The 57,671-nt window shown below is 58.8% G+C and carries 48 protein-coding genes (2 of these 48 cut by a window edge); 23 read left to right on the top strand and 25 right to left on the bottom strand.

Annotated elements, in window-relative coordinates:
- Positions 1–1,259: the 3' portion of a DUF418 domain-containing protein gene (locus HDF14_RS18195; protein ID WP_183979440.1), read on the top strand. The gene continues 142 nt to the left of window position 1, outside the view; only the last 1,259 of its 1,401 coding nucleotides appear in the window; its start codon lies beyond the left edge, outside the window; the stop codon is at positions 1,257–1,259.
- A gap of 52 nt (positions 1,260–1,311) precedes the next feature.
- On the opposite strand, the gene HDF14_RS18190 is transcribed toward HDF14_RS18195, so the two are convergent.
- Both HDF14_RS18190 and HDF14_RS18185 read right to left on the bottom strand, forming a co-directional pair.
- Complete coding sequence (locus tag HDF14_RS18190; protein ID WP_183979438.1) at positions 1,312–1,755, bottom strand: DUF1569 domain-containing protein; 444 nt, start codon at positions 1,753–1,755, stop codon at positions 1,312–1,314.
- 38 nt (positions 1,756–1,793) lie between these two features.
- Positions 1,794–3,059, bottom strand: a complete 1,266-nt coding sequence (locus tag HDF14_RS18185) for a VWA domain-containing protein (protein ID WP_183979436.1) — start codon at positions 3,057–3,059, stop codon at positions 1,794–1,796.
- 10 nt (positions 3,060–3,069) lie between these two features.
- On the opposite strand from HDF14_RS18185, the gene HDF14_RS18180 reads away from it, so the two are divergent.
- Positions 3,070–3,465: a DUF4440 domain-containing protein gene (locus HDF14_RS18180; protein WP_183979434.1), complete on the top strand. Its 396-nt coding sequence runs from the start codon at positions 3,070–3,072 to the stop codon at positions 3,463–3,465.
- Positions 3,466–3,666: 201 nt separating this feature from the next.
- On the opposite strand, the gene alaC is transcribed toward HDF14_RS18180, so the two are convergent.
- From alaC to HDF14_RS18165, 3 genes are all read right to left on the bottom strand, one after another.
- A complete protein-coding gene (alaC, locus tag HDF14_RS18175) occupies positions 3,667–4,848 on the bottom strand; it encodes an alanine transaminase (RefSeq protein WP_183979432.1) in 1,182 nt (393 codons plus the stop codon).
- A 97-nt stretch (positions 4,849–4,945) separates the two neighbouring features.
- Positions 4,946–5,443: a protein-disulfide reductase DsbD N-terminal domain-containing protein gene (locus tag HDF14_RS18170; protein WP_313899620.1), complete on the bottom strand. Its 498-nt coding sequence runs from the start codon at positions 5,441–5,443 to the stop codon at positions 4,946–4,948.
- Positions 5,440–6,099 (bottom strand): TlpA family protein disulfide reductase, encoded by a 660-nt coding sequence (locus HDF14_RS18165; protein ID WP_313899619.1) that lies wholly within the window; start codon positions 6,097–6,099, stop codon positions 5,440–5,442. Before HDF14_RS18165 ends, HDF14_RS18170 begins: the two co-directional genes overlap by 4 nt.
- Before the next feature lie 147 nt (positions 6,100–6,246).
- Here HDF14_RS18165 and HDF14_RS18160 point away from each other — a divergent pair, with 147 nt between their 5' ends.
- Complete coding sequence (locus HDF14_RS18160) at positions 6,247–7,248, top strand: KpsF/GutQ family sugar-phosphate isomerase (RefSeq protein ID WP_183979431.1); 1,002 nt, start codon at positions 6,247–6,249, stop codon at positions 7,246–7,248.
- 21 nt (positions 7,249–7,269) lie between these two features.
- Here HDF14_RS18160 and HDF14_RS18155 read toward each other — a convergent pair whose 3' ends face one another.
- Together HDF14_RS18155 and HDF14_RS18150 are read right to left on the bottom strand one after the other, a co-directional pair.
- Complete coding sequence (locus HDF14_RS18155; RefSeq protein WP_183979429.1) at positions 7,270–7,698, bottom strand: hypothetical protein; 429 nt, start codon at positions 7,696–7,698, stop codon at positions 7,270–7,272.
- 109 nt (positions 7,699–7,807) lie between these two features.
- Positions 7,808–8,545: a Crp/Fnr family transcriptional regulator gene (locus HDF14_RS18150; protein WP_183979427.1), complete on the bottom strand. Its 738-nt coding sequence runs from the start codon at positions 8,543–8,545 to the stop codon at positions 7,808–7,810.
- 311 nt (positions 8,546–8,856) lie between these two features.
- Here HDF14_RS18150 and HDF14_RS18145 point away from each other — a divergent pair, with 311 nt between their 5' ends.
- Positions 8,857–10,656: a proline--tRNA ligase gene (locus HDF14_RS18145; protein ID WP_183979663.1), complete on the top strand. Its 1,800-nt coding sequence runs from the start codon at positions 8,857–8,859 to the stop codon at positions 10,654–10,656.
- Between the two features lie 20 nt (positions 10,657–10,676).
- The gene (locus HDF14_RS18140) at positions 10,677–13,289 is read left to right on the top strand and encodes a transglycosylase domain-containing protein (RefSeq protein ID WP_183979425.1); all 2,613 of its coding nucleotides are present in this window, start codon (positions 10,677–10,679) and stop codon (positions 13,287–13,289) included.
- 37 nt (positions 13,290–13,326) lie between these two features.
- Here the strand turns inward: HDF14_RS18140 and HDF14_RS18135 are convergent, their stop codons facing one another.
- Positions 13,327–14,238 (bottom strand): Fpg/Nei family DNA glycosylase, encoded by a 912-nt coding sequence (locus HDF14_RS18135; RefSeq protein ID WP_183979424.1) that lies wholly within the window; start codon positions 14,236–14,238, stop codon positions 13,327–13,329.
- A gap of 99 nt (positions 14,239–14,337) precedes the next feature.
- Here HDF14_RS18135 and HDF14_RS18130 point away from each other — a divergent pair, with 99 nt between their 5' ends.
- Positions 14,338–15,537 carry a DUF1624 domain-containing protein gene (locus tag HDF14_RS18130; RefSeq protein WP_313899618.1) on the top strand — a complete coding sequence of 400 codons (1,200 nt, stop codon included), beginning with the start codon at positions 14,338–14,340 and terminating at the stop codon, positions 15,535–15,537.
- Between the two features lies 1 nt (position 15,538).
- Here HDF14_RS18130 and HDF14_RS18125 read toward each other — a convergent pair whose 3' ends face one another.
- The 6 genes from HDF14_RS18125 to HDF14_RS18100 all read right to left on the bottom strand — a co-directional run bounded on the left by HDF14_RS18125 (position 15,539) and on the right by HDF14_RS18100 (position 25,592).
- Positions 15,539–20,365, bottom strand: a complete 4,827-nt coding sequence (locus tag HDF14_RS18125; protein WP_183979422.1) for an Lhr family helicase — start codon at positions 20,363–20,365, stop codon at positions 15,539–15,541.
- A 77-nt stretch (positions 20,366–20,442) separates the two neighbouring features.
- Positions 20,443–21,270: a CheR family methyltransferase gene (locus tag HDF14_RS18120; protein WP_183979420.1), complete on the bottom strand. Its 828-nt coding sequence runs from the start codon at positions 21,268–21,270 to the stop codon at positions 20,443–20,445.
- Positions 21,257–22,486, bottom strand: a complete 1,230-nt coding sequence (locus HDF14_RS18115) for a protein-glutamate methylesterase/protein-glutamine glutaminase (protein WP_183979418.1) — start codon at positions 22,484–22,486, stop codon at positions 21,257–21,259. The genes HDF14_RS18120 and HDF14_RS18115 overlap by 14 nt, the downstream gene beginning before the upstream one ends.
- A gap of 37 nt (positions 22,487–22,523) precedes the next feature.
- Positions 22,524–22,895, bottom strand: a complete 372-nt coding sequence (locus HDF14_RS18110; RefSeq protein WP_183979416.1) for a response regulator — start codon at positions 22,893–22,895, stop codon at positions 22,524–22,526.
- Positions 22,876–23,409 (bottom strand): chemotaxis protein CheW, encoded by a 534-nt coding sequence (locus tag HDF14_RS18105; protein ID WP_183979414.1) that lies wholly within the window; start codon positions 23,407–23,409, stop codon positions 22,876–22,878. The genes HDF14_RS18110 and HDF14_RS18105 overlap by 20 nt, the downstream gene beginning before the upstream one ends.
- A complete protein-coding gene (locus tag HDF14_RS18100) occupies positions 23,406–25,592 on the bottom strand; it encodes a chemotaxis protein CheA (RefSeq protein WP_183979412.1) in 2,187 nt (728 codons plus the stop codon). The genes HDF14_RS18105 and HDF14_RS18100 overlap by 4 nt, the downstream gene beginning before the upstream one ends.
- 86 nt (positions 25,593–25,678) lie before the next feature.
- On the opposite strand from HDF14_RS18100, the gene cdd reads away from it, so the two are divergent.
- From cdd to HDF14_RS18085, 3 genes are read left to right on the top strand one after another with little or no spacing between them, the layout of a single operon-like run.
- On the top strand, positions 25,679–26,131 hold the full coding sequence (cdd, locus tag HDF14_RS18095; RefSeq protein WP_183979410.1) for a cytidine deaminase: 453 nt from the start codon (positions 25,679–25,681) through the stop codon (positions 26,129–26,131).
- 43 nt (positions 26,132–26,174) lie between these two features.
- Positions 26,175–26,672 carry a pentapeptide repeat-containing protein gene (locus tag HDF14_RS27635; protein ID WP_183979408.1) on the top strand — a complete coding sequence of 166 codons (498 nt, stop codon included), beginning with the start codon at positions 26,175–26,177 and terminating at the stop codon, positions 26,670–26,672.
- Positions 26,669–28,060 carry a thymidine phosphorylase gene (locus HDF14_RS18085; protein ID WP_183979406.1) on the top strand — a complete coding sequence of 464 codons (1,392 nt, stop codon included), beginning with the start codon at positions 26,669–26,671 and terminating at the stop codon, positions 28,058–28,060. The genes HDF14_RS27635 and HDF14_RS18085 overlap by 4 nt, the downstream gene beginning before the upstream one ends.
- Before the next feature lie 84 nt (positions 28,061–28,144).
- On the opposite strand, the gene HDF14_RS18080 is transcribed toward HDF14_RS18085, so the two are convergent.
- Complete coding sequence (locus HDF14_RS18080) at positions 28,145–28,570, bottom strand: hypothetical protein (protein WP_183979403.1); 426 nt, start codon at positions 28,568–28,570, stop codon at positions 28,145–28,147.
- A gap of 378 nt (positions 28,571–28,948) precedes the next feature.
- Positions 28,949–29,536, bottom strand: a complete 588-nt coding sequence (locus HDF14_RS18075; protein WP_183979401.1) for an FkbM family methyltransferase — start codon at positions 29,534–29,536, stop codon at positions 28,949–28,951.
- 281 nt (positions 29,537–29,817) lie between these two features.
- Between HDF14_RS18075 and HDF14_RS18070 the strand changes: the two genes are divergently transcribed.
- The 3 genes from HDF14_RS18070 to HDF14_RS18060 all read left to right on the top strand — a co-directional run bounded on the left by HDF14_RS18070 (position 29,818) and on the right by HDF14_RS18060 (position 34,280).
- The gene (locus tag HDF14_RS18070) at positions 29,818–31,704 is read left to right on the top strand and encodes a sigma 54-interacting transcriptional regulator (protein ID WP_183979399.1); all 1,887 of its coding nucleotides are present in this window, start codon (positions 29,818–29,820) and stop codon (positions 31,702–31,704) included.
- 70 nt (positions 31,705–31,774) lie between these two features.
- Positions 31,775–33,013 (top strand): NupC/NupG family nucleoside CNT transporter, encoded by a 1,239-nt coding sequence (locus tag HDF14_RS18065; protein WP_183979397.1) that lies wholly within the window; start codon positions 31,775–31,777, stop codon positions 33,011–33,013.
- Positions 33,014–33,137: 124 nt separating this feature from the next.
- Positions 33,138–34,280: a PP2C family protein-serine/threonine phosphatase gene (locus HDF14_RS18060; RefSeq protein ID WP_183979395.1), complete on the top strand. Its 1,143-nt coding sequence runs from the start codon at positions 33,138–33,140 to the stop codon at positions 34,278–34,280.
- 69 nt (positions 34,281–34,349) lie between these two features.
- Here HDF14_RS18060 and HDF14_RS18055 read toward each other — a convergent pair whose 3' ends face one another.
- A complete protein-coding gene (locus HDF14_RS18055) occupies positions 34,350–34,892 on the bottom strand; it encodes a redoxin domain-containing protein (protein WP_183979394.1) in 543 nt (180 codons plus the stop codon).
- A 469-nt stretch (positions 34,893–35,361) separates the two neighbouring features.
- Between HDF14_RS18055 and HDF14_RS18050 the strand changes: the two genes are divergently transcribed.
- Positions 35,362–36,270: a purine-nucleoside phosphorylase gene (locus tag HDF14_RS18050; protein WP_183979392.1), complete on the top strand. Its 909-nt coding sequence runs from the start codon at positions 35,362–35,364 to the stop codon at positions 36,268–36,270.
- A 75-nt stretch (positions 36,271–36,345) separates the two neighbouring features.
- Here the strand turns inward: HDF14_RS18050 and HDF14_RS18045 are convergent, their stop codons facing one another.
- From HDF14_RS18045 to HDF14_RS18035, 3 genes are all read right to left on the bottom strand, one after another.
- Positions 36,346–37,188, bottom strand: a complete 843-nt coding sequence (locus HDF14_RS18045) for a lysophospholipid acyltransferase family protein (protein WP_183979390.1) — start codon at positions 37,186–37,188, stop codon at positions 36,346–36,348.
- Entirely contained in the window at positions 37,175–37,987 is an 813-nt protein-coding gene (locus HDF14_RS18040; protein WP_221304758.1) for a GNAT family N-acetyltransferase, read from the bottom strand. Before HDF14_RS18040 ends, HDF14_RS18045 begins: the two co-directional genes overlap by 14 nt.
- Positions 37,988–38,099: 112 nt before the next feature.
- Complete coding sequence (locus HDF14_RS18035) at positions 38,100–38,882, bottom strand: lysophospholipid acyltransferase family protein (RefSeq protein WP_183979388.1); 783 nt, start codon at positions 38,880–38,882, stop codon at positions 38,100–38,102.
- A 73-nt stretch (positions 38,883–38,955) separates the two neighbouring features.
- Here HDF14_RS18035 and HDF14_RS18030 point away from each other — a divergent pair, with 73 nt between their 5' ends.
- Positions 38,956–39,522 carry a DUF2062 domain-containing protein gene (locus HDF14_RS18030; RefSeq protein ID WP_313899617.1) on the top strand — a complete coding sequence of 189 codons (567 nt, stop codon included), beginning with the start codon at positions 38,956–38,958 and terminating at the stop codon, positions 39,520–39,522.
- A gap of 53 nt (positions 39,523–39,575) precedes the next feature.
- Here HDF14_RS18030 and HDF14_RS18025 read toward each other — a convergent pair whose 3' ends face one another.
- Together HDF14_RS18025 and pncB are read right to left on the bottom strand one after the other, a co-directional pair.
- A complete protein-coding gene (locus tag HDF14_RS18025; RefSeq protein ID WP_183979386.1) occupies positions 39,576–40,511 on the bottom strand; it encodes a nuclease in 936 nt (311 codons plus the stop codon).
- Between the two features lie 116 nt (positions 40,512–40,627).
- Positions 40,628–41,932, bottom strand: coding sequence for a nicotinate phosphoribosyltransferase (gene pncB / locus HDF14_RS18020; RefSeq protein ID WP_183979384.1), 1,305 nt, complete (start codon positions 41,930–41,932; stop codon positions 40,628–40,630).
- A gap of 192 nt (positions 41,933–42,124) precedes the next feature.
- Between pncB and HDF14_RS18015 the strand changes: the two genes are divergently transcribed.
- Positions 42,125–43,087 carry an alpha/beta fold hydrolase gene (locus tag HDF14_RS18015; RefSeq protein WP_183979382.1) on the top strand — a complete coding sequence of 321 codons (963 nt, stop codon included), beginning with the start codon at positions 42,125–42,127 and terminating at the stop codon, positions 43,085–43,087.
- Between the two features lie 70 nt (positions 43,088–43,157).
- Positions 43,158–44,411, top strand: coding sequence for a PP2C family protein-serine/threonine phosphatase (locus HDF14_RS18010; protein ID WP_183979380.1), 1,254 nt, complete (start codon positions 43,158–43,160; stop codon positions 44,409–44,411).
- Between the two features lie 62 nt (positions 44,412–44,473).
- Here the strand turns inward: HDF14_RS18010 and HDF14_RS18005 are convergent, their stop codons facing one another.
- Entirely contained in the window at positions 44,474–44,932 is a 459-nt protein-coding gene (locus tag HDF14_RS18005; RefSeq protein ID WP_183979378.1) for a GNAT family N-acetyltransferase, read from the bottom strand.
- A gap of 244 nt (positions 44,933–45,176) precedes the next feature.
- On the opposite strand from HDF14_RS18005, the gene HDF14_RS18000 reads away from it, so the two are divergent.
- The gene (locus HDF14_RS18000; protein ID WP_183979376.1) at positions 45,177–46,715 is read left to right on the top strand and encodes an FAD-dependent monooxygenase; all 1,539 of its coding nucleotides are present in this window, start codon (positions 45,177–45,179) and stop codon (positions 46,713–46,715) included.
- A gap of 27 nt (positions 46,716–46,742) precedes the next feature.
- Here the strand turns inward: HDF14_RS18000 and HDF14_RS17995 are convergent, their stop codons facing one another.
- Positions 46,743–47,693, bottom strand: coding sequence for a hypothetical protein (locus HDF14_RS17995; RefSeq protein WP_183979374.1), 951 nt, complete (start codon positions 47,691–47,693; stop codon positions 46,743–46,745).
- 151 nt (positions 47,694–47,844) lie between these two features.
- Here HDF14_RS17995 and HDF14_RS17990 point away from each other — a divergent pair, with 151 nt between their 5' ends.
- The 4 genes from HDF14_RS17990 (at position 47,845) to HDF14_RS17975 (ending at position 51,858) form a co-directional block, all read left to right on the top strand.
- The gene (locus tag HDF14_RS17990) at positions 47,845–48,912 is read left to right on the top strand and encodes a 1,9-bis(guanidino)-5-aza-nonane synthase (RefSeq protein ID WP_183979372.1); all 1,068 of its coding nucleotides are present in this window, start codon (positions 47,845–47,847) and stop codon (positions 48,910–48,912) included.
- Between the two features lie 306 nt (positions 48,913–49,218).
- Positions 49,219–50,922, top strand: a complete 1,704-nt coding sequence (locus HDF14_RS17985) for a response regulator (protein WP_183979370.1) — start codon at positions 49,219–49,221, stop codon at positions 50,920–50,922.
- Between the two features lie 76 nt (positions 50,923–50,998).
- Positions 50,999–51,373, top strand: a complete 375-nt coding sequence (locus HDF14_RS17980) for a response regulator (RefSeq protein WP_183979654.1) — start codon at positions 50,999–51,001, stop codon at positions 51,371–51,373.
- Between the two features lie 152 nt (positions 51,374–51,525).
- A complete protein-coding gene (locus tag HDF14_RS17975; RefSeq protein ID WP_183979368.1) occupies positions 51,526–51,858 on the top strand; it encodes an Hpt domain-containing protein in 333 nt (110 codons plus the stop codon).
- A gap of 115 nt (positions 51,859–51,973) precedes the next feature.
- Here HDF14_RS17975 and HDF14_RS17970 read toward each other — a convergent pair whose 3' ends face one another.
- Positions 51,974–55,315 (bottom strand): DNRLRE domain-containing protein, encoded by a 3,342-nt coding sequence (locus HDF14_RS17970; RefSeq protein WP_183979367.1) that lies wholly within the window; start codon positions 55,313–55,315, stop codon positions 51,974–51,976.
- Positions 55,316–55,628: 313 nt separating this feature from the next.
- On the opposite strand from HDF14_RS17970, the gene pgm reads away from it, so the two are divergent.
- Both pgm and HDF14_RS17960 read left to right on the top strand, forming a co-directional pair.
- On the top strand, positions 55,629–57,284 hold the full coding sequence (pgm, locus tag HDF14_RS17965) for a phosphoglucomutase (alpha-D-glucose-1,6-bisphosphate-dependent) (RefSeq protein WP_183979365.1): 1,656 nt from the start codon (positions 55,629–55,631) through the stop codon (positions 57,282–57,284).
- Positions 57,285–57,332: 48 nt separating this feature from the next.
- Positions 57,333–57,671, top strand: the beginning of a protein-coding gene (locus HDF14_RS17960; protein ID WP_183979356.1) for an ArnT family glycosyltransferase. Its footprint extends 1,233 nt past the window's final position; only the first 339 of its 1,572 coding nucleotides appear in the window; its start codon is at positions 57,333–57,335; its stop codon lies off the right edge, out of view.

Here is a 57,671-nt window from a genome sequence, read left to right as displayed (position 1 = left end):
TCGCTCTGCTCGGCATCCTTATCCTGAACATCGACGACTTTGGGGGACCGATGTTTTTTCACGACATCCCTCCGAACCCTGCATTCACAGGCCCTCACGCGCACCTCAACCTCATCGTCCTATTCATCAAATGGATGTTCTTTGAAGGAAAGATGCGCTTCTTGTTCTCCATGCTCTTCGGTGCAGGCGTCGTTCTGTTGACAGACCGCGCCGAACGCCGTGGAGCAGCCGATAAAGTGGCTGACGTCTACCTTCGCCGTAATATGTGGCTGGTTGTTCTCGGACTGATTCACGGCACCTTTATTTGGAACGGAGATATTCTCCTCCAGTATGGCTCGGCCGCGCTTCTTTTCCTCTATCCCTGTCGAAAGCTCAAGCCCAAAACTCTCTTCACCGCCGGCTCTTTACTCCTCCTCGTCTTCTGGACCTACGGAGTGCTGCAGTTCACAGGTGTGGCGCAGGCATTCAGGTTGAGCAGCAAAGCTGCCACCGTCATTGCCGCCCAAAACGCAGGACATCCACTCACGCCCGAACAGAAAAAGGTAGAGCAGCAGTGGAATGAGATGGTCAAAAAACACGAAGTGACAAAGCAGAAAATTGACGAAGAGATAGCCGATGCGCACGTCAGTTATCTCAATCACCTGCTCGATGAAGGCTTCAACTACGAGAAGAGCTTTGCCTCGCGAAGTCCATTTTTCACCCTGCCTGAAAGTGTGGGAGCCATGTTGATCGGCATGGGACTCTACAAAACCGGCTTCCTTCTCGCAGAACTCTCCTACGGCACCTATCTCTGGACAGCCCTGCTTGGCTTTCTCGTCTCGATCCCCATTTACATCATAGGAATCTGGAAGGCATATGAAAGCGGATTCTTCTTCTTGACGATCTATAAATGGGTCTACCTTCCGTATCCGTTAACGGAGTTGGCTGGTGGACTCGCAGTCACGGCCGCGCTCATTATCATCATCAAGAGCCACGCCTTCCATCGACTGCTGCGCCCGATAGCGGCCGTTGGGCAGACCGCACTCAGCAACTATCTCCTGACCTCTGTCTTGTGCCAGTTCGTCTTTCTCTGGGGGCCGTGGAAGCTCTTCGGAAAACTCGATTACTACCAGGTCAACTATGTGCTACTCAGTGTCTGGGTCATAAATCTAACCCTCAGCACCCTCTGGCTCCGGGCCTTCGAGTTTGGGCCGGTAGAGTGGCTTTGGCGCTCCGCCACCTACTGGAAGCTCCAGCCCATGTTGAAAAAGGCCATTTAATTACACCGCAAGTCATTGGACATCACATCCTCCAGGCTGCGAATCCCGCAGCCTAAACCCCAAACTGCCGCAGATGATGATCCAGATGCTTATACATCCAAGCCGACCACTCATCCGGCGTAAGCCGCCCAAAGAAGCTATGCGGATGGTCAGTACATCCACCCGGCCCACTCGCAACAAAGCGGTCGACTAACCCGCAAAGCCGCTCCCGCCCACGCACAAAATCCGTTTCGTCTTCCACCTTAAGCCCCGGCACAGTCGGCGAATTCCTGCGCATCGGCTCACTTTCCACAAACGCTTTCGGTTTTATGATTGGCCCAAGTATCCGCCCAATCAGCAATCGCGGCGGACGCCGATCCCCCAGCGCCAACTCCATTCCCCTTGCGCAATGCTCCATCGCCTGCGCCGCATTCATCTTGCCCCACTGCCGCGCACTATCGGCTCTCAGCACAGCCATCCGCCCCTTCACCGTCGTCGCTTCAAAAAGGTTCTTCATGCAAAACGACTCCTCTCGAAGCACTCACCTCTGCCCGACTACTTCGCCGCACCTGCAATATCCGCCCAATAACTTCCCCTCGCAGTAATCGCCATACCCGAATAATCCGGCAACTTTAAGCTGAGCGCATGCAGCCCCGGATGCGGCGACTGCGGCTGAAAACTCAAAATATATCGATTCGGAATATGGTTTGAAATCACCACAAGATCGCGCTCAAGGTACTTCGGATCAGACATGTTGAAATATTCCCCGCCCGTCAGATGAGCCACCGTCTCAGGCACGTTCTGCTTCAAACCATCCGTCGCCACAATCGCCGCCATCTTCGCCAACGCCAACGGAGGAGCAAGCTGCGTCATGCAGTCATACAACTGCACCGCCTTGTTCTGCGAAGCATCCGGATCAGGCTTCGGATCCTTCGCCATGCATCCGCCGGGAGGATTAGGGTGATGATTCTCGAGCGATAACAAGTTCCCATGCGGCTTCCCCGGCTGCGTCGGAAGCTCCCTCGCCGCATAGTGCGCCGCCTCGGACTTCCCCGTCGAAAAGCCGATGCTGTAGATCGTCGTATTCGTATCGCTGACCGCCCGCAGCGCCTCGTCGAGCGTCGTAGTGCTCCCCCGGTCGAGCGTCTCGCTGATCAGCAGAATAGCCCGGCGATATCCCACCGGCTGCTTACGAAGCAGATCGACGGAGAACGCCAAACTATCAAGAATTGCAGCCCCGTTATCTCCCAGCCCAACATCATGAATCGCCAAAGGCGACGCACAATGCTCCAGATGATGTTGCCGAGTGCAATCGGGCCGCAGGCTCTCGATCGCGTCCGCAGCCACATCAATCTTTGGCGTGAAATCTTGGAGCAGCGTCGGTTGACTGTCGAACGTGACAACGGCAACCCGATGCGGAACATTCCCCACAATCGACCCCAGCATCGGCCCCAATCCAGGAGCCAGAGAATCGTACTTGTTGAACACACGAGCACCAGCGCCGCCAGTCTCAATCACAACCACAAGAGCAAGTGGCTCGCCCCCGGTATCCTCCTCCAAAGTCAGCTTTTGCGGAACCCCATCATCAGTGAGCTGAAAGTCGCCAGCCGTAAGCGTAAAGACCAGCTTTCCGTCCTTGCTGCGAACGAGAGCGGGAACCTGCACCAGTGTCGAATAGGTATTCAACGCCGGCTCTTCCGGCACATGAGCAGCGGCAGACTGTGCGAACCCGACCGACGTCCAGCCAAACAAAACAAGGCACACCACCAACGAAAAGACGAGACATCGCCAGACGGCACCCCGCTGTGTATTACCCTGCATGCTGAACAGTATGAATACAGCGGACCAACTCAGGCAACTCGAAGAACGTCTCGTAGACCCAGCCGTAAGGCGAAATCCGGCACTCGTAGCCCCACTCCTCGCCGACGACTTCCTCGAATTCGGCGCCTCCGGACGAGTCTTCGACAAAGCTTCCATCCTCGAAGACCTGCAGAACGAAGCAACCCGCCCAGCCTCCTTCCTCACCGACTTCGCCATACGAGAGCTATCCCCAACCATCATCCTCGCGACCTACCGCGCAACCCGACTCAACGCCGACGGAGAGCCCATCGGCCAGTCACGCCGCAGCTCCATCTGGGCGCACGTCAACGGCCAATGGCAGATAACCTTCCATCAAGGCACCCCAATCCCACCCTCACAGAACCCAACTGACCCTACCCAAAAATAAATCTCAAAACCGTGACGTATTTTTCGCCCCTCAAAAACACGTTGCTACCGCACCACGTTACGACCACACTTCTCCACGATCATCACCACAAAACACCACCGCCAAGACACCACATTTTCCAAAAACACCCCCAAAAACACCAACAAAACAGCAAAAAGCCCTGGCTCTCACCAGGGCAAATATTTTTGCAAAACTCAATTTTCAACCAGCCTTGAACATCTGCTTAATCCCCCGCAGCGCCTGTCGCGTCCGCTCCTCATTCTCAATCAGCGAAAACCGCACATGCCCATCCCCATGCTCGCCAAAACCCACGCCAGGACTCACCGCGACCTTAGCCTCCAGCATCAGCTTCTTCGAAAACTCAACAGATCCAAGCCCTTTGTACTGTTCCGGAATCTTCGCCCACGCAAACATCGTAGCCTTCGGCAACTCCACCGGCCATCCAAGCTTATTCAGCCCCGGCACCAAAACATCCCGCCGTTCCTTATAAATATCGCGAATCTCCGCCACACACTCCTGAGGTCCATCAAGCGCACAGATCGCCGCCACCTGAATTGGCGTAAAAGTCCCATAGTCAAAATAGCTCTTGATGCGCCCCAAAGCCGCGACCAGCTTGGTGTTTCCCACCATGAAGCCCACCCGCCAACCGGGCATATTGTAACTTTTTGAGAGCGTAAAGAACTCAACCGCAATATCCTTCGCACCCGCCACTTCAAGTATGCTCGGCGCCCGATACCCGTCAAACACAATATCCGCATAAGCAAGGTCGTGAATGATATAGATCCCTAACTCCTTGCACAACGCCACAAGTCGCTCGAAAAACGAAAGCTCTACACACTGCGCCGTAGGGTTCGAAGGAAAGTTCAAAATCAAGAGCTTCGGCCGCGGCGACATACGCGGCAGATCATGCTCCAACTCCTCTAGCAGTGCCTCCGCAGTCCCACCTCGCATCGGAATACTCTGCACCTTCGATCCCGCAATCACAGGCCCGAAGATATGAATCGGATAGCTGGGATTCGGCACCGCGACGGTATCCTCATCATCCAGCACCGCCAGACAAAGATGCGCGATCCCCTCCTTCGAACCGATCGTAACAATCGCTTCAGTCTCAGGATCGAGATCCACGTCATAACGCCGCTTGTACCAGTTGCAAATTGCTCGACGAAGGCGAGGCACACCACGCGACAACGAGTAGCGATGCGTAGCCGTACGCTGCGCCGCTTCAATCAGCTTGTCGACGATGTGTTTCGGCGTCGCACCATCGGGATTTCCCATCCCGAAATCAATGATGTCCTCGCCGCGTTTACGCGCCGCAGCTTTCAGCTCACTTGTGATGTTGAATACATACGCCGGCAGCCGTGTCAGCCTTCGAAATTCTTCCATTCCCGTCCGCCCGCTCCTGTCTATCCTGTTTCTCCATGATGCCACCACTCCACGAGAAAAACAGGCCGACGTACCGAGCCTACCAACAGAAACTTGTCTACTTCGCCCTAAATATCACCTGAACCGGCAGACTCTTCGGCGGATAGCACGCCGCATGATCGCAAGCCTGATAGCGCAGTGTTCCATCCACGCTATGCGGTCCCGCCTCAGCCACCACAGGCAGCTTTACCGTAAACGCACCCGTATAAACATCAAGCTTCTCGGTCGGGTCAAAGCTAAAGCTATACGAAGTGCCGGAGGGATATTCCACTGCATCAGCTTTCACCCCCGCTGCCGGCTGCAGCTCAATCCGCGTCGGAATTAAAAGCTCCGACTTTGGAGTGTGAGAGTTGACATGGTAGCCATCCAACACCCGAAAATGCAGCTCCAACACGCTTCGCTTCCCTGCTGCCACGTTCTGCGGCTCCGCCCCGTAGACAATATACGACTTCGGCTTCACCGCTGGAGCATCAAGAGTCCCGACCTGCTGCGCAACCAACGTAACCGGCAGCGCGGCGATCAGGGATCCCGCGAAGAACGTCGTCAACAACCTCACTGCCCACCTGCCGCCGGCATCGCTCCCGAAGCAACAATCTTCTTGATATGCGCCTCGATCTCATCTTTGCTGCCAAGACCAGCCGTCTCCTCGACGATCACACCATTCTTGTCGACATAGAACGACATCGGCAAATAATCCATCCCATCCGGCCCACCGTATGCCTTCTGGATCTTTCCATCAGTCAGCAAAATCGGATAGGTCACACCAGTCTTCTGCGCAACTTTGGCAATCGCGTCCTTACCCGCATCCACATCATCAGCAAGCCCAAGTATCTCAAGACCCTGCGCCGAGTACTGCTTGCGGAACTCCTCAAACCAAGGCATCTCCACCTTGCATGGCCCACACCACGTCGCCCAAAAGTTCACAAGAACCGGCCGGCCCTTGTAATCGCTCAGCGAAACCTTCTTACCATCCAGGGTCGCAAGCGTGAAACCGGGAGCCACCTTCCCACGCATCTGCATCGCTTCCGCTTCAGGCGACTGCGAGTCCGCCTGCGCCGCCGCAGCTCCCCCTTTATCAGGCGTCAGAACCACATGGTTCTCCTGCGCCTGCTGCATCGCAATCCGCCGTTCGCGCAGATTATGCCATCCCGCCCATAACAGCAGCGCAATCCCAACAACCATCACTCCAAAAACCAATCCACTCCGCTTCACGTCAGAAATCCTTTCGGCACCATTCCCGCCACATCCACCCTCTCAGTTTAGACGCAAAGCTCCTCTAAACGGTGCAACGACAATATTCTCCGTAACTTGCACGCCGCCATCCCATACCTCTGCTAGCATCGACATGGTTCGGCCACTATGTCCAGCAAATCCCCTATCCCTCCCGCCTCACCGCGTCCGTCTGAGTTCGTCCGCATCGAGGCCGCAGCCCTCAACGAACTCGCCCTTCGCCTCGACACCACGATGCTCGCCCCATTCAGCCGAGCAACCGAACATCTCCTTCAAGCCACAACTGCTCAAAATCGCATCATCATCACTGGCATTGGAAAGAGCGGCATCATCGCCCGCAAAATCGCCGCCACACTGCGTTCCACCGGAACGCCGGCTCACTTCCTACACGCGGCCGAGGCCATCCATGGTGACCTCGGCATGCTCGCCCCCAAGGGCATCGTCATCGCCCTCTCCTACAGCGGTGAAACAGAAGAACTCCTGCGCCTTATTCCAACCCTCAAGCGCCTCGAAGCCACACTCATCGCCATCTGCGGCTGCAACACATCCACGCTCGCGCAGGCAAGCAGCATCTTCCTCGACGCCAGCGTCTCCGCCGAAGCCTGCACCCTGAACCTCGCACCCACCGCCTCCACTACCGTCATGCTCGCGCTTGGCGACGCGCTAGCCCTCGAGGTAAGCCGCCTCCGGGGCTGGAAACCTGAAGACTTCGCTGACTTGCACCCAGGAGGCCGCATCGGCAGGCGCCTCGCCCGCGTCAGAGAGCTGATGCACACAGGCGACGCTCTCCCTCAAGTGGCTCCCGCCACGCCCATGCCGCAGGTCATCTACGAGATGTCCCGCAAAAAACTCGGCATGACCACCGTCCTCAAAGAGGGTCATCTCGCGGGCATGATCTCCGACGGAGACCTCCGCCGCCTCCTCGAACGCGATGGCTCCCACGCCCTCGAACACACCGCCGCCGAAATCATGAACTTCCATCCTCAAACGATCGAAGGCAACGCCCTGGCCTCGTCAGCGCTGGCCCTAATGGAAGACAAGAAAATAACCTCCCTTATCGTCGTCGCCCCAGGCGGTCACGTAGAGGGCGTCGTTCATCTCCACGACCTCTGGACGCTGCAACTCAGCTAACGAATCGGCCCGCACAACCGCCTACATCCGATAGTCTCGACTCAACCCAGACTGCCCTGTCGACGCCCCATTACTCTTCACGGCCTGCGTAGCATGCGGCATTATGCCACCCAGTAACTCATTTGCGAGGACGATCAGACGCTCAGGATTCGGGGGACAGATCGCGTCAAACTTTGCATCCTGCACCGGAAGCTCAGATCCCAACTCCGACAGAACCATCAGAATCTTCGTCGCTTTACAACACGCACGAATCTCGTCCGCGATGGACTCAGCATCATTCTCGGATAACAACGAATGACAGAGCACCAGGAGATCCGGCCTCTCGCTCTTCACCATTCCGACTGTCTTCGCGCCTAGGCAGGAGATGACGTCAGCGCCGGTCTTCGCCAGCACAGCAGCCCGTGTGCCCAGCAAATGAATGTCTTGTCCTGCCACAAGAATCTTCGGCATAGTAGTCTCCCAGACCAGTCTCTTCGAAAGGTTTGAACAGATCAAAACGTCTGTTGATATATTCAATCGCCGGCCGAGCGTATCAGAACAAAAAGACTTTTTCAGTCTCCTAATCGACATAACTCAATTCATCAACATCTTTTTTGATAATTATTCGATCGTATGAAGAAGTGACAATGCTGTAGCACTCACACGCTTTTTTGATCAGTGCTGGACGATCCAAAATGTTGATCTTTCCACGGCTATACCCAATGAATCCAGCCCTCTGAAGATCCCCCGCCGCAACCGTCACCGTCGACCGCTGCACCCCAAGCATCTGTGCCAGAAACTCTTGGGTCAGGTTCAGCGAATCCGACTCCATCCGGTCGGCCGAACTCAACAGCCATCGCGCCAGCCGTTCGTCTACCTCATGCATCCTGTTGCAAAGCACCGATTGACTCGCCTGGACCAACTGCAGGTAAGCGAACGAATGCACCAGCCGCTGGAATTCTCCACCCTTCAAAAACTGATCCCTCACGATAGAGGACCGGATTCGCAACCCCTCGCCCACCCCCTGCATCAGCACCGAGTGCGACATCTGCGGCTGATCCAGAAGTGCCGGCAACCCCGCGAATCCCTCGCGTCCGATCAACCCGACCTCCACGGATTCGCCCTTCTCAGTAAGCGCATCCGTCGAGATCAGCCCACTATTCAAAAAATAAACAAACTCGATCGGCTCATTCGGCTCGGAGAGTCGGGTCTCCAGCGGTAGCTCCACAGGCACAAGGAATCTCGCCAACGCCTCATACTCGGCATCCGGCAGCTGGGCCAGTATGAGATTCCTTGGTCGCGGCTGTAGCTCTTGCATAGTCTGGTTGTTCCGCACCTCTATCGTCCTTTGCACAAGAGTCACCTCTCTGGCTGCAAAGACGAGTTGCCCACATGTTGCAGGAGGCGGGTAGATGCGCTTGTTTGCACTCTACGCTTTATCAAAGTAGAAAGTCTGTCGCATGAACGACATAGCAGGCCGCAATCTTGACCTAACTCCATTGCATGCTCCATCGGCGAGAACAAATCTCATCGCAAAAATAAATATCGACCACCGGTTTAGAATGAGAACTCATCCTCAAACGCCCACGCAGACCCACCGCGATGGGCCGGAAAGTACCTTTTTTGACAATGCATCGCTGGTCACAACTTTTTATCCCCACCCTCCGCGAAGCACCCGCAGACGCCGAAGTCGCCAGCCACAAGCTCCTCCTCCGCGCCGGCTACATCCGCCAACTCGGCGCCGGCATCTACAGTTATCTGTTCCTCGGCAACCGCTCCATCAATAAAATCATCGCCATCGTCCGGGAGGAGATGAACCGCATCGGCCAGGAGTTCCTCCTTCCCACCCTCCATCCCCGCGAGCTATGGGAGGAGTCCGGCCGCTGGGCCGTCATGGGCGAAAACATGTTTCGCCTCAAGGACCGCAAAGGCGCCGACCTCTGCCTCGGCATGACCCACGAAGAGGTCATGACCTCCATCGCCCGAAACGAACTCCGCAGCTACAAGCAGCTTCCCCAGATCTGGTACCAGATCCAGACCAAGTTCCGTGACGAGCCCCGCCCCAAATCCGGCCTCCTCCGTGTCCGCCAGTTCATCATGAAGGACTCTTACTCCTTCGACATTGACGATGCTGGCCTCGACGTCTCTTACAACAAGCACGATGTAGCCTACCGCCGCATCTTCACCCGCTGTGGCCTTCAGTTCGTCTCGGTCGACGCCGACTCCGGCGCCATGGGCGGCTCCGCCTCCCAGGAGTTCATGGTCTACACCGAAGCAGGTGAAGACCTCATCGCCAGCAGCCCCTCGGGCTACGCCGCCAACATTGAAAAGGCCACCGCTCAGCTTGCCCTCGTCGAAAGCCTCGCCCCCACCGGCGACGGCCTCCCCGAGCTGGTTCATACTCCCGGCCACCGGACCATCGATGAAGTTGGCGCCTTCCTCAACGTGGCTCCCGTCCACCAAATTAAAACCATGGCCTACATGGTCGAACTCCCTGAAGCCGACCACGCCAAACTCGGCAAACTCCGCCCGGTAGTCGTCTTCCTGCGCGGCGACCACTCCCTCAACGAAGCAAAGCTTCTCGCCATCGCAGGCGGCGAACTTCGCCCCATGGTCGCAGAAGAGATCGAAGCCACCTTCAAAGCCCCGGCCGGTTACCTCGGGCCTATCGGCCTTGAAGCGGCCCCGCATCCGAAGAAACCCGGCACCCTCATCATCCTCGACAAAGCTCTCGAAGGCCGCACCAACCTCATCGCCGGAGCCAACAAGGAGGAGTATCACCTCCGCAACGTCACGCCCACGCGCGACTTCAAGCCAACCCTCGTCGCCGACGTTCGCAACATCGTCGAAGGCGAACTCGATCCCATCGGCGGCCAACCCATGCGTCTCGGCAAAGCCGTCGAAGTCGGCCACATCTTCAAGCTGGGCCGCAAGTACACCCAGTCCATGGGATCCTCCGTCCTAAATCGTGATGGCAAAGAGGTCACCCCCATCATGGGCTGCTACGGAATCGGCATCGAGCGCATCCTCACCGCCGCCATCGAAACCTCAGCTGCCGCCAACCAGGGGACAGCCTACGCTCTCCACCCCTCCATCGCCCCCTTCCAGGTCGTCGTCACCATCACCAACATTGGCGACGAGGCTCTCCTTGCCGCCGGAGAAAAAATCGCCGCAAACCTCGAAGCCGCAGGCGTAGACGTCCTCCTCGACGACCGCGACGAACGCGCCGGCGTCAAGTTCAAAGACGCCGATCTCGTCGGAATCCCCTATCGAATCAATATTGGTCGCGGAGTCGTCGAGGGCAAGGTAGAATTTCTCGATCGTCTTCGAAGCATCACCGAAGAGGTCGCGATCAACGAGGTCAGCGCAAAGGTATCCAGCCAGATTATCTCCACTCTGCACAACTCGCTCTCCGCAGCTGGCCTCTAAACGTCTAACGAAAGAGTCTCTTGCCAGTCAAACTCAAATACGGCAGTAACGCGCGCACCGGCACAAAACCTCTCGCTCTCGAGTCGCGTCTTCTACGCATCGCGCTCATAACGTTGTTCGCAATCCTCGTTGTAGGCTGCTCGGTCTTCACCTACTTCTACTACCACTACCAGCACGTGGTCGACGACCGCATCCGCTCGGGCCCGATCTTCGCCAGCGTCTCGCAGATCTACGCCGCACCGCGCGAGGTCCGCGCAGGACAGAAGCTCTCAGCAGCCATGATCGCTGCGGATCTCCGCCAGGCTGGATACAACACCAACACCCAGCTCGGTACCTACCAGCTTAACGCGGACAACATCTTCATCAAGCCGGGCCCCGAGAGCTACCACAACACCGACGGCGCCACCATCAACACCGCCGACGGCGTCGTCCAAAGCATCACCGCCGAAAACGGGGTCACCCTTAGCGCCTACGAGCTCGAACCCCAGCTCATCACGGCCCTCTCAGAAGACAACAACCGCACCAAGCGCCGCCTCGTCTCCTACAACGAAATCCCGCCGCGCATGGTCCAGGCCGTCACCGCCATTGAAGATCGCGATTTCTTCAATCACGGCGGCATCAACTACATGCGCATCGCAAAGTGCGCTTTCTCTGACCTCGTTACCCACCATCGCACCTGCGGCGGCTCCACCCTCACCCAGCAACTGGCAAAAAATCTCTTCCTCTCGCCGGAAAAGCGCATCAAGCGCAAGATGATCGAGATCCTCATCACCTTTCAACTCGAAAATCGCTTCAACAAAAAGCAGATCTTCGAGATGTATGCCAATGAGATCAACCTCGGCCAACGCGGCAGCTACGCCATCAATGGCTTCGGCGAAGCCGCTCAGACCTTCTTCGGCAAACCGCTCCAACAACTCGACCTCGCCGAGTGCGCCCTCCTCGCCGGCACCATCCAGTCCCCCACCCGTCTTAATCCCTACCGCCATCCCGAACGCGCCATGGCACGGCGCAACGTTGTCCTCGACTCCATGGTCGAAACCGGAGCCATCACCGCCAGCGAAGCCGAACGCGCCAAAGCCGAACCCCTTCGCCTAGCTCCTCCTAACATCGACGCGAGCGAGGCTCCCTATTTCGTCGACCTCGTCCACGACCAGCTCGTCAAACGCATCGGCGACCAGGACCTCGCCCACCAGAGTCTCCGCATCTACACCTCGCTCGACCCCGAACTTCAACGCGCCGCCTCCGAAGCCATCGAAATAGGAATGAAGAAGGTCGACGAGTTAGTACTCAAGCAACACAACACGCCAAAGGGCGAAGCACCCGGCCCCATAACGTATCCTCAGGTCTCGCTCATAGCTCTGAATCCCCATACTGGGCAGATACTCGCGCTCGTCGGGGGACGCAACTACGGTCTGTCCCAACTGAATCACGCCGTCTCCCAGCGCCCCACCGGCTCCATCTTCAAGCCTTTCGTCTACGCCGCTGCCTATAACAGCTCCCTCAATGGCCTGTCCCTCAGTAATGAGAACGGTGGCAGTGGAGTCTTCACGGCTCTCACTCAGCTCAACGATGAAGAAACCACCTTCACCTACGACAATGGCCGCCAGACTTACACCCCGAAGAACAAGATCAGCGGCTATAAAGGCGACGTTACCGCTGCGTACGCTCTCGCTCACTCACTCAACGCGGCCACAGTTGAACTGGCCCAAATGGTCGGCTTCGACAATGTCGCCGCACTCGCCCGCTCTGCCGGAATTACGAATGCGCGCGGCACTCCATCTGTGGCCATCGGCACCTACAATGCCACACCGATCGATATGGCTGGCGCCTACACCATTTTCGCCAACAACGGCGTCCACCTCACTCCCTGGATGCTTGCCTCTGTCCGCAACGCCAGTGGCGATGTCGTCTCCGATTTCTCTCCCGAGGCCAAGCAGGTCATGGATCCTCGAGCGGCCTACCTAACCCAATCCCTGCTCGAAGGCGTCATGAACTACGGCACCGCCGCCGCAGCCCGCGGGCATGGTTTCACCGCACCAGCAGCCGGTAAAACTGGCACCAGCCACGATGCATGGTTCGCCGGATACACGTCCAACCTCATCTGCATCGTCTGGGTCGGAAACGACGACTACACCGACATCAAGCTCGAAGGTGCACACGCTGCTGAACCCATCTGGACCGAGTTCATGAAGCGCGCCATCCTGCTTCCTCAATACTCCGACGTCAAAGCGTTCATCCCACCCGCTGGCATCACGACCGCGCGCATCGATAAAACCTCCAACCTCCTCGCCGACGCCAGCTGCCCCAGCAACATTCTCTACGCAGCCTTCCTCGACGGCACCGCACCCACCAACACCTGCAGCCAGATGAGCGAAAGCCCACAAAATTTCATCCAGAAGATCCTCGGCCTCGGCGGCAGATCCGCTCCTGACACCACACTACCCACAACGCCCGCGCCCATCGTTCGCGTCAATCCCAACACACCCCCAGACGGCAACGCCCCCGACTCAACTCAACCCGCCGCAACCCCCAAGAAGAAAAACTTCTTCCAGAAGATCTTCGGCGGCGGCAAAGACAAAGACGGCAAAGACAAACAACAACCGCAACAACAGACCTCACCGCCCCCTCAGTAGATCGATCGAGTCGTAATTCGCGTACATAGTCGCGACGCTAACACCCAATCTTCCCCCGCCGCACCACCGTCACCCTCCCCACCGGAGCAGCCGTCTCTCCCATTCCCACCCACGGCTGGCACTCCGGACACCAATACGTCGACCTCGCCTGCACCCCCTGCTTCCTCATCATCACCGCCGTCCCACATCGCCGGCACTCCTGCCCCTGCCGTCCATAAACCCAAAGCCTTTCCTCGCGATTCGACGAATGCGTCGTCCGCCGATTCCCCGAGTAAGTCACAATCCCATCTCCAGCGCCATCCACCACGTTTGCCTTCATATATCTCTGCAATACCTCCACCATCATCTCCATCTCGCGCTGCGTAATCGTCCTCATAGCACGAAACGGATTCACCCCCGCCGCAAAAGCCACCTCGCTCTTATAAACATTCCCCAAACCCGCCAGCACCCGCTGATTCAGCAGCACCACTGCAATCTCTGCATCAGGATTTTCTCTCCCATACGCACCCAACCGAACCACACCAGACTCCATCGTAAACTCATCGCTTAACACGTCCGGCCCAAGCTTCGGCACCTGGCTCGACCGCTCCAGCGACCGCGCCGTATGAAACTCTGCCACCGGAATATTGAACCCCACCGCCTCCCACTCCGCAGTCCGAATCACCACACGCATCCGATCCCGCCCCATCCACCACTTCTCCCCGGTGCGATAAAGGTGCCAGCTCCCGCTCATCAACATATGCGTCACCAAAATCAAATCGCCCGAGAAGAAAATCAAACACCACTTCCCCCGCGACTCCACCTTCTCGACCGTCCGCCCCACCAGCGGAGCATCATCATTCACCCTCGCCAGCTTCGCCAACCCAGTATCGAAGCCCGTCACCACCTTGCCCCCAATCGCCTTCTGCAGCGCCCGCGCCGCCCGATAAATTGTGTCCCCTTCAGGCATCGTCTTCTCCCTTTGAACCCGCTTCTAATCTCAGATGCACCAGCCCCTCAGAAAATTCTTCACCCCAACGATCCCTCTAAGCGATAATGGGCCACCAAAGTGTCCACAACCCTCCAACCCAGTTCGCGTCTACAATCCATCGACGCCCTGCGCGGCGCCATCATGATCATCATGGCGCTCGATCACACCCGCGATTTCTTTCACATCTCCGCGACGTTCTTTTCACCCACTGATCTCACCCGCACCTATCCGTTTCTCTTCTTCACTCGCTGGATCACCCACTTCTGTGCTCCCGTCTTCACCTTCACCGCTGGCCTCGGAGCTTTCCTATGGCTCCAGCGCGGCCGCACCAAAACTCAGCTATCGACATTTCTGTTAACGAGAGGACTCTGGCTGATCTTTCTCGAACTCACCGTCATGCGTCTCGCCTACAACTTCAACTTCGCCTCCCGCTTCCCGGTCCTTCTTCTCGTCATGTGGGAGTTAGGCGGCTGCATGGTATCGCTGGCCCTCTTAGTCAAGCTTCCTTACCGTCTTCTCGCACTCTTGAGCATCGCCGTCATTGCACTCCACAATCTTCTCGACCCGATCAACGCCGCGTCCTTCGCCAGTTACGCCCCTGTCTGGAACGTAATCCATCAACCCGGCGCCTTCCTGGTCCATGGCTTAGTCATCGTCGTCGGCTACCCACTCGTACCCTGGATCGCCGTCATGTCCGCAGGCTTTTGCTTCGGCCGCGTCTTTCTACGGGAGCCTGCCCGCCGCCAAAAGATCATCCTCACAACCGGCTGCGCGCTCACAGCAGCTTTCATCATCCTCCGCACAATCAATCTCTATGGCGACCCCGAAAAATGGTCTCCTCAGCACTCCGTCATCTTCACGCTTCTATCTTTTCTTAACTGCACAAAGTATCCGCCGTCACTGCTATACCTCCTCATGACACTTGGCCCGGCCCTCATCGTTCTCGCACGCTTGGACCGCCACCGCTTCAGCATTGCCAATCCCCTCATCGTCTTCGGACGCGTCCCTCTCTTCTACTTCATCGCGCACTTCTATCTCATCCATCTGTTGTCATTCCTTACCACTTGGATTCGTTACGGAGCGCAGTCATATCCAATCCTCTTCAGCTCCACACCCGCGATGGGTGGATCCGAAAAACTCTTTCCCGCCGACTTCGGATATCCACTTTGGGTGGTCTACGCGGTCTGGCTCTTCGTCGTAGTCTCTCTCTACCCACTCTGCCGATGGTTCGCCAACATCAAAGCCACACGAACCGATTGGTGGCTAAGCTACCTTTAGCTCAAGCATTCGCCCTCACCTCACCGCGAGCGCCCGGCAGTGGCGGCAACCCCCTCCGCACATTGAACCCCATCGCCCCCGCTGCAAATCCTGCATCCAACAAAAATCGCGCGATCGGATGTGCCGCTACAGCAACTCCATTCACACTCGCAATCAAGATTCCGCCGCGGCCCTGCGCATCTTCCTGGTCCTGCACCTTGCTCACCAGAAACTCCGCCAACTTCCTCGCCACCTGTGACCGCTGCGGCTCCTCCTCCGGCAGAAACACCTGCAGGTTCGGATTCCCCCTCCGCAGATAGGCCACCAATGCTCCATCGCAAAGAATCACGCGTGCCCCAACACTTCGCGTCAGCGAAGACCCCGCATCCGGTGCCGCAGGCCACCTCAGCAACGCACCATAAGGATTCGCCGGATCAGTCGCCGCTAGCTGCAACATCTCCACCTTCTCCGGGTCCTGTTGCACCCGCAGCGACCGCAGCAGATCCACCGCCGCCGGCATCGCAAACTGCGTCGCACCAAGATCCGCCGCAAAGTACCCACGACGAATCTTCCCGCTCTCCTCCAGCGCCTTCATCACGTCATAGATCGCCGAAAATCCCCCCGGCAGATTCTCCGCATGCGCCGTCTCGCGAAACACCACGCCATATCGGGTCAACAACTGCTGAGCAATCGCATGACTCCACTCTGTCGCCGACCGTCCACTCACAAACGCCGCAGCATTCAACGCCCACCGTCCCTGCGCCGTAGGTGGCGTCGTTCGCCGCGATCGAAATCCCGTCTGCTGATGCACCTTACGCGCAGGTTTCCTTGAGCTGTTGGTAGCAGGCCTCTCGCAGTAAGCCCGCAGCGCCGCCATACCATCGTTCGTCAGCGCGCCCTTCCAAACCAATCCCCACAATGCCTCAAGCGTCTCCCCCGGATACCCACCCCCAATCCCATCATGCAAATCCTGAAAGAAAGAAGCTCCCCGCACCCTCAGATACTCCACAATCTTCTCTTCCGTCTCACTCAACGCGAATGCAGCCCCGTCACCTTGAGGAGAACGAACGCCATCCTGCTGCGCCACCCATCGCCCCATCGGCCAAAGCGCAGGCAGCTTCTCGGCGAGATAAAGTCCAATCCGTCCATCCCTCTCTCCAATCGGATCGAATCCAACCCAGATCACCTCACCCGCAGCAATCAACGTATCCAGATCCGCAGTCTTATATCCGACCAACCGCGCCGGCAATATCTCGGTCTCCAATATCGAAGCCGCCAGCGGCGCCCCTTGCAGATTCTCAATCACATCCAGCAACGCATCCAGCCCCCGTCGAGGCTGAACCACTCCCTGCCACCGCGTAAACAATCTCGCCAAAGTCCTCTGCTCAACCGGCTCAATCTCCTTGCGCAGCCGAGCCAGCGAGCGCCGCCGAATCGCACGCAATACCTCGTTATCGCACCACTCCCGATGAATCCCTCCAGGCCGAAACCCACCCTCCACTACCTTGCCACTCTGCACCAACCGCTGCAGCACCGCCTCCACACTCTCCGCCGCGAAATCGAACCGTTCACTAACCTCATGCGTCGTAAATGGCCCATGCGTTCTTGCAAAACGCCGCACCAGATCTACTAGAGCCTCATGAGCCTCCTCCAAAAACGCCCCCGGCAGCCCCGGTGGTAGCGGCACGCCGAGCCCATCTCGGTACCGCGCCGCATCCTCCACCGCAATCAGCCTCTTCTCCCCGCTGATCCGCACCTCAAGCACCCGCCGAGCCCGCATCAGCTTCGCAACCGAACTTGCAACCTCATCCGTTACACATCGCAGCTGCAGCTCATCCCGGCTCAGATCACCCAACCGCAACAAGAGATCATGCACCCCATCCATATTCCGCGCGCGATATCCCTCCACCACGCACTGCAGCTGTTCTTCCGTCTCTTCAATTGCACTCCGATCCAGAAGCTCTCGAAGGTCCGCATCCCCCATCAGCTCCCGCAGTTGATCCTGGTCGATCGACAGCGCCTGCGCCCGTCTCTCCGCCAGCGGAGCGTCCCCATCGTAGATATAGTTCGCCACATAACTGAACAACAACGCCGAAGCAAACGGCGAAGGCGTCCGCGAGTCCACCGTGTGCACCCGCAGCGAACGACTTCCGATATTCCGCAGCGTCTCCATCAGCGCAGGCATGTCAAACACATCGCGCAGACACTCCCTGTAAGCCTCGAGCACAATCGGAAACGACGCATAACGGCTTGCCACACTCAGCAAGTCATACGCGCGCTTCCTCTGCTGCCACAGTGGAGTCCTTCCATCCGCTCTCCTCCTCGGCAGCAACAATGCCCGCGCCGCGCTCTCCCGGAACTTCGCCGCAAACAGCGCCGTCGATCCCAACTGCCGCAACACCAACTCCGCAGCCTCCTCCGCCTCCAACAAAATCGGCTCAATTGCCGGAGCCTCTTCGGTCTCAGGAAAGCGCAGCACAAAGCCATCCTCCGACCACATCGTCTCCACTTCTTGTCCGCTAGTAGCCCGCAGCTTCGCCGTCACCGCCATCGCCCAAGGCGCATGCACTCTGCTGCCAAACGGCGTCAACACACACACCCGCCAATCCCCCAACTCATCGCGCACACGCTCCACGACGATGTTCTGATCGTCCGGAACATTCACCGTAGCCAGCTCCTGATCCGCCAGATACCGCAGCACATTCTCCGCCGCCCCCGGCTCCAGATCATGTTCCGTCGTCAGCCGAGCCATCGCCACGCTGCGTGGAGCCTCCCGCAACTCCCTCACCAGCGCCCCGATCCGTCGCCCAAATTCCAGAGGCCGCCCCGCCTGATCTCCATGCCAGAACGGCATCTTCCCCGCCTCACCCGGCGCCGGAGTCACCAACACCCGGTCATGCGTAATCTCATCAATCCGCCACGTCGAAGCCCCCAGAATGAACGTATCTCCCGTCCGGCTCTCGAAGACCATCTCTTCATCCAACTCACCCACCCGCACCGGCTTCGATCTCTGCCCAGCCAGAAACACCCCATACGTCCCACGATCAGGAATCGTCCCCCCATTCAAGATCGCAATCCGCTTCACCCCAGCCCGCGGTGTGATCCAGTTCTTATTCCTGTCCCACGTGATCCGCGGCCGCAGCTCCGCAAACTCATCCGACGGATACCGTCCCGCCAACATATCCAGCACGCCATCGAACACACTCTGACTCAATCCCGCAAACGGAGCCGCGCCGCGCACCAAGCCGAACAACGCCGCATAGCTCAACCCCGGACTCTCCTCCTCCTCCGTCTTATGCTTCGTGCGTCGTTCAGCATCCACAACATTCAAAGGCGGATGCGCAATCACCGCCACCATCTGCTGCGCCAGCACATCCAGCGGATTCCGCAAAAATCGCGTTGACTCCACATGCCCCTCATGCATCGCCCGTGTTACAGCCGCACACGCAATCAAATCCGCCCTGTACTTCGGAAAGATAATCCCATGCGACGGTGCCCCCACCTGGTGCCCCGCCCTCCCGATCCTCTGCATCCCACTCGCCACGCTCGGCGGAGCCTCAATCTGAATCACCAGATCAATTGCCCCCATATCGATCCCAAGCTCCAGCGACGACGTAGCCACCAGAGCCTTAATCCTCCCCGCCTTCAGCAACTCTTCGATCTCTGTCCTCTGCGCCGCCGCCAGCGAACCATGATGCGCCAGCGCAACCTGCTCTCCTGCAAGTTCGTTCAAAGCCCCCGCGAGTCTCTCCGCCACTCGACGCGCATTGACAAAGATCAGCGTCGACGTCCGCCCGCGAATAATCTCAAGCAACCGTGGATGAATCGACTGCCAGATCGACGTTCTCTTCGGTCCCTGCGAAGCAGGCCCACTCGGCTGCTCCTCAATCTCACCGAGCCTCGCCATATCCTCAACCGGAACCTCCACTTTCAGCTCCAACAATTTCCTCGCACCCGCATTCACCACAGTCACCGGCCGAAACCGCGCAGCGCTCGCGCCCCCTTCCGCCCGCGAGTCTTCACTACCAGCAACCTCCATCAACACGCTGGCAGTCTCCGCGTCAGCCTCCGCAGCATGACTCAAATTCGTGCCTTCCACAGGCACATATCCAGACGCTTCCGCTCCACCCAGAAACCTCGCCACTTCTTCCAACGGCCTCTGCGTAGCAGACAGACCAATCCGTTGCAGCTTCCTCCCGGTCAGCGCCTCCAACCGCTCCAACGATAACGCCATATGAGCGCCGCGTTTGCTCGGCACCAGCGCATGGATCTCATCCACGATCACAGTCTCGACCGACCGCAACGACTCCCCAGCCTCCGACGTCAGCAGCAGATACAGACTCTCCGGCGTGGTAATCAAAATATCGCCAGGATGTTTTCGAAACCTCGCACGCTCCTTGTGCGACGTATCGCCCGTACGGACACTAATCTCCGGGATCCGCACTGCAACACCCTCGTGCTTCGCCATGTTCGCGATACCCACCAAAGGCGACCGCAGGTTCCGCTCCACATCCGCGGCCAACGCCTTCAAAGGCGAAAGGTACACCACTCGACATCCACGCTCTGTCTCCGGCGCAGTCCGCATCATCAACTTATCGAGACACCACATAAACGCCGTCAGCGTCTTTCCCGTGCCCGTCGGAGCCAATATCAGCGTCGACTCCCCACGAGCGATCGCCGGCCAGCCCTCCACCTGCGGAGCAGTCGGAGCATCGAACACAGCCCGAAACCACTTCGCCGTGATCGTATGAAACAGCCCTAACGCTGCATCGCCCCCAGGATTCAGCCCTGGCGGCAACTCAGCTTCAATCGCAACTTTCTTCTTCGATTTGGCAGAACTAGGCAGCATAGTCTCCAAGTGCGCTGTCAGCAGCATAACTGCCGCACACAATTGGATGCGCTTCTAAGCTCCTAGGTCAAAAATCCTCACGAAGCGCTCACGGGGCTATAAAAGTAGCAGTCAGCCCCAAACTCCACCTCGAAGAGATTGGTCGAATCCTCCGCTTGCTCCGCATTTCCCAAAACGAGGTAACCCGAAGGGAACAACTTCCGATGAATCTCATTGAAGAGCGTCCTGCGATCCTGCTGAGAAAAATAAAGCAGCACGTTTCTCAGCAACACCAAATCGAAGAACGGTAAAAAAGGAAGCGGCCCAGACAAATTGGCATAATGAAATTCACACAACGACCGAACCTGCGGACTGATCTCCCACTCCTCCCCATCCCGGGTCATATACTTCAGCAACATCCGTGCCGGCAGTCCCCGGTTTACCTCCAGTCGCCTATACCGCCCCTTCCGCGCATAGTCAACGACGTGCCGCGAGATATCCGTGCCGACAATCCTCACATCCCAACCCGCAAGCTCCGGAAAATGTTCCACGATCATCATCGCCAGACTGTAAGCCTCCTGTCCGGTCGAACTCGCCGCGCTCCAGATTCGCAGACGCCGCGTCTCCTTTCTCTGTTCGATCAACCGCGGAATAAGAACTTGCCGCAACATCTCGAACGGCCTCATATCCCGAAAGAAGCTCGTCTCATTGATCGTCATCGCCTCTGCGACCGCCCGATGCAGATGAGCCGGCCTCCCCGCCTTCAACATATTGACAAAGTCTCCAAGGCTGTCCGCGCCCGACAACCTCGCAATCGGTGTCAACCTCGTGTCGAAGAGAGCATTGCGCGACGGGTCAATCAAGTTCGATGACTGCTCCAGCACAAGCTCACGAAGATAAGCGTAATCCGTATCAGAACAGGCCATCGGTCATCTCCCGCCGCGGCACCATCGCGGATGCTGCATGGTGTGCCGTATCCATCTTCGTCAATCTTCCCGCGTTGACTCGTTGCTTCAGCGCACTCGCAATTTCCACAAGCGGCAGCGTCGCACTTGCGATACCAGCCTCGGTCACCTTCCCTGGCATCCCCCACACTGCAGAACTCGCCTCATCCTGCGCCAACACCACTCCGCCGCTTTCATGCACAGCTCGCGCCCCATCCAGCCCATCGGCTCCCATTCCTGTCATCACCAGCGCCAACGCGGACGCACCATACATTCGGGCCGCGGAAAAGAACAGATAGTCCACCGCAGGCCTGCAGTGATTTAAAGGCTCCCGCCGATGCAGCCGAACTCTGCTGCTCCTCCCCGCCAAACTCCCATCATGCCTATCCGTCAATCCATTGCCCGGACCAACCTCCATGTGCGCATCCCCTGGAGCAAGCCAGATCGTGCCTGGTCGAATCATGGCATTCTCATAAGCTTCCTTCACTCGCAGCGCACAGCTTTTATCCAATCGCTCCGCCAGCGCGCCAGTAAACAGCTTCGGCATATGCTGCACGATCAACACAGGAACAGGAAAGTCCGCGGGCAGCCTCGGCAACAACTGCTCCAACGCGGACGGTCCCCCCGTAGACAACCCAATCACCACCACCTCAATCGGAGAAAACGCTTTCGTCGGCACTGCACTCGACGGAACCTTCAAAGCGCTTCCCGAGCCGCTCCGCGCGACAGCATTCTCTTCCTTCCGTTTTGCGCCCTTGGCCAATGCAGCAATCCGCGGTAGCAGTTGTTGCGACAACGACAGCATCGCCGAAGCAAAGTCTCGCTGCTCCGCCGGCTTCGTCACATAGTCTGCAGCACCACACGCCAGTGCCTCCAGCGTCGACCTCGCCCCACGCTCCGTATGCGCGCTGCACATAATCACCGGCAGCCCCGGATTCTCGACCTGCAACCGGCGCAACACCTCCAGCCCATTCAGCCTCGGCATCTCAAGATCCAGCACCAGCACATCCGGCATCAGCCGCTTCACCGCCTCCAGGCAATCGACCCCATCCTGTGCAACCCCGCACAACTCCATGCGCGGAAGCTCGCTCGACCGATCCTCAGCATGTGTTCGAAACAGCTTCCCCATCACGCCGCGCATTACTGCCGAGTCGTCCGCAGCAAGAATGCGGAGCGGCCGTTCATCCAAAGGTTTCATCTCTGCATTCCTCAGCCTTCCTCTTCCACCCACAGCGTCAAGCTGCTATTACACCAAGCAGAAGCATCTTCTCCCGCAAACTCTCAGGAGTAAACGGCTTCATCAAAAACTCGTCCGCACCGTTATCGAGCGCCGTCGTAATAAACGAGTGATCGGCCTCGGTCGTCACCATCATCACCTTCATCTCCGGGCCCAGCTTCGCTGCACGTAACTTCTTCACGCACTCCAGCCCGTTCATCACAGGCATGTTCACATCCAGCAACATCAGGTCGAACGACTCCTCCGCCGCCAGCACCGCCAAAGCATCGCTGCCATCCTTTGCCTCTTCGCACACAACATCCATTCGGTTCAGCAGGTGCCGCAAGTACTCGCGGATAAAGCTCGAATCATCAACGATCAGGGCTCGCATCTGTGCCTCCGTTCGAACTATTTTTGAACAATCCAACCTCCGACAACCGCGACGGAGACAACTTCTGCGGATCGAGCTGCACCATCAGCCCCGCCTCCATCTTGTACGCGCCATCAAACAACCACTTCCCCCGAGCCTCCAGTGTGCAAGGGTTATCCTCTAACACTCGTCGACTCACCGTCACCACTCCGCCCACCGCATCCACCACCAAACCAAACCGTTCCGCAGCTTCGTCATCAGCCATCACCAGCACGCAGCCCTTCCCCGTGTGCGCCTCCATCCCCAACAAAGCGCGAAGATTCACCGTCGTCAGCACCTCGCCGCGATACGGAACAACTCCCGCGATGAACACCGGCGACATCGGCACGCGCTGCAGATCCCGCTCTCCAAGTACCTCACGTATCTTCCTCGTATCGATGCCAAGCATCTCACTGCCCGCGTAGAGCGAACACAGCGATACGGCGTCGTTCTCATCCTGAATCTCGTCAAGCTTCTCCCGACCGGCTATCTTCACGCGACCTCCTGCCATCCAGCCTTCGCCTTCACTCCAAACTCACGATGAACCAGCGTCAGCTTCTCTTTCACTAGGGCAAGCTCCATCCCCTCGGTCGCCTCATCCTGATCGAGCAGTGTTCCGTTTGAAACATCGAGTACTCGCCGCACCACCATGCCGCCACGCTGCGCTCCGCCCACGCTGGCATCACCGCATATCAGGACCGTCACCATCGCCTCCTCGCCAGCCTGCCGCGCCGCCTCCATCTCAATCAACACACTTCCTTCATCCCTCAGCGGCAACAACTCTCCGCGGTACTGAAGCAATGCGCGTCCGCCCGCATATTCGATCTGGCCCAGCGGCACGCTTTCGATCCGTTCCACAACATCCAGCGGCAGTGCCGTTCTCTCCCTCGCTCTATCCTCAAAGATCAGGAACGAAGAACCCGTAGCCTCATGCACCGCAGCCTCTCCTGAGCCGATCCCGCCAATTTCTTCTTCAATCGGCTTCACTCCCGCACGAGCCGCGGTCGCACCGATATCCAGAATCAAAGCCAGCGATCCATTTCCCAGCACCGTCGCCCCGGAGAACAGACCGATCTCACGCAGCACGGGCGAAAGCGGCTTCACCACAATCTCCTCCGGAGACATCAAGTCATCGACCACCAGGCCGTACCTGCAACCCTCCGCCTCAAGAACCGCCAGGTAATGTCCCTTCGACTGGTCCGGATTCTCAGCCTCCAACCCCAGCAACCGGTCGAGCCACACCATCGGCAACAGCCGCTCTCGCAGCCGGTACAGCTCCGACGAACCAATCCTCTGCACCACCTGCGCAAATTCACGCTCGGGAATATCCACCAGCTCCACCAGCGTGCTCTGCGGCAGCGCAAACGCCTGCCCGCCGCTCTTGACTACCAGCGAAGGAACAATCGCCAGAGTCAGCGGCACCCGCAGGCGCAGCGTAGTCCCCACGCCTCTACGCGATTCAACCTCAACGCTCCCGCCAACCTTCTCCACGTTGGCACGCACCACATCCATGCCAACGCCGCGACCAGAAACCGTAGTCACCGCCGCAGCCGTCGAAAATCCCGGCAGGAAAATAAGTTGCAGCGCCTCGCGCTCCGACATCCCAACAGCATCTTCCGCCGTCACAAGATTGCGTTCGATCGCCTTCTGCAACACTCGCTCAATCGGAATTCCCGCGCCATCATCTTCAATCTCGATGACCACTGAGCCACTCTGATGAAACGCCTTCAACCGTAGACAACCCTCAGCCGACTTACCGGCCAGCACACGGTCTGCCGGCGACTCGATCCCATGATCGACCGCATTCCTCACCGCATGGGTCAGCGGATCCTTAATCGCCTCCAGGAGGCTCTTATCCAGCCCCGTCTCCTGCCCGCTAAACTCAACCCGCACCTCGCGCCCGCAGGTCCGCGCAAGATCCCGCACCATCCGGGGAAACTTCCCAAACAGATTCCCCACCGGCTGCATTCGCGCCTGCATCACCGTCTCACGCAGGTCCGCCGTCACACTATCAAGCCTTCGTGCCAACTCAGGAAAGTTCGCCGCCTCCATCCCGCTCTGAAGCATCTGGTTGCGCGTCAACACCAGCTCGCCCACCAGGTTCATCATGCGGTTCAGCACATCGACATCAATCCGCAACGTCTTATCAGCGCTTGCCTTCTCCGTTACCACCGTCGGCTGCAACGCAGACGCGGCGCCACCGCTCGGCGTGCTCGGCGCAGCACCCTCCACCTTGGCCGCACCCTCCACTAACGCAATCTGCGGAGCCTCAATCTCAGGCAACTCCGACGGCTCCTGCCCGTTCAGCATTGCTAACTCTGCGATCAGTTCGCCATCCTCATCGCCCGCCCGAGTTCCCTCGCTCCCAGTCTCCTCGATCAGCACCAGAATCGCGCGCAGCCCGTCCATCAGGCGCAGCAGTCCGCTGATCAGATCCGAGTTCACCGCAAGCCGCCCATCCCGCAGCGATCCCAGCAGATGCTCCCCCGCATGCGCCAGCTTCTCCAGACGATCGAATCCCAGAAATCCCGTAGTCCCCTTGATCGTGTGAACAGCGCGGAAGATCTCTCCCAGCAATCCACTATCGTCAGGCCGCATCTCCAGCTCGGTCAGGCACCGTTCCATCCGGTCCAGACCCTCCTGGCTCTCCGCAATAAACTCTTTGGTTAGCTCGTCCACACACCCTATATCGGGCGCAGGGCGGCAACCATGAGGCGCCCCGCCACTTGCTATCGTCCTCTGCACCCGATAGCCTCACTCACATCATGTCTTCCGAACTCTCCGATGAACTCTCTAGAGACCGTCCCAACGACCTCACCCCGGCGCAAATCGCCAGTCTGCAGCAGCATGCCACCACCGTGGCCCATCACGCCTACGCCCCCTACAGCAACTTCCACGTAGGCGCCGCCGTCCTGCTCACGGACGGTACCATCGTAACCGGCTGCAACGTCGAAAACGCCTCCTACCGCCTCACCACCTGCGCCGAGCAGACCGCCATCACCTCCGCCGTCGCCCTCCACGGCCCCGGCATCCGCATCCGCGCCATCGCCGTCGCCAACCTCAACGCGACCGCCAGTCAACCCTGCGGAGCCTGCCGCCAGACCATCCACGAGTTCAGCACCCCCGACACCATCGTCTTCTACCCCGCTGAAGCCGGCACCATTGCCCAGGCCACCATCGCCGAGCTCTTACCCGCCGCCTTCTTACTAAACCAATAATCCGTCACTTCGATTGATTAATTTCTAGTTAAGGAAGACTGCTTTGATAGTCCGTGACACAAGTGGCAACACACTCGGCGATACATCGTCTGACGCTTTCCTTGATCTTTGTGATCTGCGCAATGCAAACTTTCGCGGTCAACATTTGGAAATTCTCGATCTCTCTGATGCGGATCTGAGAGGAGCCGATTTCAATGAGGCAGACCTTTACGGGACCTATCTCTTCAGGACAAATTGTGAAGGAAGCACCTTTCGAAACGGCCGACTAAGTGGAGTGGTCCTCGATGGTGCCAATCTACGCAAAACAGATTTCACGGGAGCATATATCTCCTATGACAACGTCCTCCATCCATCGTCTCTAATCGAAGCAGATTTGACGGACGCTCTTCTTGACGGAGTTGATATGAAGGGATCGCGGTATAACCGCTTGACCGTCTTCCCACACGGATTCGATCCGAAGGCCAATGGCATGCTTGAAGTCAACGAGGAACAAGGATTGGTTGTACCCACGGGATCAAGCCCGATAGAGAAGAATAGATGACTCAGACAATTCACCCCCTCGACGTCGTCCTCCACAAGCGCGACGGCCGCGTCCTCACCGACGACGAGATCCAGGCCTTCATCCACGCCCTCGTCCAACGCACGCCACAAAATCAACTCGTCACCGACGCCCAGATCGCCGCCTTCCTCATGGCCGTCTTCCACCGCGGCCTCATCCCCCAGGAGCTCGCCACTCTCACCTCCGCCATGCGCTACTCCGGCGAAACCTTCGACGCCTCACCCCTCCACACCTTCACCGTCGACAAGCACTCAACCGGCGGTGTCGGCGACAAGACCTCGCTCCTCATCGCCCCCGTCCTCGCCGCCGCAGGTCTCGCCTCGCCCACACCCTCAGGAGTCCCCGGCATCTGCGTCCCCATGATCTCCGGCCGCAGCCTCGGTCACACCGGCGGCACACTCGACAAGCTCGAAACCATCCCCGGCTTCAACACCCAGCTCACCCTCGACCAGATCTTTCTTTCCCTCGAAAAGTGTGGCGCCGCCCTCGTCGGCCAGACCCCGCGCCTCGTCCCCGCCGACCGCATCCTCTACGCCCTCCGCGACCACACCGGCACCGTCGAATCGCCCTACCTCATCACCGCCAGCATCATGAGCAAGAAATTAGCTGAAGACCTCAACGCCCTGGTCCTCGACGTCAAAACCGGCAGCGGCGCCTTCATGCCCACCTACGACCAATCCAAGCTCCTCGCCGAACTCATGGTCCAGACCGGCGAATCCTCCGGCACCCGCACCATCGCGCTTCTCACCAATCACGACGAACCCCTCGGCCGCTTCGCCGGCAACTGGATTGAAGTCTGGGAGTGTGTCGACATCCTCCGCGCCAAACGCATTGAAGACCGCCACCCCATGTCCGCCGATCTCATCAAGCTCTCGAACATCCTTTCCGGATGGATGCTCCATCTCGCCGGCCATGCCCCAACTCCCGAAGCGGGAGCAAAACTCTCCGAGGAGATTCTCCTCAGCGGCGCAGCCTTCAAAGCCTGGCTCAGAATCGTAGCCATCCAGTGCGGCGACGTCTCCATCTTTCACGACCCCGCCGCACACCACCAGCCCACCGCCTCCCGCACCCTTACCGCCACCCACGCCGGATACCTCGCCTCCATGGACTGCAAACAAGTAGGCTGGGCCGTCCAGCGTCTCGGCGCAGGCCGCGCAAAACCCGGCGACCCAGTCAGCGCTCACGCCGGAATCGAGATGCACGCCAAACTAGGCGACCCCATCAAATCAGGTCAACCTCTCGTCACCCTCTTCACCGAAGACGTCTCCCTCCTCGACGAACCCGAAGCCATGCTACGCGAAACTCTTCACATAGCGCCGACACCACCGCAACTCCAACCATCTATCCGCGAAGTAATTACTCTCCCCTGACTCCAGATTCCAGCCCGGTTCTTTATCAAGCAAGAGAAGGCCCGGCGACATTGATCGCCGGGCCTTCACAACCAGAAAGAACCATTATTTCAGTGCAATTAGAACATCGTTATTCACGCGCAGTGAAGCTTCCTGTGTCTGTGCCCTGGCCCACTTCTCTTGCTTCGAGGCCGTCAGGTGGCACGTCATCACGCCACTCGTTGTGCGAACCTCGCTCAGGAAGTACTGGTTTCCGTAACGGTGGAAGACCAGCTTATTGTCAGCTGCGTAGCCGGAATCGGGAATCGTGATCGCCATGACAGCAACGCCATCTTTGCGATCAGCAATCGTAAGTATCCGCGGCGAGTTGGCATCGTTGCCAATGGTGTAATTCCCGGCGGGCAGCGTACGACCATCGACCGTGAAGTTGAATGGAACGGTTGCTGTGACCTTGTGATCCTGGGCCAGAGCGCTACCAGCGGTGACGAACCCGGCGGCGACGAAGAGTGCGATTGCAGTGAGGTTTTTCATGACGATCTCCTTTGTGATTCCTTTCTCAGGTCCCGTTTGGTCTCTGGATTTCGTTCTTTCCGGAGAGTGTTGTTACGCCCGGATATATTGCAAGCGCCCTGCCAAACCGGGCCAAACACCGGCCAAAAAAACCTCACCATTCTTTGCAACAACATAGAAACTGCCGCAGCCGCTCACGAGCCAGCAGCTCCCTCCCACACCCTCTTTCTGGGTATCCAAACGGTTCCTGGGGTATCCGATCGGCTCCCGCCACTTTGATTTGCCATTCCCGAAACGCGCACATTCACTCGCGATTACTGAGTGATCGTGCCGCCAACCCACTTTTGTACGGTGTGTGCAGCAGGCAAGTTCATCGCGAGGCGCGCCTGTTCCACAGGCCTAGTCTTTGTCTAACAAATACAGAGCGTTGCCAAAGCTAAGCCTTTCATTGCACCCTCTGAAGAGCGAATACAAGCCATGAAGATAGAAACCAGACGATTTCAACCTGGCATCCAGAGCCGAAAACAACGGCATGTCTTTATAGGCTGAAGTGAAGTAAACCTCTATAAAGACTGCTTTGACTGCCCTGCGGCTCAGCATCTGTGCCGCTCCCTTCAGCACGCGCGTCTCTGCTCCCTCAACATCTATCTTGAGAATGTCGATCTTACTGATGTCGTAGCAGCTACAAATATTGTCTACGGTATCGGTTGCTACCTCGATCGTCTCTCCAGCGTGATTGCCTCGCACAAGCATCGAGTTTGTGTAACTCTCTTCACCAATATTGAGTTGAGCTTCGCCCTTGCAATCAGATAGAGCAAGACGCATAGCGGTGAACTTGTTTGGCAGGCAATGTTCCAACTCCCTGAACGAATCGGGGGTTGGTTCAAAGGACCAGATATCAGCTTGTGGATACAACTTGCGGTAGTTCTTCGCGGTCTGGCCCACGTTCGCGCCTGCATCAAAGATCGTGAATGCATTTGGAATCATGCGAAGTTGGTCATCATCCGAATTGAAAGAACGAACTCCCAATATCCGGCGAATCATGGTCCGTAGCAACATGAATTACCCTTTCGATTCTTCGACATAGTCAGTCTCTACGGGCGATAGATCGATCTTAGTGATTCCCCGATCATCGCGAGAAGGGATGCGAAGCTTTTTTTCATTCATTTACAGGAGCCGCATTTGCAAAAACTCTCTTAGCCCTTTGGATCGTTCAGGAAACAGTTTGTTTGCCAGATCAGCTACACTTTCCTGCAAGGGAGGCCCCGATGAAACCGCGGCTCCTTGCCATCTCGGGTTCGCTGACCGGAACCATTCGAGAGCTGATCGACAGCCCAATCTCTGTTGGCAGACTCGAATCAAACCAGCTCTGCCTCTCCGATCCCGCAGTCTCTCGAAAACACTGCACCATTCAGCCGATCGGGAAACTGAACGGGCACTACGAGTTGGTCGATCTCGACAGCAGAAGCGGCACCTTTGTAAATGGAATGCCCATCCTGCGCCGATCGCTCGAGCACGGCGACAACATCCACATCGGCAACACCGACTTCGTCTTCCTCATGCACGAAGGCGAAACTACAAACACCCCCAGGAGACGCGCAAGCGACTTTACCTCCGGCCAATCCGCGGACACCACGCGAATTGGGCCACCAGCAGGCCTTCCCTCCTTCGGAGTTGAGGTCGGACGCATGGCCCGCGACCTCACCGCACTCTTCAGAATCAGCAACGTCATCAACTCCATCCGAGACTCTCAACTGCTCCAACGCGAACTTCTCCAGCTCATCTTCGAGGTTGTTCCGGCAGACGAAGGAGCCGTCGTGCTGCTCACCGACTTTGAAGAAGAGACCTTCGAAACTTGTTGTTGGAGCCGACAACCTGATGCCCTCTCTACCCCGAATCTCGACCCGGTCCCAGAGGCCGAGATCCAACGCGACCTCGTTCATCGTGCCTTCTGGGAGCGCACCGCAGTCCAGATCGACGCCGATCCAGACTCCGGCAATCCGCACAATATCCTCTGTCTTCCCCTGGTCGCTGTCGAGCGAACCATCGGCGTCCTCTACCTTACTGCGCGTCATCCCGCCCCGCCGTTTCGCGAAGACCACATCTATTTCCTCGACTCTGCCTCCCGAATCGCAGCCGTTACACTCGAAAACATTCTCGCTCTCGATGCGTTGCGTTCAGAGAACTCACAACTAAAACAGCAACTCAATCCCACCAGCAATCTCGTCGGCGAAAGCCGGCAGATTCGTCAAGTCAGCGAGTTCATCGCACGCGTCGCTCCTACCGCGTCCACCGTCCTCATTCGCGGCGAGAGCGGCACCGGCAAAGAGGTCATCGCGCGCTCCATCCACCAAAGCAGTCCAAGAAGCGATCGTCCCTTCATCGCCATCAACTGCGCCGCCATTCCCGAAACTCTGCTCGAAAGTGAACTCTTCGGCCATGAAAAAGGCGCATACACCGGAGCCGTCGGCATGAGAAAAGGAAAACTCGAAGCCGCCGAAGACGGAACCCTCTTCCTCGACGAGATCGGCGAACTCGCGCCCCCCATGCAAGCCAAACTCCTCCGCGTCCTCCAGCAAAGAGAGTTCGAGCGTGTAGGAGGAACCCGCCCCGTCGCTTTCCTCGCCCGCGTCCTCGCCGCAACCAACAAAAATCTCGAGCAAGCCATCAAGGCCAACGAATTCCGCCAAGACCTCTACTACCGCCTCAACGTTGTCTCAATCTCCGTGCCGCCCCTGCGAGAGCACAGCGAAGACATTCCTCTCCTCGCCCTCTACTTCGCTTCCAAGTACGCGCAAAAAAACAAACGCCCCTTCAAGGGCATCTCCTCCGACGCACGTTCCCTGCTCATGGGTTACAGCTGGCCCGGAAACGTCCGCGAACTCGAAAACGCAATCGAGCACGCCATCGTCCTCGGCCTCACCGAAGAGATCCTCGCCGAAGATCTCCCCAGCATCATCCTCGAAGAGCAGTCCGCAAAGCTCGCAGGAGCGAAATACCACGACGTCCTCAATCAATCAAAAAAGGATCTCCTCCTCACCGCCCTCCGCGAAGCAAAGGGCAGTTATCCCGAAGCCGCCCGCACCTTGGGCATTCACCCCAAATACCTCCATCGTCTCGCACGAAACCTCGATCTAAAATCCGATCCACTCTAGCCAGCAACCCTCCGGTACACTCATCTCAAGCATTTACAACGTATTCATCCAAGTAGCAGGAGCGAAGCCTTTGTCCCGATTCACCGGTCTGCTCGGCCTCATCACCTTCCTCGGCCTCGCCTACGCCTTCTCCACCAACCGTCGCGCCATCCGCTGGCGCACCGTTGCCTGGGGACTCGGCCTGCAGATCGTCTTCGCCTTCCTCGTCATCAAATGGCACGCCGGCCAGACCATCCTCCACAACGTCTCCAACGTCATCACCTCACTCCTCGCACACTCCGTCGACGGCTCCTCGCTCGTCTTCGGCCCTCTCGGAACACCGGGCAACCCCCTCGCCGTCCTCGCCTTCGCCGTCCTTCCCACCATCATCTTCGTCAGCGCCTTCTTCGCCATCATGTACCACATCGGCCTCATGCAGCACATCATCCGCATCGTCGCGTGGATCATGCAGCGCACCATGGGAACCTCCGGCGCCGAATCAACCAACGTCGCTGCGAGCATCTTCATGGGCCAGACCGAAGCCCCCCTCACCATCCGCCCCTTCCTCGCCGGCGCCACCCGCAGCGAGCTCATGGTCATCATGACCTCCGGCATGGCCCACGTCTCCGGCGGCATCATGGCCGCCTACATCAGCTTCGGCATCAACGCGCAGGACCTCCTCTCCGCCGTCATCATGACCGCGCCCGGCACCATCCTCGTCGCCAAAATGCTCGTCCCCGAAACCGAAGTCCCAGCCACCAGCGGCACCGTCCACATGCCCCCCAACGAAGAGCACAAAAACGAAAACTTCATCGCCTCCATCGCCCGCGGCACCCTCGACGGCGGCAAGCTCGCGTTCAACGTTGCCATCATGCTCATTAGCTTTGTCGCGCTCGTCGGCCTCTTCAACGCCATCATGCTCGGCATCTCCAACTTCCTCTGGGCACACGGTCACATCCCCTTCCCCCACTCCCTCAACGCCATCCTCGGCGTCATCGGAGCACCCGTTGCGTGGCTCATCGGCATTCCCTGGCGCGACGCCCACACCATCGGCAACCTACTCGGCACCCGCACCATGATCAACGAGTTCGTCGCCTTCACCCAACTCGGCGCGATCAAGTCCACACTCGCCCCTACCACCTTCTCCATCGCCACCTTCGCCCTATGCGGCTTCGCAAACGTAGGCTCCATCGGCATGCAGATCGGCGGCATCGGAGCCCTCGTCCCCAACCGCCGCAACGACCTAGCCCAGCTGGGACTCCGCGCCATGCTAGCCGGAACCATGGCCAACCTCATGTCCGCCAGCATCGTCTCCATGCTCATTAAATAAACCCGCACCGACCAGCCAATGCTCTAAAATCTCCGCACATCCTGCCTATCTTCCGACGATCGCTCTACGAAGAGAATGCAGTAAACTGCGCGTCACAACGGGAGATACAGGAGAGCTCAGCGCGATGGCATTTCTCAGAAGCAATAAAAGCACTGCCGAGTACAAGCAACAAGTTGAAACCGAAGAAATAAAGACCACTGGCCTGCTAAACCTCGTCGTCGTCCTCGCCGTCGTCTCCGTCGCCTACACCGACTGGATCGTCGTAGCCAACATCTCTCTCGGTTATCTCTACGTCCTTCCCATCGCCCTCAGCGCCTTCATCAACCCGCTCCCCATCACAATCGGGCTTGCTGTTCTCGGCACCATCCTCTCGGAGTTCTTCGGTCCAGCCGGCGACGATACCCACGTCAGGATCATTCGCTTCTTCATCTCTCTCGCCGGCTTTCTCATCGTTGGGTTTCTCGTCAGCCTCATCGCAAAACAACGCGCCCGCCTCGCCGCCGAGGTTCGCCGCCAGCGCGACGAATACGAAAGCGACCTCCTCCTCGCCGCACAAGTCCAGCGCCAGGTGTTGCCCAGAGCTCCAATCGTTCCAGGCCTCGAACTCGCAGCCTTCATGCAGACCGCACGCCTCCTCGGTGGCGACTATTACGACTTCTTCCAGATCTCCGACGAGATAGTCGACGTCGTCATAGCCGACGTCTCCGGTAAAGGCGCCGCCGCTTCTCTGCTCATGCCTTCCCTCGCCGTAGCCCTGCGTCTTCGCGCCCACGAACTCAGTGGCCCAGCCGCGATCCTCAAAGATCTCGACGAGTGCCTCAAGCAAATCACCCGGCCCGCCACATTTGTCACCATGTTCTACGCCCGCTTCAATACGAAACTCCGAACACTCGAGTACGCCAACGGCGGCCACAACCCTCCTCTCCTCCTCCGTCCACAAACGGGCGAGTCGCTCCTCCTCGAGAACGCGGGACCGATCATGGGCATTCTTCCCAGCGCCGAATTTTCAAACACTCTTATCAGCCTCAAGGCCAACGACGTGATCACCCTCTTCACCGACGGTGTCACCGAGCAGGAAAACGAAAGCGAAGAACAGTTTTCTCTCGACCGGCTCAAAGCGCTGGTCCTCTCCGAAGAGGACAAACCTGCCACCACTCTCGTCACAGACATCTCCGAAGCGGTCGCCAGCTTCGCCGGAACAAAAGAACAGGAAGACGACCTCACCGTCGTCATAGTCAAAGTTCTTCCCGACCAACGGGAGGGCTAAGCAAGAAAACGGTATACCCGCCACGAAGTGGCCGCTCTCCGCGTAGGAGGCTCGTCCGGCAGGACGATCTCACCCAACCAACTTCAAATAATCCGGCTCATCCGCAATCGTCCGATACCGAAACTGCCGAACAATCTTAGGCCCCTTCAGAAAAAAGATCCCCTGCATCTGATGGCCATCTTCTTTGATCGCCCCAATCCCGTGCTTGAAGATCGCACCTTTCAACCAGCCCACCCATACCGCAGGCTGCAGCAACGTCAGCGCCGGATGAATCCTCGACAACAGGAATACAGGATTCTGATAGACCTGAGCCTCCGGATCGCTTACCCGTTCCACATCCCCAATCCCGTAGTAATCAAAGAACGGCTTGGCGCGTTCCGGCGTGCCCAGATGCACAAACACGGGCCGCACCCCTCGTCGAGCCAGCTCCTCACGAAGATCCGCAACATCACTGATCGCCTGACGGCAAAACGAACACCCAAAGTGCCTCAGAAAGATCAGCAGCACCGTGGAAGCCTCCACCAGCGCCAGCAAACTTGCACCCGACTCGGTGTGGATGGAGGCAAGCACCTGCGCAACATCCTCAGTAGAACTCGCACCTGCGCTTACCATGGCTCGAACCTGATCATGCTTTCGCTCCTCACAAACCCTGCAGCTGACACTTCTCTCGTGCCATCGTTTTCTACACCCTGAACCCCAAACCATGCATCCTGTTTTTTCTGTCAAGCCCCCAACACGTTCGCAAAATAAAAAAACGCCTTTCGTCACTCCATTAAACCCGCGCCAATCCACGTCTTCCGCTTCCTTGCCCCGGGAAAAATAAATCCGAAAACCGTGGCATGTTTGCCCCTGTCAACTGGATAGACTTATAACAGTGACGAATCTGTAAGAGGTCTGGATCCGCACCGGCCAAGCGGCGAGGCTAAGTCCCTTTCTCTGGACGAATTTAGCCGTAACCCTTTTCCAATGACGAATTTGCCAAAGAAGGCTTGCTGTAAGTTATTCATTCCGGATAGTTTGGCCGCCGATAAGGGGGAGGGGGGGTACCCCGAACCAGGAACCTGGAGACGCAAGGAACGCGATGACCGAGACCACTAAAACGACCGACCTCTACAGCAAAGCGCAAGGTGCCGCCGACTACATCCGCAACAAAACTCCGCTCCTGCCCTCCCTAGGTATCATCCTCGGTTCCGGCCTCGGCAACTTCGCCACCCACGTCAAATCCGCCATCCGCATCCCCTACGCGGACATCCCGCACTTTCCTCAATCCACCGTCGTCGGACACTCCGGCCACCTCGTCCTGGGCACCATCGCGGGCGTCTCCGTAGCCGTCCTGCAGGGCCGCGTCCATGCTTACGAGGGCTACAGCATGGATCAGGTCACCTTCCCCACCCGCGTCCTCGGCCTGCTTGGCTGCAAAACCCTCATCGTCACCAACGCCGCAGGAGGCATCCGCACCAGCCTCTCGCAAGGCTCAATCGTCGCCATCTCCGATCACATCAACCTCACCGGAACCAACGCCGCTCTCGGCCCCAACGAACCTCGCTTCGCCATGGTACCCGGCGCCGGCCAACGCTTCTTCGACATGTCCTCCGCCTACTCCCTCCGCCTCCGAACCCTCGCCATCGAAGAGGCCGCCCGCCAGGAGTTTCTCCTCACCGAAGGCGTCTATCTCGCTGTCCTCGGCCCCAGCTTCGAAACCCCCGCAGAGATTCGCGCCTTCCGCGCCCTCGGAGCCGATCTAGTCGGCATGTCCACGGTCCACGAAGTCATTGTTGCCCGCCACATGGGCCTCGAAGTCCTCGGCCTCTCCCTCGTCACCAACATGGCCGCCGGAGTCCCCGCATACGGAGAGGAAAGAGCCGGCACCATCGACCACGAAGATGTCATGGAGATCGGCCGCAACGTCGAAAAGCAGTTCACCTGCCTCCTCACAGCTCTGATCCCACAAATCGCGGCCGAGCAACTAGCAGCGGCGAACCAATTGTAACCAACACCGTACTAATTATTGTGTAAATGTAACCTCGATGGGAACATGTAACTAAGCCAGTCCGTCGGGCCGCCTTTATAGGGCCTCTACCAACTCGGAGTCACCCTCCCACACCACGCTTGACCCAGCCCCCGAGCTCAACTCCTCATACATCCCCGCTACCGTCGCCTGCGCCGTCTTCGACAACACAAACCGGTCCACCCGCTCAACGATCTCCTCACCGAACCGTATCTTCGCCCTCAGCCCCCGCAGCCCAAGAAACCGGAACATATGCGGCGTGAACTTCATATCGCCCCACCAGCAAACATCCTCACCCACTGTCGCGCTCCCATTCACCATGTGTGAATCAAGCGAGTACCGCAGCGCCGCAACCCGTAACGCAACTCCACCATTCAACACCGAGTGAAACAATCCCCGCCGAAACGGCAGCACTTCAGCTCCGTCCGTCGTAGTCCCCTCCGGAAAGAACAACACCGGCAGCCCGCTCCGGTAAGCCTCCGCCATCGCCGCATTCACACCCGGATACGTCTTCGGCCCGCCACCCCGCTCCACATACACGGTCCCCGCCTGCGCCGTCAGCCAACCCAGTAACGGCCACCCACGCACCTCGGTCTTAGCCACCATCACAAATGGCTGCACCGAACTGAACAGCAGAATATCCAGATAACTCAGGTGATTCGATACCACCGCCCCGCCGCGTGGAACACTCCCCTCAACGCTGCACTCCAACCCCAGCGCCTTCACGATCCGACGGCACCATCCATGAATCCATACGGCACCCTCCGCGCCAACCTTCGGGCGCCGCATCCAGCGGTCCACCACCGCCGCCATCAACAATCCAACAAACAAAAACCCACGCCGCCCCGAACGCAGAAATCGCCACACTGCGATCACCCCACTCAATTCAGCATCCCTCAAGAAATCTCTTCGCCACCCTCGGATGCAGCGTCTGCAGATCGAGCAACGTCAGAAAGTCAATCGTCTTGAAGTCGCGATCGATCGCCGGTTCACTGCAGATCTTCGCCCCAATCGTAAGGTAAGCCCGCAGCAGCTTCGGAGCCCGCGCATCCGTCACCTGAGCCTCCGCCTTGGGCAACCGATAAGCAGGCGTAGCCAACGTCAACAGCGCCGGTTCCACCATGCAGCTCCGGAGCGACTCATACACTGCATGTCCCATCTCCGCATCCTGAGACGTCAGCGAGCAGCATCCCATCATGTACCGCGCGCCGTTCACCAGCGCATACCGCGCAATCCCCCGCCACAGCAGATGCAACACCTCCGACGACCGATGCTCCCGATGGATGCACGCACGCCCTAACTCCACAATCTGCCCACGCATGGCCGCATAGGGAGCAAAGCAAAACTCTTGCTCGCTGTAATACCCAAAATATTTCCCCGCCACATCACCCATCTGCATTCGGTACGTTCCCACAATCTCACCGGTGCCACGTTCCTGCACAATCATGTGGTCGCACACATCGTCGAAGTGGTCCTTATCGTACCCATCCGCATAGGCCGACTCGAGCCCTTCATTCATCTCCAGGTTGAACACCAGAAAGCGCAGCCTGTACGCCGCAGCGCGCTCCACGTCACTCAACGCAAGGCGCACAACATACTCTCCGGCCTCCAGTCGCATGTCTTTCTTCGATGGCAACTCCGGTGACATTGCTTTATTTGGAAGAAGTGGGACGGACCGCGACTCAGTGGCTGTGAGCATCGAATCTCCTGACTACGTCCAGAATGTGGTTGCTTTCGATGTCAGTGTGCGTCGTCTTCTGTAACAGAGTGTTCACGGCAAGTGAACATTTGTTGAATCAAAAATGGTGCATCTACCTCGGTACCCGCTCTTCTCCCACTATTGTGTTAATTAGCCGAAGCGTAGCCACAGCAGCCCTCGCCTCCACCGCCGCCTCTTTCCGATGCAGAGCGTCGCTTGAAAACTCCATTGGCTCCTCGGCAAACCGCACCTCTGCCCTCACCCCTCGCAACCCAAGAAACGTAAAAATATGCCCCAGCATATTTCGCGCTCCCCAGTAACAAACGTCATCCGCAACGCTCACATCCGGTCCATTGTTTTCTCCGACTCCATAGCGAATACAAGCAGCCGTCACCGGAGCCCCTCCATCGACCGCCTGTGCCAGCAACCCGCTATGAAACTTCAACAGCCCACTCCCATTGCTCGTTGTCCCTTCAGGAAAGAACACAACCGGCAACCCAGCGTCCACCGCCGCCTGCATCCCCTCGCGCGCCTTCATCGCAGATCCACCATGTCCACGCGCAACGTAAACCGTCCCTGACATCGTCGTCATCCACCCCACCACCGGCCAGCTTGCGACCTCTGCCTTCGAAACAAACACGCACGGATGAACCGCCGCATACACCACGATGTCCAGATAACTCAGGTGATTCGAGATCACCACTCCCCGTTTCGGAAAACTGCCTGAGACGTTAATCTCAATCCCCATCCCCCGCATAGCCCGCGCACAAAAACGATGCAGCCAATCGGCTCGTTCCTGCCGCGTCTCCGGTTGCTTCACCGCCAGTTCCGTTCCAGCCACAACAAACATCCCGACCATTCGAACGCAACGTCCCACAGCCCGAAAAAAAATCACCAGATCCGATCCTCACTCATTCGAAGCCCGCGCCATCGCACGAAGCCTCCTCGCGCAGTCTATCCTGTCAGCAGTGCAACCCAGCGAATCCAAATACGACGCCCGCAACGAAGTCGTCCCCACACCCATCCACCACAACTGGCTCTACCGCCGCATCGCTCTTCCCATCCTCGCATTGCTCCGCATGGGAGCATCCCCACGAAAACTAGCCTGGAGCATCGCCCTCGGTCTCCTCATCGGCATCAATCCCATCCTCGGCAGCACTACGTTCGTCTGTTTCACCCTTGCCTTCGTTTTCCGGCTCAACCTGGCCGCATCACAACTGGCAAATCACATCGTCTATCCCTTGCAACTGATTCTCATCATTCCCTTCATCCACCTCGCCAGCCGAGTCTTCGGCACCGCGCCCATGCCACTCTCCGCAAACGAACTTCTTCACTCCGCCCGCGAACATCCGCTCGCTCTCTCCCGGCAGCTTTGGCTATGGGAGTGGCATGCCTTTCTCCTATGGACCATCCTGGCCGTGTTCGCTGTTCCCACCGTCGCACTTACATTGACGCCGCTTCTCCGACGATTTCTCAAACGAGTCGAACACCATCAATACCCAATTCTCTCGGCAACAGCTCAATCCGAAAAATAAACCTATCTCGAATATCTGGTGCTCACTCACTCAACAACGACATCCCCTGATACCTAATCTGACCATTTCGAAGGCGGCAACGGCTCCGCGCTCTTCACCCAAGCCGAATAGATCATGTCCCGCAACTCCGTCGCTCCCGCCGCGAGCCTCTCCTCGGCGAACGCCTTCCCGTTCGGCGATCCCGCACCGTTAAACGCCCCAGCCTTCTCCAGCTGATACGTCTTCTCCACCAGAGAATTTGTATGTCGCAGATAAGCCATGTACTCGGTAAACACATCCCCCATGACGACCGGCTTTTCTGCAATCAACGGCGCCACTTCGCTCGCCTTCACATTCGCAGTGACAAACGTCGACTCGAACTGAGCATGAATCTTATGCTCCGTCGTATACCCCTGCGGATTCGGCCCCGTCCATCCGTTGTACTGAATCGTCGTATGCAGCGGCTGCGAACCATCCGCGACATAGTGCCCAAGCCACCCTGCAAGAAACACAATCTCGCACTCTGAGGGCTTCGTATCTTTATGCGCGTCCTTCAAAGCCCGATAGTCGCGCATCGCGCTCTTCAACCGCTCCCAGACCTCGACTGTTACATATGGTTGCAGACCCACCTTTTCCGGCGTCAACGGCAGGTCGGGATGCGACTTCTGCGCAAACGCCAACGCCCGCACATAGTCATACCGCTTCCTCGGCAGCTCTCCAACCAGATCCGCCCACTCCAAATCGATATAGTGTTCTGAAAATCCAGCCGCATTCAGCTCCGGCTCCAGTGGAGACTTCCACCTGTCCGGCTCGGGCCCATAATATTCAAGCGCATCCAGCGCCTGCTTCGATCGCAAAAACTTCGGCACATCGCTCGGCAGCGCAGCACCCGCCAAACGATTGATCATCATGTGCCCGTCCCTGCCCCAGGCCAATCCCTGCTGAACCAGCATCACCGGCAGCAAAACGACTGCTACCGCAACCCGCACCGCGCCTATCCAACTCGTCATGCAAAAAGTATACGAAACCTCTACTCAAGAAAAATAAACAAGCGAGCAACGCGAGCAAAGTACACAAGTCACGAAGTGACCGCCTCGCGCGCAGCGAGCCCGGCCGGCAGGCCACGTCAAACCGTAACCAGCGCACCTTCCACAGCCACACTCCCAAACACCTGCCGATACCGCGCAATCTCCTCAACCGGCCCAGTCGACTTCCGCGCATTGTCCGATAGTTTCACCGCCGCCCTTCCCTCCACCGTCATCAGTTTGCACACCAGGCTAATCGGCTCAAGCGCCGTCTCTCCCCTCGGATGACACCCGCGAAAATCATTCGTCAGCAGCGTCCCCCATCCAGCGCTAAACCGTATCCGGCCATGAAAGTACTGATGCAGCCCCAAAATATCGTCCACATCCAAACCATCCGAAGCAATCAGTCGCTTTTTCTTCGCGTCCCTTCCTCTTGCCGTCAACCACGCGACATACTCATCCCCGGCAGCAAAAGGATCTTTACTATCGCACCGCTGCCCAGTCCAATCCGCCACCCAATCCGGCGCGCCTTCTAAAAACTGTGTCGTCCCAAAAGTATCCGGCAGCATAATCAGCAGCTCCCCACCATAGCTCCTCTGCCAAAGCTCCAGTACACGATACTGCGACGCGTGAAGCGCCTCATCCCCATCCGTCAACGCTGCCATCGCCATCGGCAGTTCATGCGCATTCGTTCCCATCGCTTCCAAGTCGTGCTTGTAAGCAAGAAACGTATTCGACGTACCCGACAGGCTCGCCCCCAGCGCCACCCGCATCACCTGCACCACATACTCCTGCCACAAAAAACTATGTCGCCGCCGCGTCCCAAACTCCGAAATCCTCACCTCCGGCACCGCACGCAGCCGTTCGATCTTCTCCCAAAGCTTCGTCTTCGCCCTCGCATACAAAACATCCAGCTCCAGCTCGCTCAAGGTGCTCAACGCCGCGCGCGTCTTCATCTCGCTCACCAGAGCCAGCCCGTAGACCTCCCACATCGTCACCTCGGTCCAGAGCCCTTCAAACCGCACGACGAGCTGTCCGTCGTGCTCCGTCACTGTGTACTCCGACAGTCGAAAGTCCCTCTCCAGCCACTCTAGAAACGCAGGCTCAAAGATCGACCGCGTCCCATAAAACGTATTCCCCGCCAGCCAGATAATCTCCGACCTGCGAAACCTCAATCCCCGCACATGTTCCATCTGGTCCACCAGCATCGCCATCGGAATCGCCTCCGACAGCCTCACCGACACGGTCCTATTTGTAACCTCCGACGTAACATGTACCTTGGGAAAGTTCTTCCAGATAAACTGCAGCATCAGCAGTTTGTAAAAGTCCGTATCCAGCAGCGACCGCACAATCGGGTCCAGCTTCCAGTTATGGTTGTGTGCCCGTTCCGCAAAGTTCACGTTCACGTAAAAGCCCTCACAGTAAGCCTACAACTCGCCGGCCACTTCAAAGGTAGATAAAAACGGAAGATAAAAATCACCCCGTCATCTCATCCTCCCGCACAATGACAACTGTCACCCGCCAACAGTGACTCAAAACACTGACATCCAGGCCCCGACCACGGCACACTCAAGTCAAGAAACGATTAGGAGCCAATCATGTCCTCTCCCACTCAAACCGCCTCCTGCACCGCTCTCCGCCTCCTAGCGCTTTTCTTCCTCCTCGCCGCCCTCCTATTGCTGCGCCAACCGCTCTTCGGCCAATCCGCCCCGGCAAAGCCCGCCACCCAGACCATCACCACCGCGCCCACCCGCTTCTCCGTCGTCATCGAAGGCGCACCCCGCGGCACCGCTCCAGACGTCCTCCTCGTCCCCGGCCTTGCGAGCTCTCGCGACGTCTACGCCGCCGAAGCCAAGCTCCTCACGACACACTACCGCCTCCACCTCGTCCAACTCGCAGGCTTCGCCGGAGAACCCGCAGGCCCCAACGCCACGGGCCCCATCCTCTCCGCCGTGATCGAGCAGCTCCACCAATACATCGCCAACAATCACCTTCATCCGATCCCCGTCATCGGCCACTCCATGGGCGGCCTCCTCGCCCTCATGCTCGCCCAGGCCCACCCCGAAGATGTCAGCAAGCTACTCATCATAGACACCCTCCCCTACTACGGCCTCGTCTTCAACCCCGCCGCCACGGTCGACACCGTCCGTCCCCAGGCCCTCGCCATGCACGACCAGTTCATCGCCATGCCCAACGACCAGTTCGCCGCCACCCAACCCCTCTACACCAACCGCATGGTCAAAGACCCAGAAGGCCAACGCCAGGTCTCTGCCTCCGCCCTCGCCTCCGACCGCACCGTATTCGCCAATGCCATGCTCGAAGACCTCTCCACCGATCTCCGGCCGCAGCTCTCCGCCATCAAGACTCCAATGACCCTCGTCTATCCTTATGAAACAGCGCAAGGTCCCGTCGAACAGGTCACCGCCCTCTACACCACCGCCTACGCCACCAAGCCCAACCTCCAACTCATCCGCATCGACGACTCCCGCCACTTCATCATGTACGACCAGCCCGCCGCCTTCGACAAAGCTGTTCAGGCCTTCCTCCAGTCCAAACCCTAATTCCCATAAAGCGGTCGACCAATTGAGTCTGAGACAATTCCTGTAAGTCGAATTACCGAAGGAAACTCCGTTGAAACCCAGCCCCGGACCCCTCCAGACCTCCCCATCCCTTCTCACCGAAACGGGCCCTCGCGACTGCCCCGAGTGCGTCTACCTGCGCGTCTTCAAAACTACGATCTACGTCCGCGATCACGACCTCAGCCTCAAGTTCTACGTCGACCAGCTCGGCTTCAGCGTTGTCGCAGACGCTCGTTTCGACTTCGACGGCCGCTGGGTTGCCATCGCTCCCCCCGACGGCTCCACAGTCCTGGCTCTCATCGCCCCCAAGCGTGGCTCTGAAAACTACAAGCTCATTGGACGCAACACCCAGGTCGGCTTCCTCTCCGAAGACATCAACGCCACCTACGAACAATGGCGCAACCGCGGAGTCCGCTTTCATCACCCTCCCCAACAAACTCTCTTCGGAGGCACCGTCGCCGGCTTCTACGACATCGACGGAAACTCCTTCGAACTCCTTGGCTCCGACCAGATCACTCGCGAGATTGAGCGTCAGCGCCGTCAGGCAGCCGAACGCCTGGAGTTGGAGCGTCGCAGCGCGCAGGAGCTCGAAATCGCAAAGCAGGTGCAGGCGCGCCTCTTCCCCCAAACCCTCCCTCCGCTCAAAACCCTCGACTACGCCGGCATCTGCATCCAGGCCCGTCACGTAGGCGGCGACTACTACGACTTCCTCGCCCTCGGCAACCAGCGGCTCGGCTTCGTCATAGGAGACATCGCCGGCAAAGGCATCGCCGCCGCCCTGCTCATGGCAAACCTACAGGCCAACCTGCGCAGCCAGTTTGCCCTCGCCCGCGACGAGCCCCTGCTCTTTCTTCAGTCCGTCAATCGCCTCTTCTTCCACAGCACCGCCGACAGCGCCTACGCGACCGTCTTCTTCGCCGACTACGACGACGCGGAACGCCGTCTCCGATACGCTAACTGCGGCCATCTGTCCGCAATCCTCCTCCGACAAAACGGTCAGGTAGAACGCCTCCACGCTACTGCAACCGTCCTCGGCCTCTTCGAGGAGTGGCACTCACCAACCGTCGACTGCCAGTTCTCCACCGGAGACATCTTCACCCTCTACACCGACGGCGTGACCGAAGCCTTCAACGAGTCGGAAGAGGAGTTCGGCGAAGATCGCCTCATCGCTGCTCTGGAGCGACACTCCAAACTCCCACCCCAGGCCCTTCTCTCCGCAATCGTCGACGAGATCAAGACCTTCAGCCCGCACGAACAGCACGACGACATCACCCTCATCGTCGCAAAGTGCACCGCGGCACCTTAGAAGCGGTCTCACAAAGGCGGCAACTTTCTAACTCACCACAGAGTTCATTGCCGCGGCCTTGGCTATTCAAGCTGCCTGGCAGTTTGGTTGAAATCCAAAACGTGTGTTGCATTCAAAGCCAGACGGCGTGAAAAGCCAACACGCTCATAAAGCCGGGCTGCCGTCGGATTCTCGGTGCGAAGGTGCAGGGTGGTGAAGCTTGTTCGAGCATTCTCGACGAGAGTATGAACAAGTGCTTCCCCGATGCCTTTGTTTCGCCAGGCTGGTCTCACATAAACTCGCCTGATGCGACCAACGCCCCTTCGACCATCAAATGGATCTTGATTTAGGCCGCCGATTGCGACCAATACCGCCTGGTCCATACAGCCGTATAGCTTTTCTCCTGGAGCGGCGAAGCGATTCATGCCGTTCTGCCACTCCTCCCACAACCTTTCGATGAACAGAACCCCTTCCTGGAGTGCTTCTACTTGAAGTTGTTCCATGCCGGGCACGGGCAGCTGAATCGGATGAATGGTGATCATGGCTGAATACCAAATCTCGCCAGAGTGGAGTTCTGTCCTCGACAGACATCCCGAGCTACTGGCGTTGACGGTTGGACAAGCGAGGCAGAATCTACTTGCTTAGCCAACAATTTTGTTGGACGAATCAGAGGAAGTTTTCGGGTAGTATTCTCATCGGCGGTGGGGCCGACAGCAAAGAAAGGAACATCCTCGTCGATCAACCGTAAATGACAGAAGAGATTCTTTACACGCGGAGAAATATCAATTGCCTTACGACGTAATAATTGCTGGCGCCGGACCCGTAGGTCTGTTCCTCGCCTTTGAACTTGGTCTGGCAGGAACATCCGTGCTCGTCCTCGAGCGAATGGAAGATCCCCACTCGCCCCTCAAAGAAGGTTGGATGGGAATGCGCGGACTGAACTTTCCCTCCGTCGACGCATTCTATCGGCGCGGACTTCTGAAAGACGTACGCGAATCCTCACTTGCGTGGATGGAGGCAGCCAAGCCGGGCTTCGAAATGAACTCGCAGTCAAAGACCTCCGCGCCCCCGCTGCGCTTTGCTGGCCACTTCGCTGGCATCATGCTCGATGCGAACAAGATCGACCTCTCCAGCCAACAATATCTCGTGCAGGGGCCGTCCTCCGCCGGAGGCCTGGCCTCCCTTGAAGGACTTGAGGAAGTACTCGCGGAGTACGCCCTGAAGCTGGGCGTTGAAGTGAAACGAGGCATGCCAGTCATAGACTTCACTGAATCCGAAGATGGCGTGACTGTTCAAGCTGGCAACGAATCGTTCCAATGCAAATGGCTTGTCGGTTGCGATGGTGGCCGCAGCACAGTTCGAAAGCTGGCAGGCTTCGAATTCGCAGGAACCGACCCCGAGTTCACCGGCTACAGCGCATGGGTCGAGATCGCCGACCCTGAAAAACTGAGCCCCGGCTTTAATCTGACACCACATGGCATGTACGTGAATGGCCCCGGCCCCGGCCGCATTGGACTCGTCGACTTCGACAACGCCGCGTTCGATCGCGACCATGAGATCACGCTCGAATCCCTCCAGGCGATTCTTCGCCGAGTCTCAAACACAGACGTAACCATCAAAACGCTCCACGTCGCCACCAGCTACACTGACCGCGCGCGTCAGGCGACGACCTACAGAAAGGGCCGTGTGCTTCTCGCAGGCGATGCCGCGCACATCCACTCGCCACTCGGAGGCCAGGGACTCAACACTGGCCTCGGCGACGCCATGAATCTGGGCTGGAAGCTAGCCGCAACCATCAAAGGATGGGCTCCCGAAGATCTGCTCGACACCTACACCGCAGAGCGTCATCCCGTCGGAGCCTGGGCTCTCAACTGGACGCGCGCTCAGGTCGCCATCATGCGCCCAAACCCTCACGCTCAAGCCATCACCACTGTCATCCGCGATCTCATCAACACAAAGGACGGAGCAAACTACTTTGTCGAGAAGATCTCCGGCATCTTGCTGCGCTACGATCTTCCCGGCGACCATCCCCTCATCGGTCGCAGCGCACCCGACCTCGAGTTTGAGGACGGCTCGCGCCTCGGCCCGCTCCTGCAGGACGGAACTGGACTCCTACTCGACCTGTCAGCCACGGAAGAACTGAGCACGCTGGGCAGAAAATGGAACGGACGTGTGAAATACGTAGCTGCCCAGGCGAAAGATAACAAAGGCCTCGCAGCGTTGCTCCTGAGACCCGACGGTTTCGTGGCATGGGCCGCAGACGCGGATCCGAACCTGACAGCCCTCGAAGAAACGATCAGTCGCTGGTTCGGTAGCCCAGCCTGATACAAAGCTCCGCTGCAGCGGGAGTTCTTACCTTTGAATCGCCCGCAAGCGCCTGCGCCATCCCATCCAAAGCAGTCCGTCCGCAGCGAGGAACAGCAGAAAGCCCATAAATGCGGGCAGCAAATGGAAAAAATCCAGATAACCCACGGCGAAGTGAACTCCAATCGCCCCTCCGAATCCCGCCGCACCCATCACCGCTACAATCTCAGGCAAACTCCTATTCAGTTCGGCGCACCGGGCTATAAACAACAGAAGACATCCGACCGAACACAGCCCTCCGCCAAATCCCGCCCGATCGTGGGAGATCAAAGGGATTAGCATCGGCGAAATGTGAGCGAGGGCTCCAGGTTGCAATCCTATAAATCTCAAATCCGATGGAACGAACACCTGCGTCATCCCGAAGATTCCGATCGTAGCTCCCGCCATAACAAGGCCAACCGCGCACATCCCCAACAGAATCCTTCCCCATCTCGCAGGACCGGACTCGCGGGGAATCTCCCTCCAAATGAAACGGAAAGAAAAGTTCTCAGGCCGGGAACGCCACAGGCCCGCAACGAAAATCGGCAAGAGAAAAAGCGTTGCGACACCGTGCCATGTGTCCAGATACCCTTGCCCCAGGTAAGTAAGGAATGCAAGAAAACCGGTAGAGCCGGAGAACAGTAACGCCCACCAGGGCCAAACCTCCCGCTTCTCCATCGGAAATGCAGTCAGCCAAAGATATCCGCAACCGATCGCGACAAGAGTCCCGCCATAGGCCACTCGATCATGAAACATGAATCCCAGGAGGTGAGCGTTTGCGGCATGCCTCAACGCGAGCGAATCCATACCAATCGCATGACTGTCTTGAGGAAGTAGTTGTCCGGCAAACGATTGCAGAATCGCAAATCCACCACTGAGTGCGAGCGAAATACCTGTCAGCGCAACCAAGAATCTGCCGTCACCAAGAACCGTCTCTAAAAGACCGCGCTCATCGCTCATTCGGAGTGAAGTATAGCAACCTGCTCAAGCCCAATCTCTCCCACTATTAAAGTCCCGGCATTTGTGACGGAACGCCGGCCTCACCGTCTCTGTTAAATTCACGTAAAACCCGCGTCAATTCAGACCAAAACGTTGGTATCCTATATAGGCTATGCCTACAAAAAAAGAACTCCTCGCGCGCCCGATCCAGCACCTCGACATCAAGCAGCACAACGTCGTGCCACTGGTTGAGGCTATGGGCCACATGGCCTACTCCGCGCGTGACACCCACCGCGCCGCCAACATCTACGACATGATGCTCCGCGACACCGACTGCGGCGTCATCCTCTGTCTCGCCGGCTCGCTCATCTCCGCCGGCCTCCAGAAAATCTTCGTCGACCTCATCCGCAACAACATGGTCGACGCCATCGTCTCCACCGGAGCCAACATCGTCGATCAGGACTTCTTCGAAGCCCTCGGCTTCAACCACTACGTCGCCGGAGACGAGTATAAATACGGCGCAGGCGATGCCGAGCTCCGCGAGCTCATGATCGACCGCATCTACGACACCTTCATCGACGAAGAAGAGCTTCGTCAGTGCGACGAGATCACCCACCAGATCACCAACTCCCTCGAACCCAAGCCGCACAGCTCTCGCGAGTTCATCCGCGAGATGGGCGCCTACCTCTCGAAGAACGGTAAGACCCCACAAGCCGGTGGCCGCGACTCCATCGTCCTCGCCGCCTATGAGAAGAACGTCCCCATCTTCTGCCCCGCCTTCTCCGATTGCTCCGCCGGGTTCGGCCTCGTAGCCCACCAGCACGCCCGCCAGGGCAAGCCCATGGTCTCCATCGACTCCGCCAAGGACTTCTACGAGATCACCCAGCTCAAAATTGCTAACCCCACCACCGGCCTGCTCATGATCGGCGGCGGCGTCCCCAAGAACTTCGCCCAGGACATCGTCGTAGCCGCCGACATCCTCGGCGTCGAAGCCTCCATGCACAAGTACGCCATCCAGATCACCGTAGCCGACGCCCGCGACGGCGCCCTCTCCGGTTCTACCCTCAAAGAGGCCTCTAGCTGGGGCAAAGTAGACCTCACCTACGAGCAGATGGTCTTCTCCGAAGCCACCCTCGCTCTCCCCCTGATTACTGGTTATGCCTTCCACAAGAACGCCCAGGCTGCCCGAAAAGGGAAGAAATGGGCCAATATCCTCGATCAGGTTGCTGTAACCGCCTAAACCCTATAAAACCCCGAAAAAGCCGCCTTTTCTCCGGAAAACGCGGCCTTTTTTGCGCCTAAGTGCTTTCCCTCCAATGTTGTCATCTCTGATAACCCACGGAGGTGTTATTCCCACTACAACTGATTTTCTGTCATCCTCAGCCTGAAATCAGAATATTTCCGTAACGGATCGGGGTTCCTGAACGTTTCGACTGAGCCCCCATCCAAACTGCGCCTCAATACGTACGTGATATAAGTTTTCCAACGGTCACCAAAAATTGTTACTCATAAGTTGATCAGCAGTTACTATAGGTTACCGGAAAAAATGCACATCCTTCCTCTACTTGGCTATCTCTCGCTCCTCACAACCTTCGCAGTTTTGCTCGTCGCTTTCCTGCGTGTGCAACGTACCAACCGCGATCTGACCGATCAACTAAGCCAGGCACGCGAGCAGCAGCATCAGCACACTCTCCAGCTCACGCACCGCTCCGAACTCGACACCCTCAAAGACGAGTTCATCTCCACCGTCTCCCACGAACTCCGCACTCCCCTCACCAGCATCCGCGGCGCCCTCGGCCTTCTTTCTTCCGGAATCATCGGTGACGTAGACGCCAAAGCCCTCAACCTCCTCCGCATCGCCGTCACCAACACCGACCGCCTCATTCGCCTCATTAATGACATCCTCGACCTCGAGCGTATGGAGTCCGGCCGCGCTCCTCTGCAGATTCGCCGCTGCTCTCTGCGCGATCTCGCCCAGCAAGCCATCGACACCATGACCGCCATGGCCGACGCGAACACCGTCCATCTCGCGCTCGAGCCCTCCACCGTCGCCCAGGCCGCATACCCCGAAGCCCTCTTCTTTGACGGGGACGCCGACCGCATCCTCCAGGTCCTCACCAACCTCCTCTCGAACGCGATCAAGTTCTCGCCCGCCGCCTCCACGGTCCGCATCCACACCGAGGCCGCCTCGGACTCCATCCTCCTCAAAGTCGTCGACGAAGGCCGCGGCATCCCCTCCGACAAGCTCGACACCATCTTCGACCGCTTCCAGCAGATTGAACCGTCCGACGCCCGCCAAAAAGGCGGCACCGGCCTCGGCCTCGCCATCTGCCGAAGCATCGTTCAGCAGCACAGCGGCTCCATCTGGGCCCAGCGAAATCTCGGCCCCGGAACCACGCTCTACATGATGCTTCCCCGCACCAGCCGCGCGTCCGATGTCGCCGTCCCCTCTCAGCTTCCCCCACGCGGCGAAGGCGCAATCCTGGTCTGCGACGATGACGCCGGAATCCGCACCGTAGTAGCCGAGCACCTCACCCGCCAGGGCTACACCGTAGTCGAAGCCAACTCCGGCGAACAGGCCCTTATCCTCGCAGCCGAACATCAGGTCGAAGCCATCCTCCTCGATCTCTACATGCCCGGCCTCAGCGGTTGGGAGACCCTCCAGCGCCTCCGTAACAACCCCGTCACAGCCAACATCCCCGTCGTGGTCCTCAGCGTGCTCTCCTCTACCCTGCGCCCCCAACTCACCGGCGACGCCCAGGGCTGGGTACAGAAGCCCTTCAACGAAAATCTCCTCTTTGCCGAACTTGGCCGAGTCCTCCATCAGGGCGAAGGCCCCGCCTACGTCCTCCTCGTCGAAGACGACGAAGACCTCGCCAGTGTCCTCGCCGCCAGCTTCCACGATGCCGCCGTTCACATCGATCACGCGGCGACCCGCCAGCAGGCCATCCGCCAGTGCATCACCCGGCCACCCGACCTCCTCATCCTCGATCTCACCCTTCCGGACGGCGACGGTTTCTCGCTCGTCGAGTGGCTCCGCCAGCAGCCCACCCTGCGCACCATGCCGCTGGTCGTCTACTCCGGCCGCGAAATCTCCGAAACCGAAATGGCCAAGCTCCGCCTCGGTCCCACCGAGTTCCTCACCAAAGCAAAGGTCCAGCCACAGGAGGTGGAAGAGCTCGTGCTCTCGATGGTCCACCGCCTCCGCACTAAATTCTCCGACCTCGCCGCCGCCGGTCCCGCCGCTTAACTCCAGAACCGCCGCAGGTACGAAACCAGCAAGATAACTACGCTAACTCGCGCCCCATGAGAGAATGGACTCTCTCATGCGACGCATTCTCATCATTGACGACGAAGATGACATTCGCGAAGTAGCCGCGCTATCCCTGGAAGCAACTGCAGGCTGGCAGATCCTCACCGCCAGCTCCGGCGCCGAAGGCATCGACATCGCCTCCCTCGAACAACCCGACGCCATCCTCATGGACGTCATGATGCCCGGTGTCGACGGCCCCACCACCTTCGCCAGAATGCAACAGACTCCCGTCATCGCTCACATCCCAGTCCTCCTGCTCACCGCAAAGGTTCAGGGAGTCGATCAGCGACGCTTCGCAGGCCTCGGCCTGGCGGGAATCCTCTTCAAGCCCTTCGATCCCCTCACCCTCGCCGAGCAGATCGCTACTGCCCTCGGCTGGAAAGACTAGGCTAAGACTGCAGCGAAGTTAGCAATCCCATTACCTCTGTGCGATCAAACGACATTCGCACCCTCCAACAGCACGATCCGCAGTAAACTACGCGCATACTTTCCAGGCGGTCGACTTCGCCACCAAGGCTTCTCGACCAGAGCCTATCCACAATGAAAAAATCTGATACCCAAAAAAACGACCAGATCGACAACGTCCTCGCCACCCTATGGGAGAAAAATCTCCCAACCCTGCGCGAACGTCTCGACCTGCTCGATCGCACTGCCTCTCTCGCCGCCTCCGGCGCACTGCCCGAAGCGCCACGCCTCGAGGCCTACAGCATCGCGCACAAGCTCACCGGTTCCCTCGGCATGTTCGGCTACCAGCAAGGCACCGATATCGCCCGCAAGATCGAGCACATACTCAAAGCGCCAACACCGACTCAGCTCACCACCCTAACCTCTCTCGCAAAAGACCTCCGCACCTCACTCGCCGCTGGTCTCTGAAAATCTCCAGGCCGACCAACGGGAGGCCCGAAGCAAATCACCCAGCAAGAGAGGTACACAAGTCACGAAGTGACCGCCTCACGCGTAGTGGGCCCGTCCGGCAGGACGCCTCGCTTCAATTACAACTCAGCGCCATCCACATAGAAGAAGCCGTCCCACTAGCCCCCGTCACCGTAAAATCTACAAAGTTCCCCGCCCCCACCGTCACATTCCCGTTCTCCGTACAAGACCCTCCCGGAGCCACCGAACAGATCAGCGAAGTATTCGCCATACTCCCCGGCGTCCCCTGCCGCAGAATTACAGTTACCGTATTTGTCTGCCGAGAAAACACACTCAGCTGCGTAGCCGTGCATCCCGCCGGGACCCAAGTCAGAACAGCATCGCTCTCCGTCGTCGCATCTACCGCACTGTTCACAGAGTGAAACAGCAGATTGAACGACACCGAGTGAAAGATCGAAGCAAACGGAATTCCACTCGTCTCTCCACCACCCCCGCCGCCGCCCGTTCCGTTCGCCCCCGCCGCACCTTGTGGAATCGCGAAGTTCAGCACCGCCGCGCTCCCCGTCCCCACGTTTGTCACGCTGGCCTGCGTTCCCGCCGCGCCCGTCGTCACTGTACCCACGCTCACCGAAGCCGCCGCACCCGCCGGTCCTGTCGCACCGGTACTTCCGTTCTGCGCCAGGACCGCCCAAACCGCCGGAGAGATATCCGGCTCCGAGCCCGTCGACCCCGTAGTCGCCAGGTAGGTCGATCCGCTAAAGCTGACCACATCATTCGTATGGTAAGCAACCGCAGCACCCCAAGCCCCACGAAACGTCACTCCCACTGCACCCGCTGGTCCAGCCGGACCCGCAACACCCTGAGGACCCTGCGCGCCCGCCGTCCCCTGAGCCCCAGTCGCACCTGTCGCTCCCGCGGCCCCAGCCGCACCCTGCGCCGCCAGCACACCCCACACCGACGGGCTCACATTCGGAGTGTTCCCCTGATTGCTCGCTACCAGCGAGATGTAACTCGACCCCAAAAAGCTCACAGCATCATTCAATCCATAGTTCGTGCTCGAAGAGTAGCTCCCCCGATAAGCCAACCCAGCCGGCCCTGCCACCCCAGCCGCTCCAGCGACTCCCTGTGGCCCAGCAGGCCCTGTAGCCCCAGTCAAACCCGTCGGTCCCGCCGCGCCCGTAGCTCCTGTCGGCCCAGCCGGTCCCTGCGCTCCCGGAAACCCCGTCGGCCCCTGCAACCCTGTAGCTCCCGTCGTACCTGCCGCCCCTTGCGCTCCAACTTGCGCCAACACTCCCCAGAAAGTCGGACTCACATCCGGCTCTCTCCCACTATTCGCCGCCAGAGCGATATAACTCGACCCGCCAAAACTCACCGCACTACCAACCGAATAACTAGTCCCCACCAGCCACCCACCCGAAAAGCTCACCGGAGGCCCCTGCGGTCCCACAGCTCCAGCGGCGCCAGCAGGCCCCGTCGCACCGATCGGCCCCGCAGATCCGGCCGCGCCAGCCGGTCCAGCAACTCCCTGCGCAGCCAGCAGCGCCCACTGTCCGGGGCTCAACGAAGGCGTATTCCCAACATTGCCCGCCACCAACGACACGTACGTCGAACCATTGAAGCTCACCGCGTCATGCAACGCATAGTTCGTCGAAGAAACATAATTCCCGGTGTAGTTCGCCACCGGAGGTCCCTGCGGCCCTGTCGCTCCCGTCAGCCCTTGAGGCCCCGCCGCTCCCGCAACCCCCGCTGGCCCCGCCAACCCCTGAGGCCCCGCCGGGCCAATCGGCCCCTGGGCACCCTGCGACCCGGTTGCGAACAAAGACCACTGCGCAGGGCTAAAGCTCGGAGTATTCCCAACATTATTCGCCACCAACGACACATAAGCCGACCCATTGAACAGGACTCCATCCGCCAGCGCATAGTTCACCGCCGACGAATAAGTCCCACGAAACGTCATCCCCACCGGTCCCGCAGAACCCTGCGGCCCCATAGGCCCACTCAAACCCTGCGCCCCAGTCGCTCCCGTCAACCCTTGAGCCCCTGCTTGTCCGGTAATCCCCTGCGGTCCCTGAGGCCCCGGCGGCCCATTCGGCCCGACCGACCCCGGCAATCCCTGCGACCCTGCAATCCCCTGAGGCCCCTGCGCGCCAGTAGCTCCAGGAGGCCCCTGCGCCGTCAGCACACCCCACTGCCCCGGACTCAAGCTGGGAGTATTCCCATGATTCCCATTCAGCAGCGAAGCATAGCTCGCCCCCTGGAACAGCACCACATCCCCCAACGCATAGTTCGTCGTCGAAGCATAGCTCCCCTGGTACACCAGCCCCGGCAACCCCGGGGCGCCCGCCGCCCCCGAAGCCCCCGTCGGACCCGCAGCACCAGTCGGTCCAGCCGGCCCAGTCAATCCCTGCAAACCCTGCGCGCCAGTAGCTCCAGGAGGCCCCTGAATCCCTACCGCCCCCAGCGCCAGCACGCCCCACTCCCCCGGACTCAACCCCGGTGTATTCCCATGGTTCGCCACAATCAGCGAAACGTAGCTCGATCCCTGATACGTCACCACATCATTCAGCGCGTAGTTCGTCGCCGTAGCGTACGTCCCCTGATACGCCAACCCACCCGTCCCATTCCCCGAACCCGTCCCCGTACCACCCTGAGCCAGCACCGACCACTGCGCCGCCACTCCAGGCGTATTCCCCCGATTCCCCCCGGTCAGCGAAACAAAGCTCGACCCCTGATACGTCACTACATCATTCAGCGCATACGTCGACCCAGCCGCATAAGCCCCCTGAAAGCTCAACCCAGGCGCCCCCGCAGGTCCAACCGGCCCTGTAGCACCCGTAGCCCCCACAGGTCCAGCCGGCCCCTGAGGCCCCGCAGGCCCAGTAACTCCAGTCCCGCTCGCCGAAGCCAGCGCCACATCCAACACAGCCGCATGCCCTGTCAGGTCATTCTCTTTACTATCGAACTGCAACACTGCCGTCCCCGCCGTCAACGCCACCCCATTATTCGTCGACGGAGAACTAATCCACCCCTGCACCAACCCCGTCACATCCACTACAACATAGGCCCCAGCCTGCCCCACCGACACCACCTTCGCCGCGCTCCCCAGCCCCGGCAGCGTCCCATACGTCACGCTGTACTCCCCCCAGCTCCCATTCACCGGCTGCACACTCACTGAACCCGCAGTATCCATCCGGTTGCAATAAAGCCTCAGCGTCGCCCGCGACACCTGCGCCGCCATAGTCCCCCCCGGCAGCGTCGACAGGTCAAACTGCAGCAGCGCCGTATACCCGCCGCCCACATTCAAATTCGAGATCGCCCCGCTATTCACCGCCGGCCGCGCACTGTTCACATGAGCATCTGCCACCAGCGTCGCCTCCACCGCGAACGCCGGCAGAGCCGCGGCCCACAACCCCGCAAGCCCAACCCCGTGCAGCAAAATTCGACGTACCAGGCCCATCCAACCCCTCATGGACAGGCCCCGCGCGCTTGTGCGCAACAGAACCAGCCATCGTTCAACGATCAAAACTCAGCGGCGCACGTCGAAGGCAGCTAGAAGCAGCCCAGCAGTGTTCCAAATCAAAACAAAAAACCCGGATCATTCCCGTTTTAGGCTAACGGCCCCCAAAACACAAGCATCTTCCGCTGCGACTTCAGTGTCATCGCGAATCCTCCCAGCCGCCAGCTTGGCATTCATTTCCCACACCACAAGCATCCCATATAGTGTCAAAGGTCATAACAAATCAGACCCGCCAGAGAGGGACACCAACGGCATGAGCAACCAGCAAACTCAGACACCCAACCAGCCCGGCCAACTTCCTCTCCCAGGCAACCTGGTCAATCTCTCCCGCCTCATCACCGCCTACTACACCCTCCATCCTGACCCCGCCATTCCCGCCCAACGTGTAGCCTTCGGAACCTCAGGCCATCGCGGCAGCGCCTTCAAAACCGCCTTCAACGAAGACCACATCGCCGCCATCACCCAGGCCATCGTCGACTACCGCCGCGACCAAGGCACCACCGGCCCTCTCTTCCTGGCGCAAGACACCCACGCCCTATCCGAGCCCGCCTTCGCCACCGCCCTCGAAGTCCTCGCCGCCAACGACATCGACGTCATGGTCGACACCGACCTCGCCTACACCCCCACACCCGCGCTCTCCCACGCCATCCTCACCTACAACGCGCAGCACAAAGATCATCAATCAGACGGCATCGTCATCACCCCATCCCACAACCCACCCGAGGACGGCGGCTTCAAGTACAACCCACCCAACGGAGGCCCCGCCGACACCACCGCCACCAAGTGGATCGAAAACCGCGCCAACGACATCATCGCCGCCGGCCTCACCGCAGTAAAAAAAATCCCCTACACCAAAGCCTTGGCAGCCAGCACCACCCACCGCCACGACTACATCACCTCCTACGTCGACGACCTCGCCAACGTCATCGACTTCGACTGCCTCGCCGGCACCACCCTCAAGCTCGCCGTCGACCCCCTCGGCGGAGCCGGCGTCCACTACTGGCCCCGCATCGCCGATAAGTATCACTTACCGTTACAAATCCTCAACCCCAACGTCGACGCCACCTTCCGCTTCATGACCTGTGACTGGGACGGCCGCATCCGCATGGACTGCTCCAGCCCCTACGCCATGGCCAGCATGATCGCCAACAAGGAAAAGTACGACGTAGCCTTCGCCGCCGACACCGACCACGACCGCCACGGCGTCGTCACCCGCACCACCGGCCTCCTCAACCCCAACCACTACCTCTGCGTCTCCATCCAGTACCTCTTCACCAGCCGTCACGACTGGTCAGACAAAGTCGGCATCGGCAAAACCCTCGTCTCCTCCTCCATCATCGACCGCGTCGCCAAGGGCCTCAAGCGCCCCATGCTCGAAGTTCCCGTAGGCTTCAAATGGTTCGTCGACGGCCTCATCGACGGAACGTTAGGTTTTGTGGGGGAAGAGTCCGCCGGCTCCACCTTCCTCCGCCGCAACGGCCAGGTCTGGACTACCGACAAAGACGGCCTCATCCCCGGCCTCCTCGCCGCCGAGATGACCGCCCGCACCGGCAAAGATCCCGGCCAGCTCTACGCCGAAATCACCGCCAAATACGGCGACCCCGTCTACGAGCGCATCGACGCCGCAGCCACCAAAGATCAAAAAGCAAAGCTAGGCAAACTTTCCCCCGCACAGGTCACAGCAAAACAACTAGCAGGCGAGCCCATCACCGCCATCCTCACCGAAGCCCCCGGCAACCACGCCCCCATCGGTGGCCTCAAAGTCTCCACCGAAAACGGCTGGTTCGCCGCCCGCCCCTCCGGTACGGAAGACGTCTACAAGATCTACGCCGAAAGCTTCAAAGGCAAAGACCACCTCAAACAAATCCAAACCGAAGCGCAATCCCTAGTCACCGCCGCCATCTCTTAATCGCGAAAAGATCGAACCTTCTCCCATCATCGTCCGTACTCCACTCGCATGAGCGCAACCACTCCAGCGACGATCGTCTCCGCCCCATCTCGTCCATCCTCCGTCCTCACTACCGGCACAGCTCTCATCTGCTACGTCGCGCTCGTGCGCATCGTTCTCTACTTCCTGGCAGGCCCGCACTACGGATACTTTCGCGACGAACTCTACTACCTCGCATGCGGCGAACATCCCGCATGGGGCTACGTCGACCAGCCCCCTCTCATCGGCTGGGTCGCATGGCTGCTCCAGCACACCATCGGCACATCGCTCTGGGCCCTGCGTCTTCTACCCGCCCTCGCCGGCACCGCAACCATCGTCCTCGCCGGAGTGATCGCACGCGAACTGGGA

Origin of the sequence: Tunturiibacter gelidiferens, assembly GCF_014201335.1 — a bacterium.
GTDB lineage: Bacteria > Acidobacteriota > Terriglobia > Terriglobales > Acidobacteriaceae > Edaphobacter > Edaphobacter lichenicola_E.
Note: the sequence above shows the minus strand (reverse complement) of the source record. Positions and strands in the feature narration are given on the sequence as shown.

Bases quoted from the DNA above. Each gene is read 5' to 3' on its own strand.
- HDF14_RS18190 (WP_183979438.1), bottom strand. From the start codon at position 1,755: ATGAAGAACCTTTTTGAAGCGACGACGGTGAAGGGGCGGATGGCTGTG.
- HDF14_RS18185 (WP_183979436.1), bottom strand. From the start codon at position 3,059: ATGCAGGGTAATACACAGCGGGGTGCCGTCTGGCGATGTCTCGTCTTT.
- HDF14_RS18180 (WP_183979434.1), top strand. From the start codon at position 3,070: ATGAATACAGCGGACCAACTCAGGCAACTCGAAGAACGTCTCGTAGAC.
- alaC (WP_183979432.1), bottom strand. From the start codon at position 4,848: ATGGAAGAATTTCGAAGGCTGACACGGCTGCCGGCGTATGTATTCAAC.
- HDF14_RS18160 (WP_183979431.1), top strand. From the start codon at position 6,247: ATGTCCAGCAAATCCCCTATCCCTCCCGCCTCACCGCGTCCGTCTGAG.
- HDF14_RS18155 (WP_183979429.1), bottom strand. From the start codon at position 7,698: ATGCCGAAGATTCTTGTGGCAGGACAAGACATTCATTTGCTGGGCACA.
- HDF14_RS18150 (WP_183979427.1), bottom strand. From the start codon at position 8,545: ATGCAAGAGCTACAGCCGCGACCAAGGAATCTCATACTGGCCCAGCTG.
- HDF14_RS18145 (WP_183979663.1), top strand. From the start codon at position 8,857: ATGCATCGCTGGTCACAACTTTTTATCCCCACCCTCCGCGAAGCACCC.
- HDF14_RS18135 (WP_183979424.1), bottom strand. From the start codon at position 14,238: ATGCCTGAAGGGGACACAATTTATCGGGCGGCGCGGGCGCTGCAGAAG.
- HDF14_RS18125 (WP_183979422.1), bottom strand. From the start codon at position 20,365: ATGCTGCCTAGTTCTGCCAAATCGAAGAAGAAAGTTGCGATTGAAGCT.
- HDF14_RS18120 (WP_183979420.1), bottom strand. From the start codon at position 21,270: ATGGCCTGTTCTGATACGGATTACGCTTATCTTCGTGAGCTTGTGCTG.
- HDF14_RS18115 (WP_183979418.1), bottom strand. From the start codon at position 22,486: ATGAAACCTTTGGATGAACGGCCGCTCCGCATTCTTGCTGCGGACGAC.
- HDF14_RS18110 (WP_183979416.1), bottom strand. From the start codon at position 22,895: ATGCGAGCCCTGATCGTTGATGATTCGAGCTTTATCCGCGAGTACTTG.
- cdd (WP_183979410.1), top strand. From the start codon at position 25,679: ATGTCTTCCGAACTCTCCGATGAACTCTCTAGAGACCGTCCCAACGAC.
- HDF14_RS18085 (WP_183979406.1), top strand. From the start codon at position 26,669: ATGACTCAGACAATTCACCCCCTCGACGTCGTCCTCCACAAGCGCGAC.
- HDF14_RS18080 (WP_183979403.1), bottom strand. From the start codon at position 28,570: ATGAAAAACCTCACTGCAATCGCACTCTTCGTCGCCGCCGGGTTCGTC.
- HDF14_RS18075 (WP_183979401.1), bottom strand. From the start codon at position 29,536: ATGATTCCAAATGCATTCACGATCTTTGATGCAGGCGCGAACGTGGGC.
- HDF14_RS18070 (WP_183979399.1), top strand. From the start codon at position 29,818: ATGAAACCGCGGCTCCTTGCCATCTCGGGTTCGCTGACCGGAACCATT.
- HDF14_RS18060 (WP_183979395.1), top strand. From the start codon at position 33,138: ATGGCATTTCTCAGAAGCAATAAAAGCACTGCCGAGTACAAGCAACAA.
- HDF14_RS18055 (WP_183979394.1), bottom strand. From the start codon at position 34,892: ATGGTAAGCGCAGGTGCGAGTTCTACTGAGGATGTTGCGCAGGTGCTT.
- HDF14_RS18050 (WP_183979392.1), top strand. From the start codon at position 35,362: ATGACCGAGACCACTAAAACGACCGACCTCTACAGCAAAGCGCAAGGT.
- HDF14_RS18040 (WP_221304758.1), bottom strand. From the start codon at position 37,987: ATGCTCACAGCCACTGAGTCGCGGTCCGTCCCACTTCTTCCAAATAAA.
- HDF14_RS18025 (WP_183979386.1), bottom strand. From the start codon at position 40,511: ATGACGAGTTGGATAGGCGCGGTGCGGGTTGCGGTAGCAGTCGTTTTG.
- HDF14_RS18015 (WP_183979382.1), top strand. From the start codon at position 42,125: ATGTCCTCTCCCACTCAAACCGCCTCCTGCACCGCTCTCCGCCTCCTA.
- HDF14_RS18005 (WP_183979378.1), bottom strand. From the start codon at position 44,932: ATGATCACCATTCATCCGATTCAGCTGCCCGTGCCCGGCATGGAACAA.
- HDF14_RS17995 (WP_183979374.1), bottom strand. From the start codon at position 47,693: ATGAGCGATGAGCGCGGTCTTTTAGAGACGGTTCTTGGTGACGGCAGA.
- HDF14_RS17990 (WP_183979372.1), top strand. From the start codon at position 47,845: ATGCCTACAAAAAAAGAACTCCTCGCGCGCCCGATCCAGCACCTCGAC.
- HDF14_RS17985 (WP_183979370.1), top strand. From the start codon at position 49,219: ATGCACATCCTTCCTCTACTTGGCTATCTCTCGCTCCTCACAACCTTC.
- HDF14_RS17980 (WP_183979654.1), top strand. From the start codon at position 50,999: ATGCGACGCATTCTCATCATTGACGACGAAGATGACATTCGCGAAGTA.
- HDF14_RS17975 (WP_183979368.1), top strand. From the start codon at position 51,526: ATGAAAAAATCTGATACCCAAAAAAACGACCAGATCGACAACGTCCTC.
- HDF14_RS17970 (WP_183979367.1), bottom strand. From the start codon at position 55,315: ATGGGCCTGGTACGTCGAATTTTGCTGCACGGGGTTGGGCTTGCGGGG.
- pgm (WP_183979365.1), top strand. From the start codon at position 55,629: ATGAGCAACCAGCAAACTCAGACACCCAACCAGCCCGGCCAACTTCCT.